A 55,858-nucleotide genomic window follows, 5' to 3' on the forward strand; every position below is an offset into this window, starting at 1 on the left:
ATCGTCCGGAGGACCCCATCGAAGAGGGAGGCTCTGGATCGCGCGGGACGCGGTGCTTCCTGCCCCTCTGAGTGCGCTGGTTTTTTACGTAGCATCAGCGTGACACTGCCCATTCTTGAGCCGCGTCAAGATAGCGGCGCGGATTGTCTGGAAACCACGTTCCCCGCATGAGGATCCGAAGCCCGGTTTCGTGAGCTTCCGGGAAAGGGTTACGGGAGAGGCTTTTCAGAGCGGATCGGTACAAAGACGGGCGGTCCGTCCCGATCTTCTCCAATGCCCCGAGGCGGCAGGACAGAAGAGCCTCGAAGGCGCGCTTTGCGCTCAGCGCCTCGCCTGAAAGCCCCTGATCGTAAACGGTGTGTCCCGCTGTTTTCGCGGCCACATGAAGTGCTGTGACACAACGCCCCAGAGCGCCCTGATCCAGATGCGGGAGCCAGATCAGCGTCGCGACATCGTCTATACCGGGCTCATCGAGCGCGAATGCTGGCGCACAGGTCAGACAGAGGGGTCTGCCTGACACGGTAACTGCTGCGAGCATGTGCTCGCAGCAGGTGCAATGCCCGCTCATCGGTGCTGTCAGATCTTCAACCGTCAACCTTTCAGGGGCGGCCGAAGCCAATGGGCGCGACGACGGCATCTTACTTGTCGAACTTCATCTGCTGCTGTTCGCCAGTGACGCTCGGCGCGGTACCAAACATCGTAAAGGACGCGGTCTTGGCAAGGAACGGGAAGGCCAGCAGAACGCCGCCGCAAATGAAGCCAGCGATGATCATGCCAGGCTTTGATCCGGCGTTCGGATTGCGCTGATGCTGCCACCAGCCGAAGATGGCCATGGCGAGCAGAAGGCCACCACCAATAAAGCAGAAGGCGTTAAGCGCCATACCAAAGGCGTTCATCCCCTTTTGGGTCGCGTCCCGCGTGATGTCGTCAATGGCCTGAGCATGTGCTGCGGAGGCGAGAGCAAGAGACGACAATGCGGAAAGCGCAGGGGCCGCGACCATCAGGGAGCGCTTCAGGTGTGTGCGGGAGGTCTGTGTCATAATGACTCCGGAATAGACGCTCGGGGCGTCGACTATGGGGTGGGGGTGTAGGGTCACTGCACAAGCTTCAGTTCTTTGAGGAGTGCAGGACCAAGGACGTCTGCGTTCATCACGAGGAATCCCGCTATTCCCATGACCATGTTGAGGCCGGTGGAACTGTTGTTCGCGCCTTTCGCCCGGCCCATCTGGCGCACGATCGCGAAATAGACGATCAGTGCGCCGTAGGCTGCGAAGTAGACGTGAAAGACATTGAGGATGGCTGTCAGGGCGGCCAGCGGGCCACCTTGTGCCGCTGTCATCAGGGCGTCCGAGGAAAAGCTGACTTTCGATGATGCACCGATGCCGGCATTACCCTCAAAGCCAAGGGTGCGGTTTCCCATATTGAGAAACTCGGGAAACGACAGGAAAGTCGCACCAACAAGGATCATCATCTCCGGAACCACGCCCTTGGAGAGCAGCCCGTTACTGATGGATGACCGCTGAAAGATGCCCATGACGCCGCTCAGGAGAAAGCAGCCTCCGCCGACGTAGCAAAGGAACGGAAGCAGCCAGGACAGTGCGGCACCAAGATCCTGAGCGAAGTCGAAAAGCCCTTCCATCTTAGTGAATCAGACCTTTTGGGGTGCGAACGACCCATCTCGACCCCGAAGAGGTAATCGTGATGACCGGCCCCCATCCGGGGATCACGGAGCCCGCTTCGACGCGGCTGGCATTGCCCTGTTCGTCCTGAAGAATGGCAATTCCTGGCGCTCCCGCCTGCACCGTGAACTGGGGCAGATGTACAGGTGCGGCTTTCGGAGCAGTTGGTTCCGCTGACGGGTGAGGCTGCGCAGCACTTACGGCCCGCGGCGCAACTGGCACAGCGCTGCTGTGTTCACGAGCCGGATGGGCCAGAGCGGACTGGCTTGCCTGGAGCGCGCGATCTGTCTGGTCTTCGTGATGCTGAAGCTCGTCAAGGCGTCCCTTGAACTCGCCTAGACCGCGGTTCAGCGTCGCCGTCACATTGTCCTGCATGGCGTCGACGTTTTTCTGCAAGGCCGCCACATGATCATCCAGCGCTTTCAGCTGTTTGGCCATTTCCAGCTCGAGGGCTGCGTCCGGTGAAGGAGATGCAGGGGATGCGAAGGAGGGCGCGGGGGCCGCAGCCGGAGCGGCAGACACAGCGGACTGAGCCTGAGGCGCGGAGACCGGCTGGCTCGGTGTCACCGCAGAGGCGTTTGGCGCTCCATCCGCGACGGCGGGCGGCACGGGAATGACTGGAGCTACTTTGATCTCAGTCGGCTTTGTGGTGGCTGGGGGATCAACCGGGGCTGTCATTCCCTCGCCGCCGAACGGGTCGTCGTTCTGAGCGACAGAGGGTTGCTGGACCCGCTTTTCCGGGACGTCCGGCGTGCCAAGCGCTGGTGGTGCCAACGTAAAGGCCGATTTTTGAGCCGATGGGACCGCTGGTGTGGTGGTGATCGATGCGCGTGGTCTGTCATTTACAAACGGGATCGGCACGCCAAAATGTGCACCGACCGCCACAGCACCGCCAAGCAGACCTCCAACCCCTAGCACCGCCAGAGCGGTACCGACCAGAAGTCTGCTTCGTGGCGCGCGCGGGGCACGATCTTCCTTGCCATCCTGCGCATGCAGAGGCTTGCGGCGGCCCGCTGTCGTTTCCTCCGGCGCATCTGCCCGGTTGTCTGACAGCTCTGCCTCCTGTGGCATCGGGCCGTCCCCGGCCTGTGTGCCGGTCCGGTCCGTGGAGCGCTTCTGCGGTCGCAGCATCTCCACGACCTCTCCTGTGTCCTCACGGCGCATTGCGTTTCCTCGCATGCTGATGGTCCCTCCTGTGTCGTCCTTGCAGGATGCCAAAGGCCGTTGTGAGTGCAGTCAGGGGGCGTCCACCGGCTCCGTGAAAATCACCCCGATAGGATCATCCTTATGAAGAAGGACTGTAGGGTTCTGAGGGGTTTGCTTTTGCAGGATCTGGCCCATTTCCTGTCCAGCCCGTCCGGCAGCAACACCAAGCTGTTGGGGTAAGGTCAGGTGCGTGAACGAACTCACGCCCAGCCCGCTGGTCACACTGTTTGTGTTTGAGTTCTGCATCGCGTTGCCGAGACCTTCGACAAAAGCCGCCGCGGCCGGAAGAAAGATACGCGTCGGGAGATGTTCGTGAACTTCCGAGGCAAGCCCGGTTTCCATGGTGTCGGGTGCGACGGCATAGGCTGAAACCGGCAGAGGATCGCTGTCACCGATCATGAGTTTATCGAACTTGATGACCAGACGTTCGTCCTTACGCTCAAAGGACCCCGACAGCCTGTCATGAGCGAGTGGTCCTGAATCAATTTCGACGAGAACCGGAGTACCGGGATAGTCGCTGTTGATACCAAGAAGAGAATGGCCATAAACGCCCCTTCCTGCAGCAAGGAGCCTGTGGGTGGCCGATTTCACGGTCGCCACATTTTGCTGTGACCCGGTTCCACCTGAGGAGGCCGCCTGGGGCTCCTGCGTGAAAGACGTGCCCTCCTGCCTGTGGCCACCTGCCGCCGCGGTTTCTGCTGGAAGTTCCATGTCCAGTGAAGCGGGCCTGCCGCTCCACGCAGCCAACAGCTCGACCTCCTGTGCCTCGGAGAGTTCTCCTGGCCGCCGCTCCCGGCTCGCGGACCGGTCGGAGGCAGTCTTTGTGCCTTCCGGAGCGCGCGTGAACTGATTCACCGCAGGCGGCGGAGGTGGCGCTGGCCGAGGCGTCCCGGGGGGCGTTACGCCGGCAGTTGTTGCAGAACCAGTGCCAGGCATCCGACCCAGCAGAGGGGCTTTATCGTCCCCCAATGGCCTGTTCGTCGTCAGCGCGCTTGCAAAAGATCGTCCACTGGCCTTTGCGGCGTCGGCATCAGCCTTTTCTTTCTCGAGCGTTGCGTTGTCGAGCTTGTCGGAGTGATTGTTTCCGCCGGCTGGCGGCGCAAGAGTTGGGGTTTGCAAAGCCGCCGACTTCGGTTTTGGCGCCGAGCCGTGGCTCATCATGTACCATCCCCCCGCGGCAAAAACGAGAAGGCCTGCGGCCGCGAAGGCCGGGCGACGAGACGCCTTGAAACTGGTGGCAAGGCCGCTGGCAGATGCGGCCGGGTCTGGATGAGCTTCGCTCACGGGCCGTCCTCCGATAGTGTCGCAGAGACGATCCGGGCGCCTGAAGACAGGAGCACGTTTGATGTCTCGGGGATTTCGTAAATTCCGATGCCGTACTCGGTCTCATGTGCGCTTGGGGCGGGAGAAATTGGCGTGTAATCCGTGCGGAGGTACATCTTGTCGCCGAGCTTCCAGGCTCGGATCCGGTCCGGGCTGACGCCGGAAACACGCAGCGGAACGGCATCGGCCGGTGCCGCGCCATCGAGCATGGCTTCGAGGTTGCGATCACCCGTCGCTGGCGCGTCGGGCTCGGAATTGGGCGCATCCTTCGCGTTTGGACCGCGTGCGGCAACCCGCACCGTCAGGTCCGCGTCGTAGGCGCCCGTTCCACTGATGATCATGAAGGAGATCGGCTTTGGTGCGCCCTTGAGATTGACCAGAACACCGCCATGAGCATAACGCGAGACGGGGGTCAGCTGCAGGACGTTCGAGCCGGCTTCCGGAACACACGCATTGATCCCCACACTGCGCACGGCGGAGTTCTGTCCCTGACCATGGGCGTCGCACCCGCCGCTCTTGTTGGTGGCGATGTCCCAGGCAATGGGCCAGGACTGACCCGTCTCATCGAGAAACGTGATCGCCGCGGGATAGTCCTGCGCTATCCTGATGATATTGGTCTGAGCACCCGGGGCGAGGGAAATACGCACAGACCGCGACACAGGGGTGGCCAGACGGTGAGGATCTTCTGCTGCGTCCAGGTTCTTCTGGCCCTGATCGACCCGGTCATAGAAGTGTTGCATCGCGCTGGGAGGCGGCGGCAAGCCTTCATAAATGGGATCGACCCGAGGTGCGCCGTTGCTGTCCCGCGTGGTCTGTGCGCAGACCACCGTTTCGGGAACTGCTAGCAGCAGAAGCCCGATGACCGCTCTAACTGTGATGTTCATTCAGCCCCCGTTATCGGCGGCGCGAGGCGCGTTGAGTTCTGTGATGACAAGCCCGTCAGGATGCTCGGGGCTGTTGGTGCGCCTGATCGTCACATCCACCGACAGAAGGTTGGTGGTCGAGCCGGAGGCATTCTCCCATTTGAGCAGCATTGGAAATGAGACGTGCCACTCGTAATCGCCGTTTCTTGTTTTTCCTTCGGATCGTATCGATGGCGCACTCTTCGGCGTGGCGGTCAGGAAGACACGTTTGGCTTTGATGAAATCAATATTTCCCGGCCCGGAAAAGGACTGAGCCCAGGCGTTCCATGCGGGAAGGTCGAAATCTTTCGCAGACGCATCCAGATGCTTGGCGTAGGTCACGAAATCCATCGTATAGAGATTGGTGACTTTCCGCGCGGCCCAGTTGATGACCTCGGAGTCAGAAAAATACGGTTGGTCCGTGACGATCAGCTCCCGGGGTTTCCCAAGTGAGTCATGATAAATGTATCGGACGTGCGGTGTCTTCATCACCAATACGGTGAGGGCCAGTCCGAGAATGACGTTGAGGATCAGACTGCCCGAAAACGCAATGAGTCCACGCTTGATGATGCGTTGAAGGAACTCCGGATCAAGAAGTCTTCGGCTGATGGCAGCGGACGCGTTACGCATCGTAGGGCATGTCAATTTCGTAGTCCGCTAGGTTTCTTGCGCGAGCCTCGAGCAGCCGTCTACCGAACGCACTATAGTGTTGCTTACAGCGATTTTTGGGATGCACAAAAAAAACTGTGTTCGTGATGCCACAGGTCCTGGCGATCATCTGGCTGGCGAGTGTTGCATTTTCGGCAACAGCGAAAGGGTTTTCGGTTGGGGAAGTACGTAACAGCGTGAAACCGGCCCGACTTGGAAGCCCCGCCCTTTTAGCGGCCATGCACACGGTATTGTACTTCAGTCCGAAGTATTCAGCGATAAAGGCAGGCGAATAGAGCCTCTTCCACAGATCAGCCAGCAGATGCAGGGACTGTGTGTTCCAGATGGCTCTTCCAGACGCTGTTTTAGGAAAGACGCCCGGTATTGCTGATGCAGGACTGTGGTGTCGCTCATTAACGATGTCGGTATTTTTTCGAGCTTGCGCAGCACGTTGGCGCTTCAGCGTCAGCGGACGGCGCAATCCCAGTCGCTTCGCCTTGTTCGCAACCGCCTGCGGACTTCTCCCGAGTTTCGCGGCAATGGCCTTGATCGTGGTGTCCGTCGGATAGGATACCGTCAGCTCCATCGTCTCGTCGTGAGACCATAGCCTCCTGGTTTTCGTCGGCTTTAACGATATTTCTTTACTTGTTGTTAACTCTTTTAATATCCAGACCGGACGGAAGAACTTGTTGAACGGCAAACCGATCCACGGTGGAACCACCCCGCCTTGAAACTCCATTTCTGCAATGCTTGCCTGCATGATATTCTTTACATCCGTCGAAGCGTTAATCTATCGTCAAACAGCCTAACCGCTCACGTCGCAAAATGTTACCAACAACGGGTCGCTTTTGGGGAACTGTGTATTTTTGCAACAGTGCGTGGAGAAGGCAGCGGAGTCCGGAAAATGGCCGCGTCCGCGTCTGGGGAATACCCCCATTCCATTTTTGCATGGCTCACGATCTGATTTTTGTAGCTTCCCGTTCCGGCTTCGGAATGTCTCGCAAAGACGTTTTTCGGTTGCCAACCCGTTCCTGCCACCGCGACAGACCGGGCACGCACTCACATCCCCCACCTCTATTATCTCTCAGGATGGAAACCGCTTTGGAGGGTCAAGGTGTCTGGTGAGACGAGAGAGCAGGAAAAGCCCAAGGGCGGATGGCTGACAGCAGAGGGCGCGAGGCAGATCCTAGGGCCTCTCGGAAAGCCTGTCTCAGGACAGGACAGTCGCCCTTCGGGAACGCCTCCAGGTGCGGCACAATGAGCGCGTGCCGAGAGAGCACACGTCTCACCTTAGTCCCGCTAATCGCCGCGCTAGGTTTCAGTCTGGTTACACCTGCTTTCGCTGAAGACTCTTCCTCCGGCTGCCAGACACTCGTTCAGGCAGGCGCGACCGGGCTTGCTGCAGACCTGAAGGCAGACGACGCAACGATTCATCAGCCTAAGTCCGTGACGAAATTCACCTGCCTGGGAAACTTCTTCAACGGCGTCGGACTGGATGTCGTAACGAGTAAACTGAATGTCGCATCACTTGCCGAGGCGGCGATGGGCAAGATCTGCTCCCAGCTCTCCTCAGAATGGGACAGTCTCCAGAGTTCGGCCCATTGCGGTCTCTCTGTGACGGGGCTGGATACGAACTTCAATCTTGGCCTCGGGGCAGGCAGCTTTTGCCCGAACCTGAGTTTTGGGGGCGGCGGCGACAGCCTGATCAATGCCGGGACGAATACGACCGGCAGCCAAAGCTGGGATGTCTCTGGTCAGAGTCAGCTTCCGTCCGGGTACAGTTTTGAGGCGATTGGCTCGAGCACTGGCATATCCCGGGTGACGCAATGAAGCGCCTTCTTGAAAGAGCCGGACGCCTCGGAGGCGCCAGCCTTCTGGTTCTCACCCTTGCAACCGTCGCGGCCCCGAAGCCGGCTTATGCCTTCTTTGATTCAGCCGCGATTGTGGGCGCGATCAGCACGCTTCAGGGCGCGATGAACAGTGTCATCACGACGGCCCAGAAAGTCCTGAACAGTACACTTGGCCTCATCAATGGCAGTCTTGGAGATGGCTTCACCCAGCTGAGCAATTACATGAAGGCGCAGGTTGGGGCGCAGGAACAGATCGCAGACGCCAACAACATGGTGCAGGCCGAACTTGCCCGAGACGTCCGGGCGGCTCAGCAGCGCGACAACCATGCGACCAACCGGCAGGATTGCCTTAATCTTGAAGGCGGTCAGGCTGCCGTTGTTGCGGCGCGAAACGGCGCCGCCGTCGCGACTGCACTCGATAGCGGCAAGGACAAGCGCACGCAGGCCGGGAAAGGAACGCCGTCCTGGGAAGGTGCAGGGCAGGGCGCGCAGGCCAACAACAACCGCCATTTTACGCTTTACTGCTCGGATGCAGAAGCGGACGCTGGAATTTGCTCGCTTGCCTCCACTGATCAGCAGAATGCAGATCAGGACGCCACCAGCCTGTTAACGCCACCGGCATATCAGGATCAGGCCTCGATCGACCGTGCCAATGACTACGTCACGACACTGATCCAGCCCGTTGCTCCCGCCGCGCTGAGAGGGAGTGCTCTGACCTCGGTAGACGGACAGTCTGCCCTCCCGGGCCGCCGTGCCTACAATGCTGCCATTTCGCTCGCCCACCACGTCGGAGACGACATTATCGGGTGGCACGCGAACACCGTGACCCTGAGTGCCGCCCAGAAAGCTGAGGCGGTCCGTGAGGGTTACACCAACACCTCAGTTGGCTCGGAAAGCGAAGCCACCGAGCTGGAAATCAACCGGAAATACAGTGGTACAGACTGGCAGGCAGACCTGCAGGCGATGCCCTCCGACAAGTCGGTTCTTGTCCAGATCGCTTTGCTGGACGCGCAGCGTAACTGGATCGCCTGGCAGCAGTTCAAACTGGACCAGACCCGGGCGCTGATGGAAGCCAACAGGCTCGCGACGTCTGCTGAACAACGGCTTCGGGCGGTGTCTCCTCTGCCGGTTCCTACCCCAACGCTTCCCTGAACATCTCGAATAGGAATGACCATGTCGGGTACTCTCACTCAACAAGGGCCGTTAGGCTACGTCCTGCAGGCCCTTGATGCTCAGCAGTCGACCATCCCCGAAGCAGAGCGCGGGCTTGCACAAGATCTCTCTGACCTGACCGCGCGTCTGCGGGAAAACCCGGGACTGGAAAGCGATCCAAAGTTCACCGTTCAGGTGGCGTGGCTTGTCCAGGACTGGAAGGCCTTTAGTGGAACCGGCGCAGATCCGCAGATCCCTCCCATTCTTGCGGCCGGCCTGAAAGCTCATGGCACAGATCTGCCGGGGTTGGAGAACGAAGAAATCAAAGCCATGCTGGCGCAGGCTGGCTCGCTTGAAGATCGAGATCTTGTCCGTGATCTCCGTAAAGCAGCGCTGGATATGTCCGGAATGTCTCCGGAAGACCAGGCTTCCGTTGCCGCGGCACGGCTGGCTGCCGTTCTGGACTATCGCATCACCATGGCCCTGTCGGGCACTCCTGCCCGCGCGCAACAGACCGAGCCAGAGCCGTCACCTCGACCCGATGCACAGCAGCCGGACCCCGCCGCGGCGACATCGACGCCACAGCCCGCGCCTGCGAGGGAAGCATCTTCGGAAGTGCAACAACCGGCTTCTACTGACATGCCCCAACCAACCGTGACGGAGCCTGAGCCTCCTGTCGCGGAAAGTGAACACACCTCCCACGAGCCTCAGCAGGCGCCCCGGACACAGCACGAGATCCTTGAGCCTGGCCTTCCCTCGAATGACCCGTTTGAGGACGAAGGATATCTACGGTCTCTTGAAGAAGAGGCCGGTCCCTTTCGGGACGATGAGGAGTTCCACGGCGCTCACCTGCCTTCTGAGCAACCGGAGGAAGTGGAAAACGCAGTGTCACAAAGCGCGGCAGAAGAAGACCGTACCGTACATCATGATGATCAGAAAAATGCTGAACGCGCGGAAAGCGAAGAACCTCCGGCATCCGCAAGGTCAACTCAGAGTGATGGTCGTACCTCCGGAGTGCCTAAGCCTGATGCAAACCAGGCGGCGGCGGAGAGCAAGCTAAAGCCAGAGAGCACTTCCAATCAGGCGGAGGCGAAAGTTGCGCCAACCACCGCCACGGCGACCAATCGTCGTGGACTGGCTGACTTTATGAGTGATCTGGTGGGCAAGAGCGATGACCGCCAGATCCAGAACCGAACGCGCAAGGTCAAGGAGGCGGCCCGTGAAGTCGAGGAAGATCTCGGCGCACTCAAGCGTGTCGGCCGAGAGTTTTTTGAAGCCTTCACCAAAGCCGCGTCAGAGCCTGGACAATCAGAAAGTTCTGTCATTGCGGGCATGACCGAGGATGGGAGCCATAAGGCGCTTCGCGCGCAGCTCACCGCGTCCCTGGAGAAAACGCCCGGCTTTGCAGAGTCCTGGGAAAAACTTCGCAAGTCGTCTCAGCGACTGGGCAAGGAAGTCGAGGTTCTGGGTGATGAAGCCTCCAAGCGGGACGCTTTGAGTGATCCCACTGTGCAGAGCGCAGAGGAAACCGCCGCAAGCGTTGGCAAGAAACTGGAATCTCTTCCGGGCCAGGAGCCGGGAAAGGACTTTCTGAAGGAAGTTGGCGCGGCTCTGGAGCGTCTGGTGGACCGTTTCCACGATTTTTTTACCAAAGATCGAAAGCAGGGCCAGGAGCAAAGTCGCGATAACAGCCCGAGCCCTGAGGTCTAAAGAAAATGCACCAGTTCATGCGGCTCCTTCGAGCGTCCCGGCATTTCCGGGCGGTCACCATGACAGTCGTTGCCCTCACGGTAACTATGGGATCCGCCTCTGCCGGAACAACGGCAGACAGCGTGAGCTGGAGCAACCTGAGCGCGGGCGATGACTGGTCCGCCCGCGTGCTCGACAGTCTCTTCCCGATGTCTGGAGGTACAGAGACAGCCACAGGCACAATGCTGCAGTATATTTCGGCTTATGCGATGCTGATTGCGGCGTTCTGGATCAGCTATGCCTCCATCCTGCAGGTTCATAAGACAGCGGAAAGCGGAAAGATTTTCTCTGCTAGCTTCTCCGGGTGGGTGCCGCTGCGCGTTGTTGTGGCACTCGGGCTGATGGTGCCGATCCCTGCAAACGCTGGCTTCTCGGTGGGGCAGGCGCTCGTCGTGCAGGGTGCGAAGACGGCGATCGGAATGGCCCGCAACCTGACGGATGTTGTGGCCAAATCGATCGGCCCGGACGCTTTGCCGCTTGCAGAACCGATCATTCCTGGGACCAGGCAGGTGGTCATGGCGGTGATGGAAAGCGAACTCTGCCGCGCCCTGGTCAACAAAGCCTCAAACAATCCTGACCTTATGCCCGAACCAAAGGTTTCAAACCCAGGCAATGGTTCGCCAGTGACGGTGGATTACAGCCTTGCCGTAGGCGAGGCGACGGCTGCGGCAACATGCGGCAGCATCTCGGTCACGATCCCGCAGCAGGTTGAGCAGCAGATGCTCGGGTCAAATCTTGATCTGACAGATGTTGGCACCAGGCAGGTCAAAGCGCTTCAGGATCTGATCAGCGCGGTGCGCACGCCCATGTCGTCTCTCGCGGATACGATCTGGCAGACGCGGGATGTGACGGCCCTTCGCTCCATGGATGCGGTTCTGACCGCACAGAATACGTCCTATTCCTCGGCGCTGAGTGAGGCGGCCACGGCCATGATCAGCAAGATCCGTGCGCAGTATTCCTCAGATGGTAACGGCTCAACTGATGCCGGCTATGTGGCTATGAAAAACCTCGGCTGGAGCGGGCTGGGGGCGTACTACCTTGAGATTTCGCGCCTCAATGCAGAGGTGCTGTCCATGTCCTCCATCGTCCCGTCGGTGACTCTGCCAAGCTGGCAGGGATTAGGGTCATTCCTCTCCAGGGACCTTGCGGGTCCGATCACCGCGATTGAACAGTATCAGGCTGCGGAAGAGCAGAAGCTAGCCACGTCGGACAGCGCCAGTGCGCCCAACGGGGCGACCAGGCTCTTTAACAACGCAGCTTTACCCAGTTCCGGGCAATCCGCTCTGGACCGTGTTCTTCAGGCACTCGGCATCACGAACGGGGTCATGACGCTGATCGTCAATCATCTCCTGTCGCCAACATCCGGGAGCGACTGGACCGACCCGCTGGGGGCAATGATCGGGCTTGGCCATCTTCTGATTCACACCGCGCTCGCGATTATTGGCGGCGCGGCGGTACTCAGTAGCAAGACAGGGACGGGGCTCGCGACAGTAGCCAATCTTGCCACCGGAGATGTCCCGGCTGCCATTGCTTCCGCGGGCAGCTTCGCGCTGAGCGGTTTGATCAAAGCCCTGCTCACGCCTGTCTTTGCGGCTGCTTTCTTCCTGCTTGCTCCCGGCATTACGCTTGCTTACGTCCTCCCGATGACCCCGTTTGCATACTGGATGGCGGGTGTCGCGGGATGGTATATCGTCGTGGTCGAAGCCGTGGTGGGCGTTCCGCTGTGGATGCTGGCCCATCTGGTCTTTCAGGGAGAGGGCCTTCATGGCCGCGGAAACCGTGGCTATGAAGTGCTGTTCACAATTCTCTTTCGCCCGGTGATGATGATTGCGGGTCTCGTGCTCAGTTACACGATCTTTGCCTCGATCTCCTGGCTGGTCATGAAGGCGTTCTCGATTGCCACCGGGTTCGTCTTTGAGCGTGGCTGGCTTCTGGATAATTTTATCGGGCTGATCGTCCTGCTCTGCATGTTCGTCACAATGGAGATGAGCATCGCCGTCATGTGCTTCAGGCTGATTTCAACCCTGCCACACCACATCCCTGCGATGGCGGGCATGACGAGTATCGGTCGTGTGGACAGCGATGACTTTAATGACAAGTCAACCGGCCGCGGGATCGCCGCTCCTACAGATAAAGTGGCAAATATTGCCCAACAGACTGTGTCGGATGTGAGTGCAATCGGAAATGCCCAGGATAAGGTCGACAAAGGCACGGCAGAGCCAGTAGACTCTACTACCAGAGCTCTCATGCAGATCTCTGGCCGCGCCGAGGATTAAGGAAAACGGATAATGGCAGACATTCTGGAGTTTGGTCAGCTCTGCCGCATTACGCAGGCTACCGAAAGAATGGCACAGGCTGCCGGTAAGTCGGTTCCCCTGGCAGCCTATAATCAGGTCGTAGATCTTCATAACGACCTTGTGCAGCGCTATGACGCCCTCGCAGAAAAACACCGGGTAGCCAATCACGATCTGGATGTAATGGAAAGGAACCGAAACGAGTGGCAGACTTGGGGGCGCGAGACACGCGACCTGTGGCGAGGTCGTGCCGAGAAGGCCGAAGCGCGTGTTGTCGCACTCGAAGCCGAGCTAAAGGCAAAGGGTAACAGGTCTTGACGGTTATTACGTTGAGGCAAGGTGTTGCGGGTATGGCTTTACTCTGTAGCCTGTCAGCCTGCGCTCACGGCAACATCCGTTCGCTCTCGTCTTACAATGTGCCACCACCCCCGACGGTGAAGCAGCCGCTTTACGATCCTTATGCACCCTATGGCTCTGCGCCCGTAACCTGGCGTCCTGCGCTGGCGACCCGCGCCGGCACCATTGTCAAACCTAATGATCCGGTCGATCAGGGTGATCGCCCTGATTATGAAAAGGCCGCCTGGTCGATTGACCGCAAAGCCGCCCAGTCCGGAACGTTCTGAGACGTCCCGGAGACTGGCCTCACCGAGGCCAGAGCAGCCGCCCGTCCGAAAGATACTCCGAGAGTTTTCCGGCGCGTCCCGTCCGGGCCTGCCAGTTTGAGAAACCCTGAATAACAAACTGGCTTCCCAGAACAATCGCACAGGCGAGCGCTTCCACGCAGGACGCGCTGAAAGCGGCACCACCGCTCCACATGAGGATCATCACCCACCAGAGGCTCGCCAGCAGACAGAGCGTGCCATACAGTCGCCCCAGGGTTCGGGTTCGCTTACGGATTGCAGCCATTTGCGGCAACATGCGAGGCTGATCCTCGACCGTCGTCTGATCCACGGCCTGGATTACAGGAACGTCCTGAAAGATCCGAAGACCCTGCTGCGCCGTACGCAGACCCGGCCTCAGCGCAAAGATAAACGGAAAGACGAGCCATAATGCGGCTCGTCCGGCCCACTGCTTCACGGTCGGACGACCGCTCACGCGTGAAGGCTCGCGAGAAACGCATCGAGATCGTCTGGCAGTCCTGCCTCAACATGCGGGGTGCCGGTGCGATCCTTCCACACGAAGGTTGGCGTTCCTCTCAGACCGATCGCATGAGCGGCAGAGAGATTTAGCATCAGGCTGGCGCCCGCCGTGTCGGATGTTGTGTGGCCTGGAACAGCATGGCCAAGGTCATCGATCTGGTTCCAGAGTGCCGCCATGTCATGCTGCTTTGCAGAGAGCATCTGCTGCGCAGCCGGCGTACTGGCGCCCTTGTTCTCATGATCGTTGATCGAGACCGGAACGATCGCGAGTTGTAGCCGTCCGGAAGCAACAGCGGGCTTCAGGGCGGCGTAGGCACGGGTCGAAAACGGGCAGAGCGGATCAATGAACATATAGACGCGGGGTGCCGTGTCCTGCCCCTCAAGCCCGAAGGCAACCGCCTTCATGCGCTCAACAGGATCCACTGCAGGAGGTGCAGACGTCGCTGAGGGCGCCCCCGGCCTTGAGCCCTGACCGGAGCCAGAGGGAGTCCATTGCACGGTCGGGATCGCACCCGGGATCGATGAGACCTGGTCGCGCGTGATATTATGACCGGTCGCATCCCACATGACCCCTCCGATTTCGGCCAGATGGTCGGGCGTCAGGTAAAAGACACGGAACTGCGTCCCGCTCCGGGCAAAGACCGCCTCAAGACCGTGCTCGGATTTCAGCCGATAGAGTTGCGCGCCCTGGCTCGCAAGGCGGGTCAAAGCGGGTGAGGCTGCAATGTCGGCGGCGGGCAGCGCTGGCCCCATCTCCGGCATAACAGGTAGCGGCCGTGAAGGGGGCGGGCCAGCAGCAGCACGGATTGGCTCCGCGGCAGGGCAGGTCGAGGCTCCGAGAGCAACAGCCGGGAGCCCGAGCATCAGCATCGGGATGAAAGAGCGCATGGGTTTGATCCTCCTGCGGACATCATGACGGGCGCCCATGTGAGTGCGATCCGGGCGCGTCAATCAGGGTCGTGTTCGCACTCACATTCGGATTGGTCAGACTATGGGGAGGTACTTTCTAAAGGATTCTACACCATGCGCTTTCGCTTCTGGCTCGCCGTCTGTGTTTCGCTCGCGGCTCTTCCGGTCTCCCAGGCCACAGCACAGCATCTGACGCCGGAGCAGCTGGACAGGCTGTCGCAGGAGCGTCAGTCGGAACTCGGTTCCCGCAACTGGGGCCCGCCCCCGACAGTCACCCAGGCGCCACAGACGCTGCACGCCACGCCGGTTCCCGTGACCTGTCGCAGTCCCGCCCACGACTTCGAGCCGCTTTTTGCCGAGCCGCGTCGTGGTGCGGTCCATGTTGGAACAGCCGCTCCGCAGACCGCGGTGACGGACACGGTCTTTCAGGGCTGGCGGCAGGTTCTGCGCTCGGGAACGACATTTGCCTGGATTCCGGAGGCCGATGTCGTGGCCTATCGTCCGCTCGTGGACGGTGCGTCCCGAAACTGCGTTGTCACGGGTGAGAACGCGGCTGGCATGGTCCTGTTCGATTATCCGGCCAAGTAAGTGAACGCCGCACGCCCCTTACTTCTCCTGGCAGTCGCAACTGCGGGCACCGTCAGTCTGGCTCGCGGGGCGGTTCCTGAGCAGATCGTCCCAGTCAATCCGGAACCTGGATCGCCCGTCTTCACACGGCCATCGTCCTCTACGACGACTGGCGGACCCACCGCCACATCCTCGTATCAGGGCGCATGGGGTACGGCGGACGCCTCTGCAACACTGATGGCCCAGACCTATGGGGCGGACGCGGTGGCTGCGGCGCAGGCGGCCGGGATTAATCCGGACACGCTGGCCGCGTTCGGGCAGATCGAGAGCCATTTCCAGAATGTCGGGAATACGTCCTCGAGCGCACAGGGGGTGTGGCAGGTCACAGACGGCACCTGGAACCAGTATGCCTCGAGACTTGGGCTGAGTACGGCAGACCGCTCCGATCCCGTCGCCCAGGCGAAAGTCGCGAGCGCCATCATCAGCGACTATGCCTCTACGGTGAGTCGGGCAACGGGGGCGCCTGCGACAGGGACACAGGTGTATGGGGCGTACATGTTCGGCACCAAAGCCGGATCGGCCATTGCGACGGCTTCGAATCCCAACGCGCCTCTCAGCCAGTTCGTGTCGGCCAAGGCTCTGGCAGCCAACAATATGAGCGGCTGGACGGTGGCTCAGTACCAGCAGACGGTGGCCAGCCGCATGGGCAGCGGGGCTTCGGAGGCGGTGACGAGTTGAAAAGAGCGCGCCAAAATGGACACACTAAACGTCCGTTTTTACTCAGTTTTTTCGCCGTCACAGCGCTTTCGAGGTTGTTCCAGCGCCCGAACGGAGGCACGATGCCCGGATGTCTGGAGACGTCCCTGTGGGCGGCGCCAGCGAGTCGATCCAGAGGACCCCCGATGACGTAGCGCCCACAAACCAAAAACCCCGCCTCCTCCGATTTGGCGATCGGAAGAGCCAGGGCTCCAGGCAAAACACGCGTTAGGTGATGAAAAATCGTTAAAATCATCTAGCGTCAGCTCTTTTCGAAACGCAAGCACTAAATTGCGAACGGGAGCGTTTTGTCTGGTGTCCGGCCGTGAGGTGGTCCCTTCACCCCCAGACCGGACCGATCAATGGAGCATTCTGCACAGACGCAGAGGGCGCAGGCCCCGTGCACGCGGCGCGGCCGACGCCGGATCAGTGAGGCCATGCTGGCCGCACGCGACGAACTGACCACCCCCGTCCCGGCCGAGCCCGGCAAGCGGGATATGCTGAACATGCTGAAATCCCTGCGGGGTGCACTTCCCGTCAGCCGGGGAGCGGCCTCGACGCTGATCATCATGGTGGAGAAGACCTCTCCGGACGCCTGGACGGCGCTTGAGACGCCCTTCATCTACGCGCACAACACCACGCTCATGGCCTGGACAGGACTGTCGCGCAGTACGCTGCAGCGACACATCCGGGAGCTGGCGGAAGCGCGGCTTCTGGTGCCGCAGGACGGACGCAACGGACAGCGCGGCCGACGGTGGCAGGCGGAGGAGGGGCAGACACAGGTTGGCTTCAATCTGGCGTCCCTGCGCTATCGCTGGCCGGATCTGCTGGCCCTGAGCGCGGAACAGCGGCGACTGCGTCAGCGCGTGTCCTTCCTGCGCGACAGCATTGCCAGCCTGAACGACACGGTCCGGGCACAGGCAGAGGACCTCGGGCTTCAGAATATCATGGAGCAGGCAGTGGGGATTATGCGCAGCCGTCTGAGGACGGCTCAGCCCGGCACTCTGGAGGGGTTGTACCGGGAGATGCTGGCCCTTTCTGCCGCTCTGGCCGGGCAGTATGCCGAGCTTGGAACCGGCCGGGATGATCCGCCTGTGGAAAACGCTGCTTTTTCAACGTCGTATCCAGCAGAAATGAGGCCCATGGGTCCTCAAAACGGGGCCCACTATACAGATACTAAAAACATTCAATCCTCTAAAAAAGTAGATCACGTAGCCGCCAATGGCGGCATTCGCATTGAAGAAATGCGGTGTGAAGGGCAAAGCTCCAGGTCCGACCGTTCGAGCGTGTATGACCGCACAGCGCTGCGCGGATTCAAGGGGACAGCGACGTTCTATCTCGAGATTTGCAGCAGTCTGCGGGATCTCTGTTCCTCCGGTCGGCCGACTGCCGAGCAGTTGATCGAGGCGGCCGAGTATCTGTCGGGGCAGGTGGGTGTGTCCTGTCATGCCTGGTCCCAGGCCTGCGTCGTCCTAGGGAGACTGCAGGCGGCCGTCGCCGTGATCGTCATGGCGTCACGACTGGAGCGGGGCGCTGTCATCCGGTTCCGGGACGCCTATTTCCGCTCCCTGATCGAGCGGGGCGCACGAAACACCCTGTTCCTTGATCGCAGCCTGTATGCATTGCGGGACCATCGCACCCGGGAAGTGGGGATGCTCGCCGAGGCCGGTGTCTCAATGGCCGCAGTAAGCGTGCAGGGACCGAAAACGCGAGCGAGCTGGATCTGACAGGATGATGTTTGAAAAGCCCGTTCTTCTGCGACTGCTGGATCGTCTCGGCGCACTCGCCACCCTGCTTCTGCCGCTGTTTCTGGTGCATTGGCGCGGTATCGCCGAGGGCTGTCTGGATGGGCTGGCGGTCGGATTTCTGGTTCGGAGCGCCTTGACCCGCGATTGGTCCTGGTGTCGGCAGGGCTTCGTCTGGCCGACCCTTGTCTGGTGGGGGTGGCTGGTTCTCTGCTCCCTGCCACGGCAGATGCCAGTTCCGGCCGAGGCGACGGCCAGCCTCACCCAGGCGCTGCTGGCCATCCGGTTTCCGCTGGCGGCGTTCGCTCTGGCGTTCTGGACGTTGCAGGAATCTTGGACCCGGACATGGTGTCGCCGTCTGGTTATCGCCTGCGTGCTGTATCTCGGGGGGCAGATGCTGCTTCAGGCGGTGACGGGCCATAACCTGTTTGGCAATCCGCGTTTTGGGGATGGGACACTCACTGGCCCCTACGACAAGCCGCGTGTGTCTGCGCCTTTTGCACTGCTGGGTCTGCCGGCTGCCCTGTTTGTTGGGGCGCTGTTGGGGGAACGGGTGAGACGGTCCTGGCAAAAAGCGCTTCTGACGGGTGCGGCTCTTCTGCCGGTTCTCGGTTTGCTCGTGCTGGCTGGCCAGCGGATGTCTCTGGCGACATTTCTTCTCGGCACAGACGTCTGTGCCCTGGTGCTCCCGTCACTGCGGCGTCCTTCGCTCGCACTTCTGGTCGCCAGTCCGGCTCTCATTGGACTGCTGGCGTTCGTGTCTCCGGAGGCTTTCGGGCATCTGGTGACAAAGACCCAGACGCAGCTTCTCCACTTCGCCAGTTCTCCGTATGGGCAGATCTACAACCGGGCGGCCGTGATGATCGAAGCACACCCGGTTATGGGATTAGGGGACGATGCATTCCGGCATTATTGTCGATCTGAAGCGTTTCTGAGGCCCGGTCCGAGCCATCTGCAACCGGATGGAGGAGGGGTGTCTGTGTGTGTTCAGCACACCCATAGTCATGTGCTCGAAGCCGCCACCAACAGCGGGCTTCCAGGAGCCGCTCTGTTTGTTGCGATGATCGGAAGCTGGTGGCTTGTTCTGGGACGAACTGCCAGGAGGCAGGTTGGGCTTTCCGCAGAGGAGATTGGCTGGCGTGTCGGTCTCTTCGGGGCCGCTGTCCTGCATGAGTGGCCTCTGTCGTCGCAGAGCGCTTTCCTGAACATGCCGCTTGGCGGGATTTCTTTTCTGCTTCTGGGGGCAGGGCTGGCGGAAGCCGTCAGGGATCTGAAGGCGGATCGCCCTGACGACGGAGAGACTGCTCGCGGCGCTTTAACTCTTTCTCAACGGCCTCCCGGATAAACTGCGCCATACCCCTGTCGCCCACAAGCGCGATAATACGATCGCGCTCCTCAGGACTCAGGCGAACGGAGGTCATTTTGAAGTTGAGTGGCGGTCTTCCCATACGCCTCCGCTACACGGCTCATGCTGCGCCTGTCAAACATAAATAAAAGATATCGTCTATTGACGGATAAACGATATCGTTTAATATGATTTGTAACGCAACATACTGTGTCCCTGTCGGTCAGGCGGGGACCGTTATCGACAGGTCCGTCATGACACTGAAAGCCATTTCAAAAACACTTTTCTCCAGCTCTGCCCTTCTGCTTCTGGCGGCCTGCAGCAGCGGGATGCCCGCGCCTGAGCCAGTGCTGCTCAGTCAGTTCAACCAGAACACGGACCGTTTCGGCGTCGTCAGCACGGTCGGTAAGGCGGAAGGCACGATCCAGAAGAACGGTCGCTCCTGCGATATCTACAAGATCTACACCACCGGCCTGACAGCTGGCGGCCGCGCGGCCATGAAGGCGGGTGAAGTTGTCACCAGCGTGGCAACACTTGGTCTGGCGCAGGTGATCTGGGCACCAGTGAAGGCTGGAACCCGTCCGCAGCTCCATACGGTACTGTTCTGTTTTGGCAGTAATGACAAGCTTGTCGACATCTATGACAAGGATCCGACGGATTCCACCGGACCCGATCATCTGATCATTAATCGCACGGCTTACATCACGCCGGTTATCGCGGCACCAGCCGCACTGTCTCTACAGGCAGAGGTGACAGCACAGCCTGGTCAGCCTGTGAGCGTCACACCGGTGGCTGTTACGTCCGCGCCTGTGGAAGCTACTGCACCAGCTCCAGGTGCCCCGACCACAACGGCCGATGGTGCACCAATCATCTACGAAAAGGCCGTTGCGCCGAAGGCGGCGGAAGCAGCCGGTGCGATCAGCCTGGATAACATGGCGCAGGAAGCGACGACCGGGTTGCAGCAGGTTCAGACAGGCAAGGCCAAGGTTCAGGCGGGTGCAACGGCGGACGATCTGAACTCGATCAGCTCGCAGAAGGCTGTCGCCGCCAATCAGGCAGTGCTGTCCGGCAACGCGAAGTAAGCATTTCAAGCCCGTGGTGATCCATGGTGATGATGCGCACGTTGGGAAACGCGTGTTTCCCAACACAAAGTCTAACTGATGTCGTGCAGCGAACAGGGAATACAGCCGTGAATAATACGGAGACAGAGGCGCAGCGTGCGTTGGAGATCACTGTATATGGTGTGGTGCTCCACGTTCTTCTTGATAACGTGGATGCCGTCATGGAGGCTGAGCCTGACGACGATATGCCAGAGAATTTGTTAGCTCTGCTGTCTCTTCGGAACCAGCCATTCATGATTCATGCGGTGCTGGACAATTATATCCTTAGCAAGCTCGGGAAAGAGTTTGGCGCGCCCGTCAGCGCGAACGAGGTGCTCTCGATCGCAGAAGAGAATGATCCATATTTTGGCACATTACTTGCTGCCGCTGCCGGTTCAGACATCATCACGCATCCTGATCCGTCCGCTACACCCTACTCGAACGCTCGGGTCTCAGTCGTAGAGCTTGAAGCGTCAGCAACTCGCCAATGAATGTCGAAAACCGGTTGGAGGACGAGGTATGACTGATCAGGCGATCCTCACGGCTCCCGATGAGGCATCACTCAAGGCCCAGTATATCTTGGCGTTAGAGCGCTTCGTCGACGATACGAATGCGATCCACAAGGCGGTAGAGGCAGACTTGTGCTGGTTTCCGGATATGCTTGCCCTTGCTGAGCGGGCCAGAGTGATTGCCGAGGACCTGGAGAGAAAACAGACTGATTCCTTCGACCCATGCGATTTCGGAAATTACCCTGTTTGAGGGCCGGCATAGAGGGTAAAGCCTGTGGATTTATGGACAGCCGTTTCACGGCCGCTCGCGTCCTGATAGACAGCCCTTCCGGCTGACCACAGGCGTGGCTCTGCCCACAAGTCCACAGGTTCAACACCAACAAAAGTCCCTCCTATTTTCTAAACAAAATCGCTCGATGCAATTCTCTGCACTGCCCTTTGCGTTCGCCAGGATCGAGAGAGACCTACCGCTCTCAATTCTTGATCTTCAAAGGAAAACGGCATATACAATATGGCATATACAAGTAGGAGGCAGCCATGCCGGTCCCAGAAATTCCCCCGCGCTCAAGGGAAGTAAAACTCTTCCGGAATAATCGCAGCCAGGCAGTCCGTATTCCTGTCGAATTTGAACTGCCGGGAGACCGCGCGCTTATCCGACGCGATGGGGAAAGACTGGTGATTGAGCCCGTCAAAGTTCCATCTTCGCTGAGCGAACTCCTCGCCGCATGGCGAGAAGAGCCCCCTCTGGCACCCGACGACGACTTCCCCGAAGTTCCTGACGTAGCTGCCAAACCAGAAGATATCCTGTGAGCGCTTATCTTCTTGATACAAATATTATCAGCGATCTTGTCCGCAATCCCTCTGGGTTGGCTGCGCGGCGCCTCGAACAGATTGATCCAGGCGATCTGTGTACCAGCATTATTGTAGCGGCGGAGCTGCGATATGGGTGTGCGAAGAAAGGCTCTTCGAAACTCCTGGCCCGCGTTGAAAGCGTGCTGGCTTTTGTACCGGTCTTACCACTCGATATACCGGCTGACGGCGAATATGGAGGCATCCGGGCAGACCTTGAAGCAGCGGGACAGACAATCGGCATGAATGATCTGCTGATCGCGGCTCACGCATACACTCTCAAAGTCACTTTGGTAACGAACAATGTTCGCGAGTTCAGCCGCATCAGAGGGCTGAAGGTCGAGAACTGGTTGGAGCACACGGTATGACGAACACGGACGCGACCTCGGTGCCGCCAACCTTGATTCCTGCCTTGAAAAGACTCACGAGACAGGCAGAGGAAAATGCGGTCGGGTCTGAGGAGTTTGAGAATGCTTCGGTGGGTGAGGTTGCAGACGCGCGTGTCGTTGCCGAAGGACTTGCAAAGATCGGGATCGAAGTTAGTCCAAAAGTCGCATATCAGGTCTGGTCATTGGTATCCGAAAATTACCAAGCGGGGTGGTTAGACGGGCCGCGGAACGTAGAGGACGCATCCCAAGCAGTTCTGGGTCTATGTCGAGACATAGCGGACGGAGCCGATTATGCAGGCTTTTCGGGTAAGGGACAATGAGAGAGGCTTTCATTAGAGGTGTCTTAGGCATAGACTTGTTCGCGCTCGCCTATTATTTTGGCGCGCTGGACTCGATCATCGCTACATGGACGCCGATAAGCCATTCAGGTGCCGGTGCGCAGCTTGACTGGAACTGATGATGAACGATGCGGCCGACGCAATAGATGTCGGAGATCAACCTAATCATAAAGCCTGTGGATTTATGGACAGCCGTTCTACGGCCGCTCGCGTCCTGCTGGACAGCCCGTCAGGCTGACCACAGGCGCGGCTCTGCCCACAACGCCACAGGTTCAACACCAACAACAATGTCGTCATTCTTAAAATAAAATCGGCCGATCCGGTGTTGTCCCCTACCGAAAGTCCCGTGCCTTCAGCAGCTCCGATCCCTGAAGCAATGGCGTTCGGTCTTCCAGACTGAGCACAACAACATGGATCACATCGCCTTCCTTCTGAAGCCTGCCCTTGCAGGCCAGAAGACGGGACGCGAGAAGAGGACGGCGATATTTCTCCTGCACGTCCTTCCAGACAATCAGATTGGCTGTGCCCGTTTCGTCCTCGATCGTCACGAACATGGTACCGTTCGCCGTCCCTGGCCGCTGCCGCATCAGCACAAGACCCGTGAGCTGGATCCGACGCCCATCCCGCAGGTACGGCAAATCTCCACAGCGCACGATCCCCTCTTTTCGTAAGCCCTCTCGGAGAAACGCGACGGGATGCCCGTTCAGACTAAGTCCTGTCGCCCGGTAATCCTCATGCACTGACGCCCGCTCTGACATCAGTGGCAAGGTAATCTCCGGCTCGATCACTTCCGGTAGCGGAAAGTTCCGGCCCCGGTCCGCCGCCTCAAACAACGGCAGGGCCGTATCGGCGAGACCCTTGATCGACCAGAGTGCGGCGCGGCGCATCTGTCCAAACACCCGGAAGGCGTCCGCTTCCGCCAGACATTCCAGGGCCGAGACCGGCACATCCGCACGCCGCCACACATCGTCAATACTCTCATAATCCGGCATCCTCGCGGCGATCAGGGCAGCACCGTGCCCGTTTGCAAGCCCGCGCACCATACGAAAGCCCATCCTTACGGCTTTACGTAAAGACGTACCGCTACGTTCCAGGGTGCAATCCCATCGTGAGGCATTGATACAGATAGGCCGGACCTCGACGCCATGGCGTTGTGCGTCCTGAACAATCTGCGAGGGCGCATAAAACCCCATGGGCTGACTGTTCAGCAGGGCGGCACAGAACACATCCGGGTGGTGATGTTTCATCCAGGCGGACGCATAGGCGATCAGGGCAAACGACGCGGCGTGACTTTCGGGAAAGCCATAGCTGCCAAAACCTTCGAGCTGCGCGAAGGTCTGCTCGGCAAACTCCTGCTCATAGCCGTTGGCCAGCATCCCGTTCACCAGCTTGTCGCGGAACGGCGAGACCCCGCCCGTCAATTTGAACGTCGCCATCGCACGGCGGAGCTGGTCCGCCTCGCCTGGTGTAAAGCCTGCACAATGGATGGCCACCTGCATTGCCTGCTCCTGGAACAGTGGCACGCCCAAAGTTTTCCCGAGGATCCCGCGCAGGGTCTTGGACGGGTATGTGACAGGCTCCAATTTCTCTCGTCTGCGGAGATAGGGATGGACCATGTCGCCCTGGATTGGCCCCGGCCGGACAATCGCCACTTGAATCACCAGATCATAAAAGGTCCGGGGCTTCATGCGCGGCAGCATGGACATCTGCGCCCGGCTTTCGATCTGGAATGTCCCGAGCGTGTCGGCTTTCTGGATCATGCGATAGGTCTGCGGATCCTCGGCCGGGATCGAAGCGAGATCCATGCGGGTCTGATACACGGTGTGCAGCAATTCGAACCCGCGACGCAGACAGCCCAGCATTCCGAGCCCTAAGACATCGACCTTCATGAAACGCAGTACGTCAATGTCGTCCTTGTCCCAGACAATAATCTGCCGTCCGTCCATGGCCGTCGGCATCAGAGGCACGAGTTCGTCCAGGCGATCCTCGGTCAGCACAAATCCGCCCGGATGCGTCCCAAGCTGACGCGGGAAGCCGAGAAGCTGGCGGGCAAGATGAAACGTCAGGCTGAGGCGTCTGTCCTTCAGGTTCAGGCCAAGGTCGGCAGCGCGCGTCTTGCACAGATCCGGATCCGGCAGGGACGAGGCAATATGTTTGGAAAGCTGGCCGGTCAGGTCCTCCGGCAGGCCCAGCACCTTGCCGACCTCGCGCAACGCCCCTTTGGGTTGATAGCGCTGCACGGTGGCACACAGGGCCGCGCGGTGGCGGCCATAGTGCCGGTAAATCCACTGGATGACTTCTTCGCGGCGGTCACTCTCGAAATCCACGTCGATGTCGGGCGGTTCCTGCCGTTCGGCCGAGATAAACCGCTCGAACAGCAGGCCCGAGCGAACCGGATCAATACTCGTGATGCCCAAAACATAGCAGACGGCCGAGTTCGCGGCAGATCCCCGTCCCTGACAGACAATCCCAAGCGAGCGGGCATGACGCACGATCGTGTTTACGGTCAGGAAGTACGGTGCGTAGGACAGAGAGCCGATCAGCCTCAGCTCGTGGGCAATCTGCGTCTCGACGTCAGGTGGCGCCCCGGCCGGGTAACGACGGGGCAGTGCGGTCTGGACCAGACGTGTCAGTGTGTCCTGCGCGCTTTCGCCCGCCCGCTCGGTTTCGGTCGGGTACTGATAGGTCAGGTTATCGAGACTGAACGTGCAGGCCTCGGCAATTCGCCGTGTGTTGGCCACGGCGTCCGGAAAAGCGGCGAAGAGGCGTGCCTGCTCTTCCGGGGCTTTCAGATGGCGATCGGCGTGGACGTGACGGCGGTGGCCGAGAGCATCGACCGTGCAGCCTTCTCGGATCGCCGTGACGACGTCCTGAAGAACGTGCCGGCGCGCATCGTGGTAAAGAACATCTCCCGTCGCCACGCAGGCCAGACCGCGCGATGTGCAGAAGGCGACAATCGCATGAAGACGCGCCAGATCCCCGGGCTGCCGTAGCAGCGTCAGCGCGAGAAACCGGCTCTCTTCTTCGGCTGCCCTTTGTCCGGGCAGATCCAGCAGGCTCTGAACGTGCTCCGGGAGTGTCGCCAGATCCTCGGGCGGCAACAGGATCAGGAGGAGGTCTGGTGCTGCTGCGACGAGATCCTCCCACCCCAGAAGAAACACGTCCCGCTCGCCCCGGTGATGACCAAGCGTCAGAAGCTGACACAGACCCGCCCAGCCGGCACGATTGCGGGGGTAGGCCAGGAGCGCGCTGCCATCGCGCAAAGCCAGACGGCATCCGGGCAAAAGGCGCAGACCGGCCTCGCGCGCTGCCAGATGGGCGCGGATCGCTCCAGCTACAGTGTTCCAGTCGGTCAGACCGATCGTGTCATAGCCCAGGGCTTTCGCCTGGAACATCAGCTCATCCGGCTGGCTGCCCGAGCGCAGGAACGAAAACGAGGACGTCACCTGCAATTCGACGTAAGGCGCGCTCATGGCCTAGCGGCGGTGGGGATGGGGGTGCCGGCTGCTGTCAGGCGCGTTGCTGGTGGGCGCGCGCATCACGACAAATCCGGAGCGTTCGAGATAAGCGACCAGACGCTCGGCTACGAGACGCGCCATCAGCTCGGCGGCGTCATGCGTCCGCCTGCGTCCGTCGTAACACAGCGCGTGCATCAGGACTTCGGCCACGTCCGAGGTGCTGGCCGGAATCAGATCATCGCGGGAGTCCATCAGAACACCCCCTGAAGAAACCAGTCACCTGAACCGGACCAGGCATGGGTTCCGTCGCCTTTGCGAAACAGCCACAGGCGCAGGCCGGTCGTGGTCTCGACCTGCCAGTAGTCGCGGATCGCGCCGTAGGCTTCAGCCGTGTGCCACCATTCCCCCAGCAGACGCTCAGGGCCATCGGCCGCAGCAATGCGATGCGTCTGTCGCTTCAGGACGAACTGGCGGGGCGCACCGTCCGGAAGCAGGGCAGTGACCCGCACCCGGACGGGCAGATCGAACAGAATGTTCGGCCGCGCCCAGAGCATCTGGCTCGCGAGAGGCGGTTTTGCCATGTCGTCCGGAAAAACGCGAGACTGTCCGTCCTCTGGCCAGGCGGAAAACCGGGGCGCGAGCTGATAGACAGAGATAACACCCGGACGGTTGATCAGCCGGTCGATGAGGGTCGCGGGCACCGTGTCGACCTGACGATCCTCTGAGTCTGAAAGTACCGGGCGAGCGGGGCCGGCTTCTATGGGCTCGCTGGCGCTGATGGTGAGGGTGACAGCCTCGATGCCAAAACCGGGTTCAATCCGGGAAATCTGATCCTTGAGGAGGCGGAGGAGGCGGGACATGTCTGAGGTCGGATCGGACGTGCCCACACGGATGGCCTGGAGCGTGCTGTCCACACGGACACAGAGAAAATCGATCTGCCGTGCGCCTTCACCGCGACGGGAGAGCAGGGCGCAGGCGTCTGGCACGAGAGCTTCAATGACGGTCGCAATCGCCTCGGCGGTGCCGATAGGCTCGACAAGCGAGCGCGACAGCGAGATCCGGTCCCGCACCTGAGCCACGCTCAGCGGTCTTGCCTGAAGGCCAACGGCTTCATCCAGACAGGTGAGAAGTTCCGCGCCGAACCGCTTGGCCAGAGGCGCGCGGGGAAGGGCTGCAAGCGCACCAATGCTTGTCAGTCCCAGACGATTGAGACGGGCGGCTGTCTCCGGGGCAATCGGCAGAGCCGAGCAGGATAGTTTGTCCAAAGCCTGTTTCTGCTGACCACGCGGGATGACACAGGCCCCGTCGAGGCGCGAGCGTGCCAGAGCGCGCGAGGCCGCCGCGCTGTCGCTCAGGGCCAGAGAACAGGCATGACCTTTCTCGGAAAGGCGCGTTCGGACCAGAGACAGCATGGCCTCTTCACCACCATAAAGATGGGCACAGCCAGTTGTGTCACTGTACAGGCCATCCGGCGCATCCAGAGCGGGCAGGGGCGACAGCCACAGCAGCCAGCAACAAAGCTCGTGAAGAGCCGCATCATCGGCGTCAGTGTCCTGCTCGACGCATAGGAGGTCCGGCACAAGGCTCCGTGCCTGGGCCAGCGGTTGGCCGGGTCTCAGTCCCGCTGCCAGCGCCACCGGATTGACGGCCGTAAGCGCCTGGCGGTTGTGTTCAGGCGCGTGCAAGACAAGCGGGCGATCGGGGGGATAATGATCCGGCTGGCAGAGCTGGAGGCGCTCTGTGCGCCAGAAGGGAAGCCACAGGGCGAGGAAGCGGCGCATGGTCAGGACAGTCGAGGAGCCAGTGGGCAGGACGTCCTCCACGCACCCGCAACAGCGAGACGGAAAGACGACGGGGTCCGGGAAGCGGCAGAACCAGTCCCGGCAAACAGAAAGGGGCTGAAGGATGAGAAGTAATCTGCCAGCGTGTGGCGCAGGCACAGGGATCTTTTCCGGGTGAACGGGAGGTGCTGACAGGGCGCAGGAAAAAGCCGGTGTTCCCGCTGCTTTCGGCGGCCAGATTCAGACGACGTACTTCTGTCAGGGAGGGAATATGCGGACCGGCTATCACGACAAGGGCGCGCTCGGGACCGCGCAGAATGTCCTCGGCGACGGCCAGAACACTGGTGTCATCGCTCTCAACGCAGATCAGGTGTCGGAGCGAGATCCCGGTCCGATGCAGTCCCCACGCATGGAGCTGAGGGGGAGCCGTTACCAGCCAGAAAACAGGCTGGCCACTGCGCGCGAGCGGAGGCAGAAGCAGGGCGAGGCTGGAACCAATTTCAAGCGGATCGGGCACCAGAATGTCATGCAGGCAGGCGGTTCTGAGACCGCCGCCCAGGTGGTCATCGACCGGCTGCAGGCCTGTTGGCAGCACCCGGAGAATAGAGTGAGTGAGGCTCCGACGCTCGAGGCATCGGACCTGCTCGCGCAGACGCGCCAGCGCGTTCGAAGTCATAACCGTTCTCCTTGACGAGAACAGAAAGAGAACAAACGAACGCGGGACGCAAGTTATTTTTTGAGAGAGATCGCTGTGTAAGACGGCGTTATCTCTCCGTCCAGCAGGCTCAAAAGAGCTGTTTATCAGCCCATTTTAAGCGTTGTCATGGCCTCTTTTGCGGTTGTCACTTCGCCGATGAGGGCGACTTCGTTTGATTCTGTCTGCTCGGCCAGCAGATGCGGAAGGTTGTGCACAGCGTCGGCAGCGGCCTCAATGGCCGAGAGCACACGCCGATGCTCAGGGGAGAGCGCTTCGCTGGATCCGAGCACGCTCTGAGCGTTGGCACGGATGTGCAGAAGAGCGCGGGACAGAAGGTGTGCCCCTTCAGAACGTGCAGTGTTTGTCGGTGTGGCCATGGTCATCTCCGTTTGGCTGCCTCAGTTGCTGAGCCGCTACAGGAGGACTTTACCGATGGCCTATGTGAGTGCGGCATGAGGCTAAAGGCTGCCGAGTACAAAAGACCAAACCGAACTAACCGTATTCGGTCAGCAACGGGGTATGAGAATAATTAGCCAGACAGAAGGTTCCTGGCCGTGGATTTGTGGACAGCCGCCTAAAGGCGGTCACTCACGCCCTGGGGACAACTCTGGCGAGCTGACCACAGGGCGCGGCTCTGCCCACAAGTCCACCGCACAAACAACAACAGCTTTTATTTCTTCTGATTAAGGAAACACAGGCACTGCGATCGGTATTTTCCTCCTGAGAGCCAATTCCGGATAGGACACCCTGCTTCAGAGCAAGAAAGCGATCATGTGTAATCTGTATGCCCAGACGTCCTCACAGGACGAGATCCGCGCCATTGCGGAGATACTCAATGACCACACGGGCAACCTTCCGCTCATGCCGGACATCTATCCGGACTACGCGGCGCCAATTGTGCGCCACGGGCAGAACGGACGGGAGATGGTTCTGGCCCGGTGGGGCATGCCATCTCCGGCGTTTGCCCTCAAAGGGCGCAAGGTCGACCGGGGAGTGACGAACATCCGCAATACGGCATCTCCGCACTGGCGACGTTGGCTGGGCCTTTCTCATCGCTGCGTCGTGCCATTTACGGCTTTCTCGGAACAGGCGCGACAGGATGACGGTTCGTTTCATCCGGTATGGTTTGCAGCTGATGCCACGAAGCCGCTCCGCTTCTTTGCCGGGATCTGGACGTCCTGGACCTCGGTGCGCAAGCTCAAGGAAGGCGAGGTCACGACCGATCTTTTCGGTTTCCTGACCACGGAAGCCAATGGCGTAGTCGCGCCCTATCATCCCAAAGCCATGCCCGTCATTCTGGAAAGCCGCGAGGAGATCGAGACCTGGCTGACGGCTCCGACTCCGATCGCTTTGCAACTCCAGAGACCGTTGCAAAAGTCATCTCTTGCGGTTCTCCGACCAGATGAACGATCTAGCTCGCCATCTTTCCTTTGAGGCGGGCGATTAGCCGGGAGCTTCGCATCATGGCTTCATCTGCCTGATTCATGGCAGCAGCCAGATCCTCATAGTCGAACTGAACCGGATCCAACCGAGTTGGGGGCTGGAGCTGTGCACTCTCTTCCGCCAGAACAGACTGTGCCGTGAAAGGATCATTCTTACGCGGACGCCCGCGTTTTCGGCCGGGAACGGGTCGGTTGGGCGGTGTCACAACGTCGCGAAGGGGATCCAGTCCGGCAAGACCGAACAGGCGATGAGCCGCCCGGTGCGTGACTTCTACAACAATGCCCCGGTCCTGGAACACGCTGAGAAGCTGCAGCGCGCTTTTCAGTGACATGCCGAGACGATCCGCCAGCATGGACGCGGACACGAGCGGCTGGATCGCCAGTATATTGATCGCTTGGGGTGCGCGCGAATGCCGACGTTGCGCGCCGCATCTCTCTAGCGCCTGCCTCTTTGCTCGCTCCAGCTGACGTAAGAGGTCATGCGTCTCACGGACTTCGGCCAGAAGAGCATCGAGCCAGCAGCACAGCCAAGACTCAATTTCCCAGGGCGCTCCAGGCGTGACTGCTTCGATGCCGGTCAGGATTAAAGGCGTCCGGAGAATATCATGGGAGTGCCAGTAGCGGCCTAACGCTGCGCAGAAGGGAGCACGGGGACGCCCGGACTCCAGCCAGCGATGAAAAGCGATGCCTGCATTGAGGATGGGTCCCCAGCCGGATGACTGGTCGTTCAGGAACGCTTCGGCTTCGGTAATGGCATTTGTCTGCATCTCATCCGGGTGAGCATGCCAACGCCAGAGCGTAAAGGCATGAGAGGCAGCATCCACGGTCGTGCCACGCTCGAAACTGTCCTGCCCGACCACTTTCGGAGCAAGACCATGCAGTTCAGCGACGAGATACCAGGGATCAATCATCCAGCCATCGACAGCGCAGTGACGCTGGATGGCAGCCAGGCGTTGTCGGAACACAACAGCAGGCGTCACTGATGCTCCTCTCAGCGCCTGGTCCAAGCGGCCCAGTTCGAGACTGAGGCGGGTCAGTCTTTCAGCGAACGGAGGAGCAGCCACGTACTCTACGAGGCGTCGCTCTTGGAAACGTCCGCAGCATAAGAGTTCCATACGGGCTCCAGATACTCGATAAGCTCTTTCGGCAGGGGAATGGAATAATTGGTCTTAATCAGCCGGTCGCCTATCGGCTCGATCTGATCCATGGAAAATGGAGGAGCATCCTTTAAGTCTCCGACGAAAACCGGCTCGATCAGCGTCCACTTCAACCCGCATGGAGAAGTGTGTATTTTCTTAGTGTCTGAGTGCTGGAGATCCGCGGGCACTGACTTGGAGAGGCTGGCCTTCAGGGCCGCAAACGTCCGGAACCCGTGCTGTTTGGAGAGGCGTTCGAGAGCTTGCGTGTAAGACAATGCGCCAGACTGGCTTTCCTGTCGGGCCTGTCTTTTGAGTGCTTCAAGAGAAATCGTCATCTGAAATCCTCGACCGGAAAACTGAGTCACAGGGCCTGATTTGCGTCTCACTCCGAACGGGACGTTATGACAATGCGTCTGAGAGACTTTTCCGTTGTTTCACAGGCCGGAAGGCGCGTCATGTCTCTCGCCTAGGGCAGGATAACTAGCATCTTTCATCTAGACTGAACAGGATTACAATCGGTTGATTTGATCGTTAATTGGACGGGCGAACCACTGTACCCAGGGCGTAGATGAGCTGGTCACTAGACTTTCATGCGGTACGATATTTTAGCCCAACCGTTGTCCCAACAAGGGGGGATTAGCTCTCTGAGTCAGTCAGGGCCACAACGCCCTAGTTGCGTAGCAGTCGTCTGTCCATCGTCAGGACAAAATGTTGATTGCATCCATATCCGCGAACCTTTCACACAGCCCCGAAAAGAGAAAATTATTGAAAGCTTTCTTTAATAACCTTTAATAAGATTGTCTTTTCAAGTTCTTTGATAAAGGTTTGGGGCATGAAGCGAACTGAACTATCCGGTGGTGTCCGTGAGCGTCTGGTGCGTCTTCCAGTCCCTTATGAGCATCACTACGGGGTTCTTCCTCTCCCTCTTCCGGAGGAAGGAATTCCTCTTGAAGAAATCACAGCGGTGCATTCCGAAGCCCAGCTGGCATTGGGACAGGCTGATGAGATTGCACGCTCTCTCCCAGACCCTTATCAGATCAGTCGTATTCTCAGCCGCCGTGAAGCTGTCAGCAGTTCGGCGATGGAAGGAACCCATAGCACCCTGGATGAACTTCTTATTGCTGACGAAGATGACGACCAGGGGGGGCAGGTGGTTCGACAGGTTCGGGATTACGCGCTGGCTCTGGAGCGGTTCGTACCATCGGCTCTTATTGCGGGCCGTCAAATCTTTCAGGTCGATCTGATCCAGAACCTGCATCGTAGTGTACTCGGCCACGATGCGTCCTACCGGGATACTCCGGGAGATTTCCGACAGGAGGTCGTATGGATCGGCGGCAATGGGCACATCGCCTATTCCGTCTATAATCCTCCCCCTCCGGCTGAAGTCCCTCATTTCCTGGAAGAGACCCTGGATTACATGCGGGAAGATGGGATGCAGATGATGACCCAATCCTTGATTACCCGGATGGCGTTAGCCCACGCTCATTTTGAGGCTGTTCATCCGTTCCGAGACGGGAATGGTCGCGTGGGCCGGCTCCTGCTGCCCTTGATGATGGCAGCTGAGAAACAAGTTCCGCTCTATCTTTCACCGTATATAGAGCTCCACAAACAGGCTTATTATGCAGCACTCAAACAAGCACAGCAGAAACTAAACTGGCTTCCTCTGATCGGCTTTGTATCGAATGCCATTGTTCAAACGGTTCAGGAGTTACGCATCACCCGTGAAGCTCTCAGAACCCTGAACGCTGCATGGTTGATCCGTCGTTCATTCCGAAAGGGATCAGCAGCGCTACGAGCGCTTGATATCCTTAGGGATTATCCGGTTCTGACGGCTCCACGGCTGGGAACTTTGCTGTCGATTACGCCACCAGCTGCTCACACAGCAATTGGCCAGCTTTGCCAGGCGGGGATACTAAGAGAGCGAACTGGCTATGCCCGCAATAGGATTTACGTTGCAGATGAAGTGCTTGGCATCCTGAACCGACCTTTTGCGGAAGATCCTATCGTTCCAGGCACGGGCGCTCAACTCTAACGCTATTCCTTTGATTGTGGTCAGCGAGAAAACAAGACTTTTATATTATGATTTCCAGCAGTAAAAATTATGTCGCATAATATTTGTTATGCCAACTATAATGTTTTTCGTTCGATCCCGATTGGAGGGTTCTTCTGTAATTTCATTCCTCCGGATCTGATTGGGGGCATGGATCATGAAACAGCTTGGTTTCTTTGATGTTGAAGAGCGGCTTGCCCGGTTGAGCGGGCTTGGCGATCAGCTCGAAGCGTTTTCCCGGACGGTGGATTTTGAGGTGTTCCGCCCTGATCTGGAAAAGGCCCTGGCTTATTCAGATCAGGGCGGACGTCCGCCATTTGATCCGGTACTGATGTTCAAGATTCTGGTGATCCAGACGCTCAACAATTTGTCTGATGAGCGGACAGAGTATCTGATCAACGACCATCTCTCCTTTATGCGCTTCCTTGTTCTGGGGCCTTCAGATCGGGAGCCGGATGCCAAAACGGTCTGGCTGTTCCGCGAGCGTCTGACCCAGGCGGGGGCCATTGAAAGACTGTTTGATCGCTTTGACGCGACCCTGCACAACGCTGGCTATCTGCCGATGTCCGGTCAGATCCTGGATGCAACACTGATGGCTGCTCCAAAGCAGCGCAATACCAACGCCGAGAAAGCTGATCTGCGAGCAGAAGGTATTCTCGAAGACTGGCAGGACAAGTCCGCAAAGCTGTCGCACAAGGATCGTCATGCACGATGGACACTGAAGTTCACGAAGGCGAAGCGGCAGGACGATGGAACCATGCCACCCAGCGATCTCGCCAACCCGTTCTTTGGCTACAAATCCCATATCTCCATCGACCGGAAGTTTCGGTTCATCCGCAAATGGAAGACGACGCATGCCGCCGCCAGTGATGGCGCACGATTGAGAGAGGGGCTGCTGGATAAAACCAATACGGCCTCAACGGTGTGGGCCAACACGACCTATCGCTCAAAAGCCAACGAAGACTTCATGGGCAAAGAGGGTTTTGTCTCAAAGGCTCACAGAAAAAAACCGCATCTCAAACCGATGCCCCTGCATATCCAGAGATCCAACGCAGGAAAGTCGGTGATCCGATCCCGCGTTGAGCACGTCTTTGCCGATCAGAAGTCACAGACAGGATTGTTCATCCGGACCGTCGGCATCACCCGGGCCACCATGAGGATCGGGCTCGCCAATATCGTGTCTACAACATGCGCCGCTTCCTCTTCCTCGAAAGATTGAACGCGAGCGCATAGCTATCCAACGGGGGACAGCCCCTGATCTGCTCAAAACGCCGATCAAAAGCAACCCCAAAGAACAGAGGTGGACCCCGTTTTTCAGACGGAGGTCTAAGCTATAATCCGACCTGAGAGAGGACGGGTTTTATGGGCAAGGTTACGCGCAAGAGGTATGCGGCGGAGTTCAAATCACGGGTTGCCCTGGAGGCGATCCGTGGGGAGCTGACGCTGGCGGAACTGGCTACGAAACATGGTGTGCATCAGACGATGATCGCCCAGTGGAAACGGCAGGCGATCGAGGGGATGGCGGCGACCTTTTCCGGGAAGACGGTGTCTGAGCCCCCGGTCAGCTCTACTGATGTGGAAAAACTGCACGCGAAGATAGGCGAGCTGCTCGTGGAACGGGATTTTTTACGCGATGCCTCTGCTCGGTTGGGCGTGATCAGAGGCGGCAGATGATCGACCCGAAGCGAGCGCATCTGCCGATAATCCGGCAATGCACACTGCTGCACCTCAACCGGTCGGGCGTGTACTATCGGCCTGTGCCACAGAGCGAGGCCAATCTGGCGTTGATGCGGCTGATCGACGCCCAGTTCCTGGAAACGCCGTATTATGGCTCACGGCAGATGACATGGTATCTCCGCCGCCTAGGACATGAAGTTGGTCGCAAGCGGGTCCGGCGGCTCATGGCAATTATGGGGCTACGGGCGATCTACCAGAAGCCGCGCACGAGTGTGCCCCATCCGGAGCATCGGAAATATCCGTATCTGCTGCGGGATCTGGTCATCGATCGACCTAACCAGGTCTGGTGTTCCGATATCACATATATTCCCATGAAACGGGGTTTTCTCTATCTCGTGGCGATCATGGACTGGTTCACGCGCAAGGTGCTGTCCTGGCGTCTGTCGAACACGATGGACGCGGAGTTCTGTATTGAGGCACTCCGGGATGCGCTGATGCGCTACGGCACTCCGGAGATTTTCAATACGGACCAGGGCTCACAATTCACGACGCCCCGTTTTACCGGGCTCCTGGAAGAGCGTCAGATCCGTATCAGCATGGACGGGCGTGGGCGCTGGCTGGACAACGTGTTCATCGAGCGTCTGTGGCGGTCGCTGAAATACGAATGCGTCTACCTGCACGCGTTCGAGACGGGCTCAGAGCTGAGGGCCGGGCTTGGCAGATGGATCGCCCATTATAACGAAAGGCGTCCGCATACGGCACTGGCTGGACGCACGCCCGATGAGGCGTATCATGACGCGCCGACGCCCTCTGGTCCGGGGTTAACCCCGGACCAGAGGGCCAACAGCAGCGCCGTCAGAATGGCGGCATAACAACAACCGGGTATAGCTTATTCAAACCCAAAAACTGTCCGAACGGACGGGTCCATCTCTGGACGACCGCGCACGACGGATATGCGCGAGGTCGTGAATGCGATGCTCTATATTGCCTCGGGCGGCTGCGCATGGCGTCTGCTGCCGAAATGCTTTCCACCGGTTTCGACCGTCCGGCGTTACTTCTATGCGTGGCGTGATGCCGGGCTGTTCGAGGGCATGAACACGGTGCTGGTCATGAACCTGCGGGAGATCGAAGGACGCGAAGCCTCCCCGAGCGCGGGCGTGATTGACAGCCAGTCGGTAAAAACTACGGAAAGCGGCGGCATTTCTGGCTCGATATCAAAGCAATAATGACATTGGACCGTCAGATCCCGTTTTGAACCGGGCCGTAGAATTTGAGTTTCATGCGCATTGTCGACGCCTTGTCGCGATCGCTTTGGGAAAAGAGCCCACCGATATGCCAGTGATCATCAAGACGATCGCGATTATCGGACAGGCTCATCCTTTTCACAGTGGCCGGGATTTAACGCTTCAAAGACTCGGCTGGCCTGATTTTTCAGAAGGAAGACTGGAGTTGCTTCAGGCAATTCTGAGGGAACAAACACGCACCATTCTTTCTCATGACTCGCAAATGACAAAACGGCCCTCTTCCGCATCTGGTGCGTCTGATTTTAGTGTTTGAGTGACATTCTACAGATGATGCATATATTCTTTCCTGACGCTTGTGGAACGAACGCAAACGTTCATTGTAATTTAATCCAGTGCTATCCAGCTCCGAGACGCTCCGCCATAAACCCAACAAAAGCCCGGATCTTGGGGAGGGACTGCCTGCTGGAAGGCCAGAGGATACAGACGTCTCTTTTATCGTGAATGTAGCTGTCCAGAACCGGGACAAGCCGCTCTGCCTTAACCCTCTCTTGAACCATGAAATCCGGAAGCAGACCAATGCCCAGCCCCTCCTCTACCAGGCTCAGTAAAGAGTTGATATTATTGGAAACTGAAGATGTTGGCAGCTCCGGGCGGATCAGTTCCCCCTCAATCAGAAAAGGCCAGGGAGCCAGCTTTCCGCTGCTGGGATAGCGGTATCTCAAACAAAGATGCGCCCGAAGATCATCAGGACTGACCGGCAGCCCTCGCTGGACGATATAGTCTGGCGCGGCTACGAGCCTGTGGTGAAACCCGTTAAGTTTTCGCATCATAAGACGCGAGTCATCAACAGCACCTATGCGCATGACAGCATCAAACCCCTCTTCAACCAGGTTGACCAGACGATCACTGAAATCAAGATCCAGTTCGATTTCAGGAAAATGTTTCTGGAATGCAACGATATGAGACATCAACTCAACTCCCAGATTTGGAAAGCCGACGCGTAGACGTCCTTTAGGCTCCACCGTAGCCTTGCTCAGTTCCTCTCGGGCCGCCTCGAACTCTGCGAAAATCTGATAGCAGTGCACAAGAAATTTCTGCCCTTCCGCTGTGAGGGCAATAGCACGTGTCGAACGATGAAAGAGACGCACGCCCAATTCCTGTTCCAGCTTGGCAATCGTTCGACCAATCGCCGAGGAGGAGAGACCCATCCGCCGCCCAGCTTCCTTGAAGCTACTTGTTTCTGCGGCCTGTACGAAGGCCTCCAAAGGCCCAAAATATGTCATGACATGATTGCAGTTCGTTCCGTTATGTTCGGAGTATTGTCCCGTTTATCGCACGCATGACAATGGCTTAAGGTGAGCAGGTGTTAGTCAGAACAGCAATTTGCATCACGCCGGATAGACGTAATCCTGAAAGTATCTGTGCTCGATCGCTAGCGTTCTCAGGTACTCATTTTGCTATAAATTATGGAGCTAAACGTGGCCTCTCCTGCTCTGTTTGAACCTTTTACTCTCAAAGACACCAAGTTGCGTAACCGCATCGCAATCCCTCCGATGTGCCAGTATATGGCCACAGAGGGCGTCGTGAATGACTGGCATCATGTTCACTATGGCGCGTTGGCACGCGGTGGAGCCGGATTGGTCGTTGTCGAGGCAACAGCCGTTGCGCCAGAAGGTCGGATTACTCCGAATTGTGCGGGTCTATGGAATGACGAACAGGCACGGGCTTTTGTCCCAATCGTCAAGGCCATCAAAGATGGTGGCGCAGTGCCTGGTATCCAGATCGCTCATGCGGGACGTAAGGCAAATGCCAATCGCCCATGGGAGGGAGATGACCATCTTCCCGAAAGCGATCCGCGAGCTTGGCAGACCATTGCTCCCTCTGCTATTGCCTTTGGCAATCATCTTCCCCGGACGCCCAAAGCGATGACTCAGGAAGATATCACTCGTGTGCAGCAGAACTTTGTTGATGCAGCACGGAGGGCTTTTGAAGCCGGATTCGAATGGATTGAACTGCATTTTGCGCACGGCTATCTGGCACAGAGCTTTTTCTCTGAGCATAGCAATCATCGAACCGATGCTTATGGCGGGAGCCTGGAAAATCGCAGTCGTTTCCTCATTGAAACCCTTGCTGCGGTTAGAAAAGTATGGCCGGAACATCTACCTCTGACAGCCCGCTTTGGAGTCATTGAGTTCGATGGCCGGGACGAGCAGACCTTCTCTGAGTCCATGGAACTGGTGAAGCGTTTCAAGGCGGAGGGACTGGATCTTTTGAGTGTGAGTATCGGTTTTACCGTCCCCGATGTGAAAATTCCGTGGGGACCAGGCTTCATGGCGCCTATTGCTGGCCGCGTTCGTAAAGAAGCGGACCTCCCGGTGACGTCGGCCTGGGGCTTCGAGGTGCCTGCCGTGGCAGAGCAGGCTGCTGCCGAGCAAAGATTGGATCTCGTGTCGATTGGACGTGCACTTCTTGCCAATCCGCATTGGCCCTATGCAGCCGCAAAAGCCTTGCGAGCAGATCGACCGGCCTGGGTCTTGCCTGCTCCATATGCCCGCTGGCTCGAGCGTTACAGTCTCGGGCAGTTCTGAGACGACAAGCATCATTCCTATCCTTCTCTCAGGGTAGGACTACTTGTGTCATCAACTGGAGTTCTACCGGCTGTTTCTTTTTCAGAGGAACGGCCGGTGACCAATATGATACAAGACTGTCATTGGGTCATTATAAATAGTAGCCCTGTAAAATGCTGTGCCTGGAGGACAGGTGGATCTATTTGGCGAAATAAGACACCTGAGGTTGAAAGGCGGCACGGTCGTCTATGACCCTCGCCCAGATCTCGGACTATCCGTCAATCTATTGGTAAACACACTGACCTCGGAACTAGGTGTTTAGTCCCGGGGTTTGATGGGTTGGATTGATGATGAATCTTTCTGGCTCTGCAGTCCAGATTTTGCAGACGTATTCGTAAGGTGTGAGGCCACTGAGGGTCTTGAGTCTTCGCCCGAAATTATAGGCTGCCATGAAGTCGTTGAGGTGTGTCCTTAACTGCTCATGACTGTCGTAATGGAAGCGTTTGACGGTTGCTTCCTTGATCGTCCGGTTCATCCGCTCAACCTGACCGTTCGTCCAGGGATGATTGGGTTTCGTCAGACGATGTTCGAGGAATTCCCAGGCTGTCTTCCGATCGGCTTTCCCGACGAGTTGTGTGACAGCGAATTTGCTTGTCCGGTCGATAGCAACGAAGAGGTGCAGCTTGCCCTCAGCAGTCTGTACTTCGGCAATATCGATGTGAAAAAAACCTATGGGATAGCGTTTGAAGCGCTGGCGTTTGGGCTTGTCTCCTTCGATGTCCGGCAACCGGGATATCCCGTGGCGCTGAAGGCAGCGATGCAGAGCCGAGCGTGTCAGATGAGGGATGCTGGCCTGCAGGGCATAAAGACAGTCATCCAGCGGCAGTAAAGTATGCCGGCGAAACGCCACAATCATCGCTTCGTCCGTCTCGGACAGGACCGTTGAGCGCGGCTCTTTAGAACCTGTCTTCTGATCCTCAACCGTTTGACGCTTTCGCCATTTTGCAACTGTTTTCGGGTTGATCCCGAACTCCTCGCTCAGCGTCGCGAGCGAAGCCTGCGATCGCTGTATTGCCGCTCGCACGGCGTGCGTGGTCGTGGCGCTCCCATGACGTCTCTGTCCCATAAGGCTTCCCTCCACTCTCGTGAAAATATCACACCATCAAACCCTGGGACTAAACACCTAGGCACAATGTTCCAGATCACAGAGTTGGAAGCATCATGGGGGCGGCAATTTCTGCACAATATGCAGGACAGGTCGCCGAACCGCTACTTGGTGGCTTTATTGGTGGGCAGATCGGTATGCGAGCAGTTTTCCTGGGAACAAGCATCCTGTTGGGTCTGGGAGCCACAGGAAACTGGTTTGTTCTGCGCCTGCCGCCCCAAAAGCACTGATTTTTCAATTCTATCCTATGAGGAGACTCTCATGACGAACTTGACGCTGGAGCCGCAAACATCTGCATTGATCCTGATGGATTTCCAGGGGTTTGTTCTCAAGAATTTTATGTCACCCGAAATTGCGTCCCAAGTCGTTTCGACAGCTGCACATATCCTGAAAGCTGCACGGCATGCTGGGTTACCAGTTATTCATGTCATGGTCTCGTTTCGGTCGGATTATCCCGAAATAAGCGATCGGAACGCGATGTTTTCCTGGCTGCGAGACAATGGACTGATCAAACCGGGCAGCGAAGAGATGCAAATTGATGCTTCTCTTGCACCACACGAACAGGATCCTGTCATTATCAAGCATCGGATAGGCGCTTTTAGCGGTACCGATCTCGATATGATTCTGCGGGCTAACGGAATTCAAACAGTCCTTCTGGCGGGTGTTACAACCTCCGGCGTAGTACTCTCAACTTTTCGGCAGGCTTTTGATCTGGATTACAATGTCGTTGTCGTAGAGGATGCTTGTGCGGACAGTGATGCAAACATGCAAGCGTTTCTTATGGAAAAACTCATTCCGCCGATTGGGTCGGTCGTAACTTCGGAGACAGTCATCAGGGATCTATCATAAATCGATCGGTGATAATATCGACTTAAGAGAGAGAAATAATATTAGTATAGAACGTATTAAATAATGAGTATATGTACTGATATCGGATATTCTATTGTTCTTAGTTAAGGAGTAGAACCATGTTCACCCACGTGATGATTGGCAGCAATGACCTCGAACAGGCGAGAGCTTTCTATGACGCAACATTTGCCGCCTTAGGAGGCGTCCCTGGCGAAATGGATTCCAGAGGTCGTCTCATCTACAGACACAATGGGGGACGGTTGATGATCACAACGCCGATAAACGGAGAGCCCGCGATGGCTGCCAATGGCGGGACCATTGGCATTGCTGCCGCCAGTCCCAGCCATGTTGTTGCGTGGCATGACGCCGGTATCGCCCATGGCGGAACCAGCATAGAAAGCCCGCCCATTGAGCGCCCAAACGGAGCATTCGTTGCTTACCTTCGCGATCCAGATGGAAACAAGCTTACGGCTCGTACCCAGACCACCACCTAGTTCACTGACTTTGAGGTGCTAAGAGACGTATGATCCGTATCGTTGATGAAGCTCGGCCAATTGCTCAACCTCTCGTGCCCAGTATTATCATGGGGCTCCCTGATATGCTTCTTCGGGGCGAACCGGCGTTAATGTCGTCACTTCGATGAAATAACCACCCTTCGTTCGCAAGTAGAAGGACCACGCACCATGTGCGTTGCATGGAGCCTGCACCTCCCAACCATCGGCGCTTAGGCGCTCATAGAGAGCATCGACGTCCTCGCGAGACTTCTGGATGAAACCAATGTGCAGGATGTCGAATTGCCTGGGGTAATCAAAGCCTTCGAGCTTGTTATCGAAATGATTGACGATCAGAACCAGCCCATCATTATCCTGCATGATGGCCATTTTGATCTCACGGACAACGAGAGTGCGCAGGCCAAAATACTGTTCGAACATCATGCGATCAGCCTCAGTATCGTGGCTGTAGAGGTTGATATGGTTCAGCTTCATGACTGTGTCTTTCCGTTGGTGAGACGGACACGAGCCGATCGCAATCTGGACAGCAACGACCGACCACGGACGAGGCCTATCCTCGTCGTGTCCGGCCATGGCCAAGAGCGCGTTTATTCGCTCAAGCGTGACTGTCTCTGAAGAGACCACAGGTTATCACCATACCTGCATCGCTGTCTTTCTAGGCAAATACGACTTTGCTGATGCTAGCAGCAGCGGTCAAGCACCATCTTCAGTTATGTCCGTTTTGCAGACGCCCATTGGACAACAAGGATGGCAGTTTTTTTCTGTACCTCATCGTCTAATTTTAATTCAACGCTCTCAGTGGAAGTGGATAACCGACCGAATAGACTTTCCTGCATGCATGAGGTCAAAAGCCTCGTTAATCTGGTTCAGATGCATGGTATGGGTAACAAAGGGAGCAAGCTCAATGTCCCCCTTCATCGCCTCTTCGACCATAGTCGGAAGTTGGGAACGACCTTTGACACCGCCGAAAGCAGAGCCTTTCCAGACACGTCCTGTGACCAGTTGAAACGGACGTGTCGAGATTTCCTGCCCCGCTCCGGCGACACCAATAACAATAGACTGCCCCCATCCACGATGCGCAGCTTCCAGGGCTGAGCGCATGACATGGACATTGCCAATACACTCGAAGGTATGATCAATACCCCAGCCACTCATTTCGATCAGAACCTCCTGAATGGGCTTATCGAAATCCTTAGGATTCAAGCAGTCCGTAGCGCCAAACTGGCGTGCTAACGCAAATTTTTCCGGATTGGTGTCAATGGCAATAATGCGTCCTGCTTTCGCCTGTCGTGCCCCTTGAACCGCAGCAAGACCAATACCACCCAGGCCGAAGATAGCAACGGAATCCCCCGGCTGAACCTTGGCTGTATTATGGACCGCACCAATTCCCGTCGTGACACCGCACCCCAAAAGGCAGACATGTTCTGGATTGGCCTCAGGATTAATTTTCGCCAACGAGACTTCAGCAACAACTGTATATTCACTGAACGTCGAACATCCCATATAATGGTACAAAGGCTGACCATTATATGAAAAACGCGTTGTACCGTCCGGCATTAAGCCTTTGCCCTGTGTTGCGCGAACAGCAATACACAGATTGGTTTTCCCGGACAAACAAAATTCACATTTTCCGCATTCCGCCGTGTAAAGCGGGATCACATGATCTCCCGGGACGACACTTGTTACACCTTCGCCAACTTCGATAACGATACCAGCCCCCTCGTGCCCTAGCACGACTGGAAAAAGCCCTTCCGGATCGTTGCCTGACAGTGTGAATGCATCTGTATGACAAACACCAGTATTCGTTATCCGAATGAGGACCTCTCCTTTACGCGGCGGCGCGACATCAATTTCAACAATTTCAAGCGGCTTTCCTGCTTCAAAAGCGACAGCAGCACGTGATTTCATTTTTCTGTCCTCAAAGTATTCAACGGTTCGTCATTTTATTGATATCTATGGCGAAGTATTCAGGTTATATATCGGGGATTACTTTCGGCATCGATTATTTCCCCACGAAAACATTTTCTGTATCTGCTTCCTGGACTGTTGCGATTGTAAAGGCATTGATTTCATTTGCTACCGCACAGGACACTCTGTGCAAACTTTACTTTCCAACAGCATGTACGATGACCCAGACTGTCGCGCTATGACACAAGGGAATATGGTGATACTGTGGTCAGAGCAACGATATCTACTTCTTCAAGCATAACTTTATAAGACGCTTAAAGCGCACAGTTTGTAGTTCCGGATCATGACCAAATGTTCACGGCATCTCCATGGCTCAGGTCGGATCCTGCTAGACTAAGCAGCTTCAGCCTGAGATGCAGGAACCGCATCGCTTTCATTCCCGGCCCGATGTCCTCCCTCCCCTTTTGATTAACTGGCACTTATCTGTCTTAGAGACATTGCAAAAAGATAAGAGGACATTGAGAATTAAACAAACAAATGAGGTTAATGGTGGGTATCGATCATATCAATCTGGCCGGGCTTGATCTGAACCTTCTGATTGCTCTGGATGCTCTTCTGGATACGGGAAGTGTGACAAAAGCCGGAAAACTGATGGGGATAGGCCAATCTGCCATGAGCCATAATTTAGGGCGTCTTAGAACTTTATTTGGGGATGAACTGTTAACACGACATGCTGGCGGCATGCGACGGACTCCACGCGCGGAAGCACTTCGTCTGCCAGTGCGAGAAGCCCTCGGTGGGCTTCAGGCCTTGTTGGGACGTGAGACACCATTTGACCCAACCACAGCCGAACGTCTTTTCAGGATTGCAATCCCAGACAGTATAGAAATGCTTCTGATGCCTCGATTTCTGGCATTCCTTCACGAAAAGGCACCGGGAATTCGCCTACGCCTACATAACGTCGATCCTGAATCCGTCCTCAATGCTCTTGATGAAAATAAAATCGATCTAGCGATCGGTATCGGGCCTTTTAGTGGTGCGCAAACCCATCATAAAAGCCGTCTTTTAATGCGAGACGAATATCTGGTCCTCTTCAATTCTAATATTACCAAATTACAAACACCCCTCTCTCTCGACGATTTTCTTAAATTCCCACATCTTCTGACAAGCTTACGGCCCGGAGAAAACGGCGTGGTTGATAAGGCCCTGGCGTTCTTAGGACTGAGCCGCTCAGTTGTCCTGACAACGCCAAGATTTATGAGCGTTGCTCCTTTGCTGGTGCAGGCCCCCGTGATAGCAACTATGCACAGCCGTCCTGCGCAAATGCTGGCGAAGATCTTCAATCTCACAACCAGTCCGCCTCCTGTGGCACTTGCAGACGTCAGGATCGACATGATCTGGCATGGATCTTATGGAGACGATCAGGCGCACTGCTGGATACGGGAGACTTTGTGGAAAATGGCTCAAATCCCTTAGAAAATATGTTTGAGCGACCTGGCCAATACGTTACGGCAGACCAGTTTTATAATAGTCCTAATGTGAGAAATGTTGGCAAAACGCAAATGATTATTTTCTATGGAAAATAGCATATCTGACTAATGCACTTTACTACCGAATTAGATGAACAATTTTATTTATTAATTTTTTATCCAGTATAAAAATATTTTCTTTGTATGATCCTGGTTTAGAAATATTTTTTTCTACAAGGCGATCGTGATAATCGCCCATTTCTCCGTTGATATCAGCAAGATAGAGCGAGATTTTATCGAGATAATGGCTTGAATGAAGAACGCGGAATGTATCATTGAAAGCAACACGACGGCTGATGATCTTTCTCAAATCATGAAAGTCCTGTGCCGTAATTTTTTCCTTTCTAACGATACTATCGATTTTCGCGTTTTCCCGTTGATGGTAAGCAATCATATTTTTGTTGCTGTCCGGTAGAAAGCTTCTCATCTGAAATCGAACAAGTGTATAAAATGCTGGAAGTATTGTCAGGAATAAAATCGTCCCGAAAATCCTGGTTCGTGCTATTTGCCGATTTTTAAAGGCATCCTGCATATGCCCCATCAAACTGGTGACTAAATTGAGAGACCAGGGATACCGATGGCGCCGATCAAAATTTGCACAAGCGAAGCGTAGATGTTTGAAGCGTGCGCGTACATATTTGAAATTCTGGCGCTGTTCGACAGACTCTGTACCACCTTTTAAAAGGATATTGAGCACCAGAAAACGAAAGTTCTTTATATCAACCCCGTCGTTTAAGAGTTGCCAGCAAATCCTGTATCCCGAGACACTCAGGTGCTCTGGATATTGAAAATAGTTACCACCTGGATACCTGGCCCCCGGAGAAGAAATATCATCTTCCAATATATTCTGAAACAACTGATCCAGAAAGACGTGATCATAACGGGGCTTTTCGAGATTAATCATCAGAGATTTTTTCTTATACGTGAGAGTGTGACGTTGAAGTTTTCTGGCGCTTCCGAAAGGCCGTGACTGCAAACGCAGCGCAGAAAAGGTGCAGGCTACAAATTCCGATAACATACGCCCATGCTGCGCCCCGCAGGCCAGAACGCGGCAACAGAAAAACGAGAAGAGTGAGATAGAGAAGAACCGATGCAATTTGAGAGAGCAGAACTCTATGAGCGCGGCCAGTCATATACAGCAGGGATTCCAAGGGGAATGCGCCCATAGAAATGATCAGTGCCGGCGCCATAATCATCATCACATCTGCTGCGCTGCGATAATGATGGCCAAATAGTCCGATCAAGGGACGTCCCCCCAACCACACGATACCTGTCAGGGCAGCTCCAATGGCTGCGGATAATCCGCCTGCTTTAAGAGCCAGACGCCAGGGATGTGTACTGCTCGGATCCAATCGCATGATTTCCGGATAGAACCCTTTCTCCAGAAAACGTGCCGGTTTGACCGCGGACTCCAGAAGGGTCGTGGCAATTTTGTAGCGTCCAGCCTGTACTGCCCCTAGAAAATTACCAACAATCAGATTTCCGACAGGTGACCAGCAGGCATCAAGAGTCGTATTGAGATTGGTCAACCAAACAAATTTCCACACACCGGGAAGTTTTTTTGGGGCTTGAAGAAGGCTTGGCCTCAACGCGTTTAACAGATCTTTTCTACGGAGTTCGCGGACGGACAGTCCCCATAAAACCAGATCTCCGATCAGATCAGCCATATACCATGTGATCAGAAAAGAGACGATCGCTCCTCCTGTTATCCAACTGGCCAGTGCCCCCAGCCCCCTTAGGGTTGGGGTGATAATCTGTTGTCTGGAGATCAGGTCAAATCGATCAAACAGTCGTAGAATTCCTGTCGGAGCGGCAGCCGTCATGGTCGGTATGAGAGTGCAATAGAATATCGCATCGAGACGATACGCTGGCTCGATACCGCAAAACTCTCCAAAGAAGATCAGAGCGACAACGCCTGCCAGCGCGCCGAGAAAACCCGAGGTAATATCAAGCGCAATGGCAAACTGGATCGCGTACTGGGCAGCTGACCTATCTCCCAACTCAAGGGGGCGTGCCCCAAATTTCAGGATCATTTGCCAGCTTTGGAATTTTGTCAGTGCACCTACACCAATCGCAAAAGTGTGGATCAGTGTCAGCGTTCCAAACTGAGCCGGTGTTAAGGTCCGACTAGCGCAGATCAGTGCGCACAAACTGATGAGCGCCCCTAGAATTTTCGCAGTACCCAGTGATCCCGCATTTTTAAGAATGCTCCGAAACACCTGATCAGAATTTTTGAAAATCATGAGGATTGGACAGTATATCCAGTCTCTACATGCGAAAAATGACTTGCGAAAAACGGCTGTATTTCGTGCACGACCTGCGTCCAGACGGTCTGAAATGGGGCAGAGGCATCAATACTGACCATCCGGGCTCCACCAAATCTTAGCTGTTTCATGATTTCGGATTTGGTCTGCAGAAGCTCCAGATCGTGATCCGGTTTCCGCTGATGGGCAACCTGCGGCGAGACATCCAGACGGATAATCAGATCAGGGTGATGCTCCGCCATTCGCTGGTACAGGCTTGCCTCAGATTTCCTGAGCCATGCGACAAAGAAATTACCTGGCTGCGCGGCAGACAGACCAGGCCCGTCACATGTTCCGGCAATTTCGGCTTGTGGATAGCGATCCGTCACAACAGTCAGGCCAGCACGGAGCGCATTTTGCATCTTCAGGTGATTAAAGTAACGCTTTAGCGAGAAGGCATAAACAACAAGCGCTGTCAGGGAGCCAGGGATTTTTTCTCCCTGTGTCCGTGTCGTTTTGGCTTTTTTACTGAGTTTTTTTCCAGCATGTGACCGATGACAGGCAATTGCCCGATACGGCGTCCCAAATCTCCGGATCCAAGGCCCAGATAAACGTAGGTTGTTGGACGATCCTGGGCTAGTTCGATGCTGAGGTGGGACGTTAATGTCGTTTTTCCGCTGCCATCAGATCCGACAAAAGCAATCAATTTCCCACGATATCGGGGAATACGCAGAATATTTTTTGCGGGAGCCTGAAGAGAGGCCGGATGATGAGAACAATCTGTAAGGACGGTCATGACGCCGATATCCTGTGTTCAGGTGACGCTTTCCGAAGGATCGGGGCGATTGCGATTTTTGCCTGCTCAAGAATGCTTTCCAGAGGATCTGCGGAATTGAGGTCCAGCACTGGTGAGCCTGGAAATATCAGGAGAGGAACATCGTTGATTTTTCGTTCCAGAGAAGCTGGACGGTGATCGGGTTTGCGGATCAGGGCTGTCGGGAGATCAACATGCAGGCGAATGACTAGATCCGGAGGATAGTCTGCCATCCAGTCATAGATCTTCTGCTCAATTCGGGTTAGCCAACGAGCCATCCAACTCCGAGGCTGACGGGCCACAAGTCCCGGCCCATCCATGGGCCCCGGAATACTGGCCTGTGGATAGCGATCTGTCACAATGGCATAGCCTCGGATACGCCAGAAACGCATTTTCAAAAAGCGAGCCAGGCGACGCATGGAGAGCGTAAAAATAACGATGGATGTGAAGGCTCCAGAGCCTTTCTCTGTCCGGACAGAAGACGACTTTCGCACAATTTTCTGATCCACCCGTTTTCCCAAAACTGGAATTCTGGCAATCCAACGTCCCCAGTTTCCGGTCTGTTTTCCAAGATGGCAAAGGCGGGTTGGATATTGTTCAGACATCCATGCCAGCAGCGCGGAACCGACCGTCGATTTTCCGCTCCCATCTGCGCCTACGACCGCAATTAATGGAGCAGCAGGGCGCAGTGGAAACTGTCGGCTACCGAACATCATGAGCAGAACGTATCCTTTTAAGGGGCAAAAAACGGTCTCAAGCCGATTCCGGAAACCGGGTAGTTTATGGCGAATTGTAATATAAATTTCAAGATCCATGACCGAACGGTTCGGTTTTTTTGATCTTGCAAAAACAGCCTCTCACGATCTGCTGAGATACTCCTGCTTGGAAAACAGTCTTGCGTAAGACGGAGAAATGTTTTCCGCCGCTTCAAACTTTTTAATAGTCGACAGCTTCCAGATTTTAATTTTCCCATTTCCAATGGACCCGACAGGTTTTGGAAAAGACTTATGACTGGCGATATATTTTTCGAGCTTCATGGCAGACCATGCCCATCTTCGAACAAGATCTGACCTCGTGAGGTATTCTGGGGCATATAGCTGGTGATCCATAATATTATTCCGTAAAGGCGCGCGCTAGAGCGTTCTGCTTCCCGATTTCAACTGGCAGGCGCGTATCTGTGAGCTGACGTCCCTGCCAGCCAGCGCCCATGGCTGTATAAAGTGCAATAGCATCGCGCAGGCGCGCCGTGCGCCCGACAACGGCCTGATCCTGCGCGGTCAGAGCCGTCTGCTCGGTGGTCAGGACATTCAGATATCCTGTCAGACCAGCACCAAACAGCTTTTGAGCCCTGTCACGGGCCAGACCGGAATCCCGGGCAGCATCTTCAAGCTGACTGACCAGTTCATCGTCATGCCGCCAGTCGCCCAGCGAGTCTTCAACTTCCTCGAATGCCTTGAGCACTGTCTTGCGATAGACCAACCGGCTGGCTTCTGCTTCTGCACGGGCCTGAGCAATCTCGGCGGTATAGCGACCACCATGAATGACAGGCAAAGACGCCATCATCATGAAGCTCCAGGCCATACCGCCCATCTGGAACGCCTGATAAGCTGCCGAAGCATTTGGGTTGAACGTCAGCGGGATCATGAACTTCGGATAGAGGTTCGCGACCGCTACACCCACCTGCGCGGTATCAGCAGCATAATGCGCCTCAGCCGCCCGAATATCTGGGCGATTGGCCAGAACAATCGACGGCAGGGACGCAGGGAACGTCGGAACCGTTGGCAGCGGTTTACGAACATCCAGCTCCTCTTCCAGCTTGCCGGGCATTTCACCCAGAAGCACGGAAATCGCATGGATCAGACGCTCTTCCTGAGAGTGAAGAGGAGCCAGCCGTGAACGTTCGAGATGCTCTTCCGTCTGCGCCTGGGCCACCGCCAGCGTATTGCCAAGACCGTGTGTGTATAGCTTTTCCGTCAGTTCGCGCGAACGCTGCGCCACATCAATGCTGCGTTCGGTAACGGCCAACCGCTCCTGCACGCCCCGTAGTGAGACATAGTCCGAGGCGAGTTCAGCCAGCAGGGAAAGCAGAATGGCGCGCCGGTTCTCGATGGACTCTTCAACCAGCCGCTTGCGCTCTTCCACCTGACGGGAAATATGCCCGAACAGGTCAATTTCCCAGCTCGCACGCGCACCATAGGTTAAAATCGAGGCGCTCGGTCTATTGACCGAATTACCATTGGCATCAAGAGTACCTGGACGGACAGGCCAGTTATCGACATTGATGGAGTGACGGTCATCACCGCCGCCCATGGCCGCATCAAGCTGCGGATACCAGGCTGCCTGCGCCTGTCGACGGACAGCACGCTCGGACACGATATGCTGGGACGCAATCTGAAGGTCGTAGTTCCCTTTGATCGCCTGCTCGACCAGTTCGTTCAGCATAGGATCGTGGAATTGCGCCCACCAGTCCTTCATGTCCGCTTCCGTGCGGGCAATCTCCTCTGCCGTCACCGAGTGAGGCTGCTCAACGAAAGAGTCAGGCACCTTGATCCTGTCTGGCTTGAAATTCGGCCCGACAGTGCAGGCCGTAAGCGACAGACAGGTGCTAAGAGCGAGGGTAAGGAGTTTGCGGGACATGATCAGAGATGATTCTGCAGCCAGGTGGTCAGCTTGCCACGGGCGCCAGGCGTTTCGCGGCCGATCGTGACAGTCGCGGTCATACCGGCCGCAAGGGTGATTTCCGGCGGAACGTTATCCAGTTCCAGACGAACCGGAATACGCTGCGCCAGTCGGACCCAGGTAAAGATCGGATTCACGTCCGGTAGACCCAGACGGTCAGACACACCGTTACGATCATTAATACCACGACCAATGCTAACGACATGCGCAGGAAGGATCTGCTTGTATCCCATCAGCTTCACACGGGCTTCGTCACCGACATGCACGCCATGCATCTTGGTTTCTTCAAAGTATCCGTTGATCCAGTAACTGTGCGCGTCAATGACAGCCAGACCGGGCTGACCAGCATGGGCATAGTCACCAACCCGAAGATTCAGGTTGGTAATGTAACCGTCAACCGCTGAATAAACCGTCGAACGCTGAAGATTGAGCAGAGCCGTATTCAGTTCAGCTTTCGCCGCATTAACCTTGGCCCGCTGCGTCTCGACATTCGAGTTGAAGTCTTCCTGCTCTTCAGCAGAAACAATGCCCCCCAGCCCCATACGGCGCTTGGCGTCAGAGGAGCGAAGCTTCAGGTCTTCTTCCGCACCGGCAAGACGCGCACGGGCCGCATCAATATCAAGGCGGAAACGCACAGGATCGAGTACGAACAACGGATCGCCACGATGCACGAACTGGTTATCCACAACGGGAACCGACACAACCGTCCCGGATACTTCAGGAGCGGCATCGACCACATACACACGGACGCGTCCATCACGCGTCCATGGTGCAAGAACATAAATGTCCCACATGGTCCGGCCGAGGCCAATGGCCATCGCCAGTACGATGAGAGTCAGCAGAACGCGGATCACACTGCGGGTCCAGTTCATAGCCGACCCCTCCTAGACGTAAAGGATGAGCAGACAGAGAACACAGACATAGAGCGCTATTTCAAATAGAGCGACGTGCCAGAACCAGCTTAAGGCGCCGGTCCGCCACAGAATGCTTCTCAACAGCAATGTCACGAACACTGCTGCAACGGCATAAATTGAAAGGGGTGCAACAAAGACGCCGAAGAGATTAACTTCCGTCAGCATCTGCTCCCCCTCCCCGCTGATGAAATATTACCTGCGTGTTGGTTCACGTCTCACTCATCGCACGTCAGCCCCAGCAGAAAACTTGAGCCGACAAGATTAAAAAATTTTCCAAGCTCGCTCAAAACAAGCTGAAATCTATTTCCTTGGCGTCGTTTGTCATATAAAAAGGTTACATGTCAACAGATGATATGGAATCGGAAATGTCGAAATCTTTTACAGCCGCCTGCCTGGACCAGACGCGCTACCATGATATTTCCTTAACGTTCCACGTCATGCGTCTGGCAACCTTATGGCGTACGCATTTGGACCGGGTTTTGCGCCCCAATGGCCTGACGCTGGCGACCATGCGTCCCATGGCCTATCTGATGACCTCGAAAACGCCGCTAACGCAAAGCGATCTCGCTTCTTTGATTGGGGTCGATCGATCCGCTCTGGTCCGTCTGCTGGATGTTCTGGAAGCAGAAGGTCTGGTTATTCGCCAGACAGACACTCAGGACCGACGCCTTAAGATGGTTCTTCTGACATCCGAAGGTAAAAAACAGTGCAAGCTGTTTCATCGCCTGGCTGCTGACCTGGAAGCAGAGCTGACAACCGGATTGTCCATGAGCCAAAAGCTCACCCTGACAAAAGATCTGGATATGATGGAAGCGCTTCTCTCTGTTGATCATGGCGCGTCTGTATGACAACCATCGTTCGGAAGAAGCTTTGGTCGCCACAATCATTCTGGTTTTCAGAAGCACGATGGAGCGGGTTTTTAAAAACCACTGCTTTTACCGTTCGAGTGTGTCTCTCGATCGGCTTGGCTTTGCTGGTAGCATTTGTTGTTCAATTGGACTCTCCGATGAGTACAGTGACAACTGTGGTAATTGTCGCACATCCTATGGTTGGTGCACTGGTTTCCAAAAGCATTTGGCGCGTTTTGGGAACAGTGTTCGGAGCGGGTTTGAGTGTAGCCATTATGGGCTGTTTTGTTCAGTCTACCTGGCTTTATTTCGTGGCCTTGGCTCTCATCGTCGGACTAGCCTGCATGACCGCAAGTCTTCTAAGGCTGTATCGGGCTTATGCCGCTGTTCTGACGGGATATACAATCATCATTGTCGCATTTTCGTCATTTTCTCATCCTGAGAGCGTCTTCATGTCTGCGATGATGAGATTATCTGACGTGGTCATCGGCGTGGTGAGTACAGCCGTTGTTTTTTTAGCAACGTCTCCACGTCGAAGCCAACCCGTTCACGGGGCATTGAATGACGCTTTCCTAGCGGTTCTGGAACACGCAAAATCGTTTCATAGCAGTCTTACAGCTCTCTCTGTCGATGACGATTCAGATTTCAGAACGCTTCCTGTTGCACTCTATGATAGCCGTCAGGCCGTACTAAAGAAAATAACGGCACTGACGCCATTGCTGGAATATGCAGCATCCGATAATCCTGAAATCAAAGACCATCTTTCAAGCTATAAAATGGCGGTCAATCAAATGGCCGGTGTGATTGCGGGTTATCATCCCCACTGGAGCAACCTACACCAACCTCACGCCCGGTTTTACGAGATCCACGCCTACACAACACGTATGTTAAAAAACGTGATCGACGGTATAAAAAATCCGTCATGGCGGAACGATCCGGAATCAATCTTAAAAGCACTTGACCAAGGTATTCAGTCTCTAGAGTTATTTGAGGCAGAAGAAATACTTACGGCCGCCAGTCTTGCATCTGTGCATAATGTCGAAAATCTTTTGTTGGCATTACGTCGCATCATCGAGGACCTCACAGAGAAAAAAAATCGGGTTCCAATGCGCGTATCTCCTTATCTGGAATGGCCGACAGCGCTCCGTAATGGAGCAAGAGGCATCCTGATCACGCTGCTTGCGACATTCATCTGGTATGTAACAGCGTGGCCGAATGGTCCTATGATGATGATGTATGTCATTGCAGCATCCAGCCTGCTTTCTACGGTGCCCTCAGCATCGAAGGCCAGTATGGCTATGGCGATAGGAACTGTGCTGAGCATACCTGCGACATGGATCTATCACGTTTATGTTCTGCCACTTATTAGCGGATACTGCTTGCTCTGGCTGAGTTTGAGTTTTTTTCTTTTGCCGGGAATTTGGCTACAGTTTCATCCGAAATATAGCATTGGTGCTTTCGGATACGCTGTCTTTTTTGCAATACAGTCTCTCGTAACCAATGAAATGGTTTATGATGATATCGCCTTAACAAATACCTGGATGGCCATTATCTGTGGTGCCGTTCTTCTGGTGCTCGTATTTCGAGTCTTTCTTCCTCCAAACCATGAATCTGATGCCAGAGTGATTATGAGATCATTGCGCAGAAGCGTGAATTTGTTAGCGACATCTTCGTCCCATCGTTTGCCTTTCGCAGAACAGTGGCAGGGAGATCAAATCCAGAAACTATCGCGATTGGCATTGAAACTGTCATTCCTGAGCCAGAAAGACCGTGCTCGGGACGTCCTGGATCGCGCCTTTTCTTTAGTGTCGCTCGGTAAGCTCATTCTGGAATTACGTCAAAATGCAGAAAATCCGTTCGAGAAAAGAGCCGTACGGATGTTTCTACAAGATGCCTTAATAAGACGTCAGGAAATAACCTACGAAGCTTTTGGAAATCGAACCCTGTCAAGTGGTATCGAACAAATACAGTTTATTTTAAAAAATCTTCAGGAGATATAACATGTCTATCAAATACTGGAGTATTTTAGCTTTTGCCTTGGTATCATCATCATGTTCAGCGCAGGTTCAAACGAAAGAAAATCAATCTTTTTCGATAGCTGACAAAAATCATGATGGAAGAATTTCTTTCGACGAGTTTGAAGTTTATGTTCGGGATTATCTTCGTGAGAAAAGTAGCTTTGAAGCGTCCGGATTTTCTATGCTATCCCATTCAACGCAAGAGGCAGTGCTAAAAGACCATTTCGACAAAATGGACGTCGGACATAAAGGTTATCTCCTTCCCAACGAATGGAAGAGATAGGGGAAAATCCTCTAAAAAAAATTAGATTTATTTACCATCCATTAATTTTCTACTAGAAAATATGGTAGTAACGGATGGTAAATAAATATAATAGATATTCTTTCTACTTTTTTGTCATTCAGTATTCTGCTCGGTAGAGCTTGGCTTCAATCCAGTCCACGATATCCTCGGGTTCAGGAACCTGAGCCAGGCCCGATTTGAAGATTTGACGCGCGACCTTGATGGCCGTGTTGATCTCTACACGCAGGACATCTTTTTGCGGCGGGAAAAGCAGACCGTGGGCCCGTTGCTCCGGTGTGACCTGTTCAGCGGTCGCTCTGGCGGCTTCAAGGAAGACCTCGTCGGTGATGCGTCTTGCCTGTGTTGCCCAGACAGCCAGTGCCACGGCGGGGAAGATATAAAAATTATTGGCCTGCCCGGGGGTGAGCGTTTTGCCATTCAAAGTAACATCGTCGAACTGGACGCCAGCAGCGAAGAGGGCCCGGCCGTCTGTCCATCGATAAGCCTGTTCTGCGGTACATTCCGCCTTGTCGGTGGGATTGGAGAGCGCGAAAATAACGGGCTTGTCGTTAATGCTCGCCATGGTGCGAACGACTTCCTCGGTGAAGCCACCCGCGTTTGTGCTGACGCCGATCAGGACAGTGGGCTCAATGCCTTTGACTGCTTCCGCAAGGTCTTTCGTCGATGCATGGGCGTGGGCGAACACTTTCTGCGAGGGATTAAGATCCTGCCGCAAAGGTTCGATCAGGCCGTTGATATCCATCATGGAAATACGGGCTCGGGCGTCAGCTTCAGAAAGACCTTCGTCCTGTAATGCACTCACGATCATATTCGCGATACCGATCCCCGCAGACCCTGCACCGTAGAATAGGATACGCTGTTCTTTCAGCGCCTCACCCTTGATCGACAGGGCGGTGTCGAGGCCCGCGATCGTAATGGCCGCAGTCCCCTGAATGTCGTCATTATAGCAAAGGATCTTGTCACGATATCGCGCCAATAGGCGGATGGCATCGTCTCCTTTCCAGTCCTCAAAATGTAGGCAGCAACGAGGATAAAGTTCTTGAATGGCTGCCACGAGTTCATCGACGAATGCGTCGAGTTCGTCTGAGGATGGAGGTGCCTGCCGCAGACCGAGATAGAGTGGATCGTCAATCAGCTCCTGATTGGTTGTACCGATATCCAGCAACATTGGCATCAGGCCCTGAGGTGGGATGGCGGCGCAGGCGGTATAGAGCTGCAGCTTGCCTACGGGGATCCCCATGCCATTGGCCCCAATATCGCCGAGCCCCAGAATACGGCCGCCGGAGCTGACGCAGATGAAGCGCACATCTTTTTCAGGCCAGTTGGCGAGCACATCCTTCACATGACCTTTATGACGTAGAGAAAGATACATGCCCTGTGGTCTCTCGAAGAGACGGCTGTACTGAAGGCAGGCATCAGCGATTGTCGGATCGTAAACAATGGGAAGAAAGCGCTTCGGATCAGACATCACAACCTTGAAGAACAGGGTCTCGTTACGCTGTGACAATCCGTTCAGGTGCAGAAAGCGCTCGAGATCGCTGCTCTTGCTGTCAAGCTGCCACAGGACGCGC

The 55,858-nt window shown here is 56.2% G+C and carries 59 protein-coding genes and 2 pseudogenes (1 of these 61 cut by a window edge); 31 read left to right on the forward strand and 30 right to left on the reverse strand.

All coding sequences use genetic code 11. The features are described from left to right. Window positions 1–94: 94 nt before the first annotated feature. The 8 genes from ABDK75_RS16645 to ABDK75_RS16680 all read right to left on the reverse strand — a co-directional run bounded on the left by ABDK75_RS16645 (window position 95) and on the right by ABDK75_RS16680 (window position 6,518). The gene (locus ABDK75_RS16645) at window positions 95–637 is read right to left on the reverse strand and encodes a hypothetical protein (RefSeq protein WP_061929036.1); all 543 of its coding nucleotides are present in this window, start codon (window positions 635–637) and stop codon (window positions 95–97) included. Window position 638: 1 nt separating this feature from the next. Further along, complete coding sequence (locus tag ABDK75_RS16650; protein ID WP_061929038.1) at window positions 639–1,040, reverse strand: hypothetical protein; 402 nt, start codon at window positions 1,038–1,040, stop codon at window positions 639–641. A gap of 53 nt (window positions 1,041–1,093) precedes the next feature. Beyond that, on the reverse strand, window positions 1,094–1,639 hold the full coding sequence (locus tag ABDK75_RS16655) for a hypothetical protein (protein WP_346004263.1): 546 nt from the start codon (window positions 1,637–1,639) through the stop codon (window positions 1,094–1,096). A gap of 1 nt (window position 1,640) precedes the next feature. Further along, window positions 1,641–2,843 (reverse strand): hypothetical protein, encoded by a 1,203-nt coding sequence (locus ABDK75_RS16660; protein WP_346006481.1) that lies wholly within the window; start codon window positions 2,841–2,843, stop codon window positions 1,641–1,643. Window positions 2,844–2,915: 72 nt separating this feature from the next. Next, on the reverse strand, window positions 2,916–4,169 hold the full coding sequence (locus ABDK75_RS16665) for a DotG/IcmE/VirB10 family protein (protein ID WP_346006482.1): 1,254 nt from the start codon (window positions 4,167–4,169) through the stop codon (window positions 2,916–2,918). Next, the gene (locus ABDK75_RS16670) at window positions 4,166–5,092 is read right to left on the reverse strand and encodes a DotH/IcmK family type IV secretion protein (RefSeq protein WP_061929044.1); all 927 of its coding nucleotides are present in this window, start codon (window positions 5,090–5,092) and stop codon (window positions 4,166–4,168) included. The genes ABDK75_RS16665 and ABDK75_RS16670 overlap by 4 nt, the downstream gene beginning before the upstream one ends. Next, window positions 5,093–5,740, reverse strand: coding sequence for a DotI/IcmL family type IV secretion protein (locus tag ABDK75_RS16675; RefSeq protein WP_346006483.1), 648 nt, complete (start codon window positions 5,738–5,740; stop codon window positions 5,093–5,095). Then, on the reverse strand, window positions 5,733–6,518 hold the full coding sequence (locus ABDK75_RS16680; protein WP_346006484.1) for a hypothetical protein: 786 nt from the start codon (window positions 6,516–6,518) through the stop codon (window positions 5,733–5,735). Before ABDK75_RS16680 ends, ABDK75_RS16675 begins: the two co-directional genes overlap by 8 nt. 354 nt (window positions 6,519–6,872) lie before the next feature. Here ABDK75_RS16680 and ABDK75_RS16685 point away from each other — a divergent pair, with 354 nt between their 5' ends. Genes ABDK75_RS16685 through ABDK75_RS16715 form a run of 7 tightly spaced genes read left to right on the forward strand, consistent with a single transcriptional unit; the run spans window position 6,873 to window position 13,426 of the window. Continuing rightward, a complete protein-coding gene (locus ABDK75_RS16685) occupies window positions 6,873–7,019 on the forward strand; it encodes a hypothetical protein (protein WP_317216121.1) in 147 nt (48 codons plus the stop codon). Beyond that, entirely contained in the window at window positions 7,016–7,588 is a 573-nt protein-coding gene (locus ABDK75_RS16690; RefSeq protein ID WP_346006485.1) for a hypothetical protein, read from the forward strand. The genes ABDK75_RS16685 and ABDK75_RS16690 overlap by 4 nt, the downstream gene beginning before the upstream one ends. Further along, the gene (locus tag ABDK75_RS16695; protein WP_346004270.1) at window positions 7,585–8,760 is read left to right on the forward strand and encodes a hypothetical protein; all 1,176 of its coding nucleotides are present in this window, start codon (window positions 7,585–7,587) and stop codon (window positions 8,758–8,760) included. The genes ABDK75_RS16690 and ABDK75_RS16695 overlap by 4 nt, the downstream gene beginning before the upstream one ends. Window positions 8,761–8,781: 21 nt before the next feature. Then, a complete protein-coding gene (locus ABDK75_RS16700) occupies window positions 8,782–10,470 on the forward strand; it encodes a hypothetical protein (protein ID WP_346006486.1) in 1,689 nt (562 codons plus the stop codon). 17 nt (window positions 10,471–10,487) lie between these two features. Beyond that, on the forward strand, window positions 10,488–12,785 hold the full coding sequence (locus ABDK75_RS16705) for a DotA/TraY family protein (RefSeq protein ID WP_346006487.1): 2,298 nt from the start codon (window positions 10,488–10,490) through the stop codon (window positions 12,783–12,785). Between the two features lie 12 nt (window positions 12,786–12,797). After that, window positions 12,798–13,121 carry a hypothetical protein gene (locus ABDK75_RS16710; protein WP_346006488.1) on the forward strand — a complete coding sequence of 108 codons (324 nt, stop codon included), beginning with the start codon at window positions 12,798–12,800 and terminating at the stop codon, window positions 13,119–13,121. Beyond that, entirely contained in the window at window positions 13,118–13,426 is a 309-nt protein-coding gene (locus ABDK75_RS16715) for a hypothetical protein (RefSeq protein WP_062106735.1), read from the forward strand. Before ABDK75_RS16710 ends, ABDK75_RS16715 begins: the two co-directional genes overlap by 4 nt. A 19-nt stretch (window positions 13,427–13,445) precedes the next feature. On the opposite strand, the gene ABDK75_RS16720 is transcribed toward ABDK75_RS16715, so the two are convergent. Further along, complete coding sequence (locus ABDK75_RS16720; protein ID WP_346006489.1) at window positions 13,446–13,898, reverse strand: hypothetical protein; 453 nt, start codon at window positions 13,896–13,898, stop codon at window positions 13,446–13,448. Next, window positions 13,895–14,830: a DsbC family protein gene (locus tag ABDK75_RS16725; protein ID WP_346006490.1), complete on the reverse strand. Its 936-nt coding sequence runs from the start codon at window positions 14,828–14,830 to the stop codon at window positions 13,895–13,897. Before ABDK75_RS16725 ends, ABDK75_RS16720 begins: the two co-directional genes overlap by 4 nt. Before the next feature lie 135 nt (window positions 14,831–14,965). Between ABDK75_RS16725 and ABDK75_RS16730 the strand changes: the two genes are divergently transcribed. From ABDK75_RS16730 to ABDK75_RS16775, 10 genes are all read left to right on the forward strand, one after another. Then, window positions 14,966–15,439 carry a hypothetical protein gene (locus ABDK75_RS16730; protein ID WP_346006491.1) on the forward strand — a complete coding sequence of 158 codons (474 nt, stop codon included), beginning with the start codon at window positions 14,966–14,968 and terminating at the stop codon, window positions 15,437–15,439. Beyond that, window positions 15,440–16,156 (forward strand): transglycosylase SLT domain-containing protein, encoded by a 717-nt coding sequence (locus ABDK75_RS16735; protein WP_346006492.1) that lies wholly within the window; start codon window positions 15,440–15,442, stop codon window positions 16,154–16,156. Between the two features lie 380 nt (window positions 16,157–16,536). Continuing rightward, complete coding sequence (gene repC, locus ABDK75_RS16740; protein ID WP_346006493.1) at window positions 16,537–17,901, forward strand: replication initiation protein RepC; 1,365 nt, start codon at window positions 16,537–16,539, stop codon at window positions 17,899–17,901. 4 nt (window positions 17,902–17,905) lie between these two features. Beyond that, complete coding sequence (locus tag ABDK75_RS16745) at window positions 17,906–19,264, forward strand: O-antigen ligase family protein (protein ID WP_346006494.1); 1,359 nt, start codon at window positions 17,906–17,908, stop codon at window positions 19,262–19,264. Between the two features lie 254 nt (window positions 19,265–19,518). Next, on the forward strand, window positions 19,519–20,346 hold the full coding sequence (locus ABDK75_RS16750; protein WP_346006495.1) for a hypothetical protein: 828 nt from the start codon (window positions 19,519–19,521) through the stop codon (window positions 20,344–20,346). Between the two features lie 107 nt (window positions 20,347–20,453). Then, a complete protein-coding gene (locus ABDK75_RS16755; protein ID WP_062106723.1) occupies window positions 20,454–20,855 on the forward strand; it encodes a hypothetical protein in 402 nt (133 codons plus the stop codon). Window positions 20,856–20,883: 28 nt separating this feature from the next. Beyond that, complete coding sequence (locus ABDK75_RS16760) at window positions 20,884–21,123, forward strand: hypothetical protein (RefSeq protein WP_062106721.1); 240 nt, start codon at window positions 20,884–20,886, stop codon at window positions 21,121–21,123. Window positions 21,124–21,410: 287 nt separating this feature from the next. Next, a complete protein-coding gene (locus ABDK75_RS16765) occupies window positions 21,411–21,683 on the forward strand; it encodes an AbrB/MazE/SpoVT family DNA-binding domain-containing protein (protein WP_346006496.1) in 273 nt (90 codons plus the stop codon). Continuing rightward, a complete protein-coding gene (locus ABDK75_RS16770; protein ID WP_062106717.1) occupies window positions 21,680–22,090 on the forward strand; it encodes a type II toxin-antitoxin system VapC family toxin in 411 nt (136 codons plus the stop codon). Before ABDK75_RS16765 ends, ABDK75_RS16770 begins: the two co-directional genes overlap by 4 nt. After that, entirely contained in the window at window positions 22,087–22,431 is a 345-nt protein-coding gene (locus tag ABDK75_RS16775; protein ID WP_346006497.1) for a hypothetical protein, read from the forward strand. Before ABDK75_RS16770 ends, ABDK75_RS16775 begins: the two co-directional genes overlap by 4 nt. A gap of 350 nt (window positions 22,432–22,781) precedes the next feature. Here ABDK75_RS16775 and ABDK75_RS16780 read toward each other — a convergent pair whose 3' ends face one another. The 5 genes from ABDK75_RS16780 to ABDK75_RS16800 all read right to left on the reverse strand — a co-directional run bounded on the left by ABDK75_RS16780 (window position 22,782) and on the right by ABDK75_RS16800 (window position 28,762). Then, on the reverse strand, window positions 22,782–25,922 hold the full coding sequence (locus tag ABDK75_RS16780) for an error-prone DNA polymerase (RefSeq protein ID WP_346006498.1): 3,141 nt from the start codon (window positions 25,920–25,922) through the stop codon (window positions 22,782–22,784). 3 nt (window positions 25,923–25,925) lie between these two features. Continuing rightward, window positions 25,926–26,102, reverse strand: a complete 177-nt coding sequence (locus tag ABDK75_RS16785) for a hypothetical protein (RefSeq protein ID WP_346006376.1) — start codon at window positions 26,100–26,102, stop codon at window positions 25,926–25,928. 56 nt (window positions 26,103–26,158) lie between these two features. Beyond that, window positions 26,159–27,688 carry a DNA polymerase Y family protein gene (locus tag ABDK75_RS16790; RefSeq protein ID WP_346006499.1) on the reverse strand — a complete coding sequence of 510 codons (1,530 nt, stop codon included), beginning with the start codon at window positions 27,686–27,688 and terminating at the stop codon, window positions 26,159–26,161. Next, a complete protein-coding gene (locus ABDK75_RS16795) occupies window positions 27,579–28,364 on the reverse strand; it encodes a hypothetical protein (protein ID WP_346006500.1) in 786 nt (261 codons plus the stop codon). Before ABDK75_RS16795 ends, ABDK75_RS16790 begins: the two co-directional genes overlap by 110 nt. 125 nt (window positions 28,365–28,489) lie before the next feature. Next, window positions 28,490–28,762 (reverse strand): hypothetical protein, encoded by a 273-nt coding sequence (locus tag ABDK75_RS16800; protein WP_346006501.1) that lies wholly within the window; start codon window positions 28,760–28,762, stop codon window positions 28,490–28,492. A gap of 394 nt (window positions 28,763–29,156) precedes the next feature. Between ABDK75_RS16800 and ABDK75_RS16805 the strand changes: the two genes are divergently transcribed. Beyond that, window positions 29,157–29,819, forward strand: a complete 663-nt coding sequence (locus ABDK75_RS16805; protein ID WP_346006502.1) for an SOS response-associated peptidase — start codon at window positions 29,157–29,159, stop codon at window positions 29,817–29,819. On the opposite strand, the gene ABDK75_RS16810 is transcribed toward ABDK75_RS16805, so the two are convergent. Further along, window positions 29,797–30,891, reverse strand: a complete 1,095-nt coding sequence (locus ABDK75_RS16810; RefSeq protein WP_346006503.1) for a hypothetical protein — start codon at window positions 30,889–30,891, stop codon at window positions 29,797–29,799. The two genes, ABDK75_RS16805 and ABDK75_RS16810, sit on opposite strands and share 23 nt — an antisense overlap. Window positions 30,892–30,896: 5 nt before the next feature. Continuing rightward, window positions 30,897–31,301, reverse strand: a complete 405-nt coding sequence (locus ABDK75_RS16815) for a glyoxalase superfamily protein (RefSeq protein ID WP_346006504.1) — start codon at window positions 31,299–31,301, stop codon at window positions 30,897–30,899. Window positions 31,302–31,798: 497 nt separating this feature from the next. Between ABDK75_RS16815 and ABDK75_RS16820 the strand changes: the two genes are divergently transcribed. The 5 genes and pseudogenes from ABDK75_RS16820 (at window position 31,799) to ABDK75_RS16840 (ending at window position 36,250) form a co-directional block, all read left to right on the forward strand. Then, window positions 31,799–32,998 (forward strand): Fic family protein, encoded by a 1,200-nt coding sequence (locus ABDK75_RS16820; RefSeq protein WP_346006505.1) that lies wholly within the window; start codon window positions 31,799–31,801, stop codon window positions 32,996–32,998. A gap of 172 nt (window positions 32,999–33,170) precedes the next feature. Next, a pseudogene (locus ABDK75_RS16825) lies at window positions 33,171–34,249 on the forward strand (IS5 family transposase). Window positions 34,250–34,378: 129 nt separating this feature from the next. After that, window positions 34,379–35,565, forward strand: a protein-coding gene (locus ABDK75_RS16830; RefSeq protein ID WP_408874447.1) for an IS3 family transposase whose coding sequence is annotated in 2 segments (ribosomal slippage) — window positions 34,379–34,637 and window positions 34,637–35,565 — 1,188 coding nt in all. Because the reading frame shifts where the segments join, the coding sequence is not laid out codon by codon here. 12 nt (window positions 35,566–35,577) lie between these two features. Then, window positions 35,578–35,901, forward strand: a pseudogene (locus ABDK75_RS16835) (transposase); the annotation flags it as partial. A gap of 43 nt (window positions 35,902–35,944) precedes the next feature. Continuing rightward, window positions 35,945–36,250, forward strand: a complete 306-nt coding sequence (locus ABDK75_RS16840; protein WP_346006507.1) for a CerR family C-terminal domain-containing protein — start codon at window positions 35,945–35,947, stop codon at window positions 36,248–36,250. An 82-nt stretch (window positions 36,251–36,332) separates the two neighbouring features. On the opposite strand, the gene ABDK75_RS16845 is transcribed toward ABDK75_RS16840, so the two are convergent. Continuing rightward, window positions 36,333–37,220, reverse strand: coding sequence for a LysR family transcriptional regulator (locus ABDK75_RS16845; RefSeq protein ID WP_346006508.1), 888 nt, complete (start codon window positions 37,218–37,220; stop codon window positions 36,333–36,335). Between the two features lie 183 nt (window positions 37,221–37,403). Here ABDK75_RS16845 and ABDK75_RS16850 point away from each other — a divergent pair, with 183 nt between their 5' ends. Continuing rightward, the gene (locus ABDK75_RS16850; protein ID WP_346006509.1) at window positions 37,404–38,525 is read left to right on the forward strand and encodes an NADH:flavin oxidoreductase/NADH oxidase; all 1,122 of its coding nucleotides are present in this window, start codon (window positions 37,404–37,406) and stop codon (window positions 38,523–38,525) included. 289 nt (window positions 38,526–38,814) lie between these two features. On the opposite strand, the gene ABDK75_RS16855 is transcribed toward ABDK75_RS16850, so the two are convergent. Continuing rightward, on the reverse strand, window positions 38,815–39,630 hold the full coding sequence (locus ABDK75_RS16855; RefSeq protein WP_346006510.1) for an IS481 family transposase: 816 nt from the start codon (window positions 39,628–39,630) through the stop codon (window positions 38,815–38,817). Between the two features lie 95 nt (window positions 39,631–39,725). Here ABDK75_RS16855 and ABDK75_RS16860 point away from each other — a divergent pair, with 95 nt between their 5' ends. The 3 genes from ABDK75_RS16860 to ABDK75_RS16870 all read left to right on the forward strand — a co-directional run bounded on the left by ABDK75_RS16860 (window position 39,726) and on the right by ABDK75_RS16870 (window position 41,012). After that, a complete protein-coding gene (locus ABDK75_RS16860; protein ID WP_346006511.1) occupies window positions 39,726–39,899 on the forward strand; it encodes a hypothetical protein in 174 nt (57 codons plus the stop codon). Window positions 39,900–39,930: 31 nt separating this feature from the next. Next, window positions 39,931–40,518: a cysteine hydrolase gene (locus ABDK75_RS16865; RefSeq protein ID WP_346006512.1), complete on the forward strand. Its 588-nt coding sequence runs from the start codon at window positions 39,931–39,933 to the stop codon at window positions 40,516–40,518. Between the two features lie 119 nt (window positions 40,519–40,637). Further along, window positions 40,638–41,012 (forward strand): VOC family protein, encoded by a 375-nt coding sequence (locus ABDK75_RS16870; protein ID WP_346006513.1) that lies wholly within the window; start codon window positions 40,638–40,640, stop codon window positions 41,010–41,012. A gap of 87 nt (window positions 41,013–41,099) precedes the next feature. On the opposite strand, the gene ABDK75_RS16875 is transcribed toward ABDK75_RS16870, so the two are convergent. Beyond that, window positions 41,100–41,504 (reverse strand): VOC family protein, encoded by a 405-nt coding sequence (locus tag ABDK75_RS16875; RefSeq protein ID WP_346006514.1) that lies wholly within the window; start codon window positions 41,502–41,504, stop codon window positions 41,100–41,102. A gap of 321 nt (window positions 41,505–41,825) precedes the next feature. Further along, window positions 41,826–42,938 carry an S-(hydroxymethyl)glutathione dehydrogenase/class III alcohol dehydrogenase gene (locus tag ABDK75_RS16880; RefSeq protein ID WP_064275425.1) on the reverse strand — a complete coding sequence of 371 codons (1,113 nt, stop codon included), beginning with the start codon at window positions 42,936–42,938 and terminating at the stop codon, window positions 41,826–41,828. Between the two features lie 546 nt (window positions 42,939–43,484). Here ABDK75_RS16880 and ABDK75_RS16885 point away from each other — a divergent pair. Further along, a complete protein-coding gene (locus ABDK75_RS16885) occupies window positions 43,485–44,414 on the forward strand; it encodes a LysR family transcriptional regulator (RefSeq protein WP_194258021.1) in 930 nt (309 codons plus the stop codon). A 132-nt stretch (window positions 44,415–44,546) separates the two neighbouring features. On the opposite strand, the gene ABDK75_RS16890 is transcribed toward ABDK75_RS16885, so the two are convergent. The 8 genes from ABDK75_RS16890 to ABDK75_RS16925 all read right to left on the reverse strand — a co-directional run bounded on the left by ABDK75_RS16890 (window position 44,547) and on the right by ABDK75_RS16925 (window position 51,282). After that, on the reverse strand, window positions 44,547–45,371 hold the full coding sequence (locus ABDK75_RS16890; protein ID WP_194258020.1) for a hypothetical protein: 825 nt from the start codon (window positions 45,369–45,371) through the stop codon (window positions 44,547–44,549). 13 nt (window positions 45,372–45,384) lie between these two features. Then, window positions 45,385–46,710, reverse strand: a complete 1,326-nt coding sequence (locus ABDK75_RS16895; protein ID WP_346006515.1) for a lipopolysaccharide biosynthesis protein — start codon at window positions 46,708–46,710, stop codon at window positions 45,385–45,387. Next, the gene (locus ABDK75_RS16900; RefSeq protein WP_346006516.1) at window positions 46,707–47,132 is read right to left on the reverse strand and encodes a hypothetical protein; all 426 of its coding nucleotides are present in this window, start codon (window positions 47,130–47,132) and stop codon (window positions 46,707–46,709) included. The genes ABDK75_RS16895 and ABDK75_RS16900 overlap by 4 nt, the downstream gene beginning before the upstream one ends. Before the next feature lie 53 nt (window positions 47,133–47,185). Continuing rightward, window positions 47,186–47,506: a hypothetical protein gene (locus ABDK75_RS16905; RefSeq protein ID WP_346006517.1), complete on the reverse strand. Its 321-nt coding sequence runs from the start codon at window positions 47,504–47,506 to the stop codon at window positions 47,186–47,188. Further along, window positions 47,503–48,240 (reverse strand): hypothetical protein, encoded by a 738-nt coding sequence (locus ABDK75_RS16910; protein WP_010505688.1) that lies wholly within the window; start codon window positions 48,238–48,240, stop codon window positions 47,503–47,505. The genes ABDK75_RS16905 and ABDK75_RS16910 overlap by 4 nt, the downstream gene beginning before the upstream one ends. A gap of 397 nt (window positions 48,241–48,637) precedes the next feature. After that, window positions 48,638–50,161, reverse strand: a complete 1,524-nt coding sequence (locus ABDK75_RS16915; protein WP_346006518.1) for an efflux transporter outer membrane subunit — start codon at window positions 50,159–50,161, stop codon at window positions 48,638–48,640. A gap of 2 nt (window positions 50,162–50,163) precedes the next feature. Then, entirely contained in the window at window positions 50,164–51,075 is a 912-nt protein-coding gene (locus ABDK75_RS16920; protein WP_346006519.1) for an HlyD family secretion protein, read from the reverse strand. 12 nt (window positions 51,076–51,087) lie between these two features. Beyond that, on the reverse strand, window positions 51,088–51,282 hold the full coding sequence (locus tag ABDK75_RS16925) for a DUF1656 domain-containing protein (protein WP_007284708.1): 195 nt from the start codon (window positions 51,280–51,282) through the stop codon (window positions 51,088–51,090). 173 nt (window positions 51,283–51,455) lie between these two features. Between ABDK75_RS16925 and ABDK75_RS16930 the strand changes: the two genes are divergently transcribed. The 3 genes from ABDK75_RS16930 to ABDK75_RS16940 are packed head-to-tail and all read left to right on the forward strand — an operon-like array spanning window position 51,456 to window position 54,266. Then, the gene (locus ABDK75_RS16930) at window positions 51,456–51,965 is read left to right on the forward strand and encodes a MarR family winged helix-turn-helix transcriptional regulator (RefSeq protein WP_010505599.1); all 510 of its coding nucleotides are present in this window, start codon (window positions 51,456–51,458) and stop codon (window positions 51,963–51,965) included. Further along, on the forward strand, window positions 51,962–53,965 hold the full coding sequence (locus ABDK75_RS16935; protein WP_346006520.1) for an FUSC family protein: 2,004 nt from the start codon (window positions 51,962–51,964) through the stop codon (window positions 53,963–53,965). The genes ABDK75_RS16930 and ABDK75_RS16935 overlap by 4 nt, the downstream gene beginning before the upstream one ends. Window position 53,966: 1 nt before the next feature. Further along, window positions 53,967–54,266, forward strand: coding sequence for an EF-hand domain-containing protein (locus tag ABDK75_RS16940; RefSeq protein WP_211569600.1), 300 nt, complete (start codon window positions 53,967–53,969; stop codon window positions 54,264–54,266). 118 nt (window positions 54,267–54,384) lie between these two features. On the opposite strand, the gene ABDK75_RS16945 is transcribed toward ABDK75_RS16940, so the two are convergent. Then, window positions 54,385–55,858, reverse strand: partial view of an NAD-dependent malic enzyme gene (locus tag ABDK75_RS16945; RefSeq protein ID WP_346006521.1) — the 3' portion only. Its footprint extends 149 nt past the window's final position; 1,474 of the gene's 1,623 nt are visible here — the last part of the coding sequence; its start codon lies off the right edge, out of view; it ends in the stop codon at window positions 54,385–54,387.

This window comes from Gluconobacter sp. OJA (assembly GCF_039638325.1).
Classification (GTDB): Bacteria; Pseudomonadota; Alphaproteobacteria; order Acetobacterales; family Acetobacteraceae; genus Gluconobacter; species Gluconobacter cerinus.

Coding starts and splice junctions, on each gene's coding strand:
- ABDK75_RS16645 (WP_061929036.1), bottom strand. CDS start 637: ATGCCGTCGTCGCGCCCATTGGCTTCGGCCGCCCCTGAAAGGTTGACG.
- ABDK75_RS16650 (WP_061929038.1), bottom strand. CDS start 1,040: ATGACACAGACCTCCCGCACACACCTGAAGCGCTCCCTGATGGTCGCG.
- ABDK75_RS16655 (WP_346004263.1), bottom strand. CDS start 1,639: ATGGAAGGGCTTTTCGACTTCGCTCAGGATCTTGGTGCCGCACTGTCC.
- ABDK75_RS16660 (WP_346006481.1), bottom strand. CDS start 2,843: ATGCGCCGTGAGGACACAGGAGAGGTCGTGGAGATGCTGCGACCGCAG.
- ABDK75_RS16670 (WP_061929044.1), bottom strand. CDS start 5,092: ATGAACATCACAGTTAGAGCGGTCATCGGGCTTCTGCTGCTAGCAGTT.
- ABDK75_RS16675 (WP_346006483.1), bottom strand. CDS start 5,740: ATGCGTAACGCGTCCGCTGCCATCAGCCGAAGACTTCTTGATCCGGAG.
- ABDK75_RS16680 (WP_346006484.1), bottom strand. CDS start 6,518: ATGCAGGCAAGCATTGCAGAAATGGAGTTTCAAGGCGGGGTGGTTCCA.
- ABDK75_RS16690 (WP_346006485.1), top strand. CDS start 7,016: ATGAGCGCGTGCCGAGAGAGCACACGTCTCACCTTAGTCCCGCTAATC.
- ABDK75_RS16695 (WP_346004270.1), top strand. CDS start 7,585: ATGAAGCGCCTTCTTGAAAGAGCCGGACGCCTCGGAGGCGCCAGCCTT.
- ABDK75_RS16700 (WP_346006486.1), top strand. CDS start 8,782: ATGTCGGGTACTCTCACTCAACAAGGGCCGTTAGGCTACGTCCTGCAG.
- ABDK75_RS16705 (WP_346006487.1), top strand. CDS start 10,488: ATGCGGCTCCTTCGAGCGTCCCGGCATTTCCGGGCGGTCACCATGACA.
- ABDK75_RS16710 (WP_346006488.1), top strand. CDS start 12,798: ATGGCAGACATTCTGGAGTTTGGTCAGCTCTGCCGCATTACGCAGGCT.
- ABDK75_RS16725 (WP_346006490.1), bottom strand. CDS start 14,830: ATGCGCTCTTTCATCCCGATGCTGATGCTCGGGCTCCCGGCTGTTGCT.
- ABDK75_RS16730 (WP_346006491.1), top strand. CDS start 14,966: ATGCGCTTTCGCTTCTGGCTCGCCGTCTGTGTTTCGCTCGCGGCTCTT.
- repC (WP_346006493.1), top strand. CDS start 16,537: ATGGAGCATTCTGCACAGACGCAGAGGGCGCAGGCCCCGTGCACGCGG.
- ABDK75_RS16745 (WP_346006494.1), top strand. CDS start 17,906: ATGATGTTTGAAAAGCCCGTTCTTCTGCGACTGCTGGATCGTCTCGGC.
- ABDK75_RS16750 (WP_346006495.1), top strand. CDS start 19,519: ATGACACTGAAAGCCATTTCAAAAACACTTTTCTCCAGCTCTGCCCTT.
- ABDK75_RS16760 (WP_062106721.1), top strand. CDS start 20,884: ATGACTGATCAGGCGATCCTCACGGCTCCCGATGAGGCATCACTCAAG.
- ABDK75_RS16765 (WP_346006496.1), top strand. CDS start 21,411: ATGCCGGTCCCAGAAATTCCCCCGCGCTCAAGGGAAGTAAAACTCTTC.
- ABDK75_RS16775 (WP_346006497.1), top strand. CDS start 22,087: ATGACGAACACGGACGCGACCTCGGTGCCGCCAACCTTGATTCCTGCC.
- ABDK75_RS16780 (WP_346006498.1), bottom strand. CDS start 25,922: ATGAGCGCGCCTTACGTCGAATTGCAGGTGACGTCCTCGTTTTCGTTC.
- ABDK75_RS16785 (WP_346006376.1), bottom strand. CDS start 26,102: ATGCACGCGCTGTGTTACGACGGACGCAGGCGGACGCATGACGCCGCC.
- ABDK75_RS16790 (WP_346006499.1), bottom strand. CDS start 27,688: ATGCGCCGCTTCCTCGCCCTGTGGCTTCCCTTCTGGCGCACAGAGCGC.
- ABDK75_RS16795 (WP_346006500.1), bottom strand. CDS start 28,364: ATGACTTCGAACGCGCTGGCGCGTCTGCGCGAGCAGGTCCGATGCCTC.
- ABDK75_RS16800 (WP_346006501.1), bottom strand. CDS start 28,762: ATGGCCACACCGACAAACACTGCACGTTCTGAAGGGGCACACCTTCTG.
- ABDK75_RS16805 (WP_346006502.1), top strand. CDS start 29,157: ATGTGTAATCTGTATGCCCAGACGTCCTCACAGGACGAGATCCGCGCC.
- ABDK75_RS16815 (WP_346006504.1), bottom strand. CDS start 31,301: ATGACGATTTCTCTTGAAGCACTCAAAAGACAGGCCCGACAGGAAAGC.
- ABDK75_RS16820 (WP_346006505.1), top strand. CDS start 31,799: ATGAAGCGAACTGAACTATCCGGTGGTGTCCGTGAGCGTCTGGTGCGT.
- ABDK75_RS16845 (WP_346006508.1), bottom strand. CDS start 37,220: ATGACATATTTTGGGCCTTTGGAGGCCTTCGTACAGGCCGCAGAAACA.
- ABDK75_RS16850 (WP_346006509.1), top strand. CDS start 37,404: ATGGAGCTAAACGTGGCCTCTCCTGCTCTGTTTGAACCTTTTACTCTC.
- ABDK75_RS16855 (WP_346006510.1), bottom strand. CDS start 39,630: ATGGGACAGAGACGTCATGGGAGCGCCACGACCACGCACGCCGTGCGA.
- ABDK75_RS16860 (WP_346006511.1), top strand. CDS start 39,726: ATGGGGGCGGCAATTTCTGCACAATATGCAGGACAGGTCGCCGAACCG.
- ABDK75_RS16865 (WP_346006512.1), top strand. CDS start 39,931: ATGACGAACTTGACGCTGGAGCCGCAAACATCTGCATTGATCCTGATG.
- ABDK75_RS16870 (WP_346006513.1), top strand. CDS start 40,638: ATGTTCACCCACGTGATGATTGGCAGCAATGACCTCGAACAGGCGAGA.
- ABDK75_RS16875 (WP_346006514.1), bottom strand. CDS start 41,504: ATGAAGCTGAACCATATCAACCTCTACAGCCACGATACTGAGGCTGAT.
- ABDK75_RS16880 (WP_064275425.1), bottom strand. CDS start 42,938: ATGAAATCACGTGCTGCTGTCGCTTTTGAAGCAGGAAAGCCGCTTGAA.
- ABDK75_RS16885 (WP_194258021.1), top strand. CDS start 43,485: ATGGTGGGTATCGATCATATCAATCTGGCCGGGCTTGATCTGAACCTT.
- ABDK75_RS16890 (WP_194258020.1), bottom strand. CDS start 45,371: ATGATTAATCTCGAAAAGCCCCGTTATGATCACGTCTTTCTGGATCAG.
- ABDK75_RS16895 (WP_346006515.1), bottom strand. CDS start 46,710: ATGATTTTCAAAAATTCTGATCAGGTGTTTCGGAGCATTCTTAAAAAT.
- ABDK75_RS16900 (WP_346006516.1), bottom strand. CDS start 47,132: ATGCAAAATGCGCTCCGTGCTGGCCTGACTGTTGTGACGGATCGCTAT.
- ABDK75_RS16905 (WP_346006517.1), bottom strand. CDS start 47,506: ATGACCGTCCTTACAGATTGTTCTCATCATCCGGCCTCTCTTCAGGCT.
- ABDK75_RS16910 (WP_010505688.1), bottom strand. CDS start 48,240: ATGATGTTCGGTAGCCGACAGTTTCCACTGCGCCCTGCTGCTCCATTA.
- ABDK75_RS16915 (WP_346006518.1), bottom strand. CDS start 50,161: ATGTCCCGCAAACTCCTTACCCTCGCTCTTAGCACCTGTCTGTCGCTT.
- ABDK75_RS16920 (WP_346006519.1), bottom strand. CDS start 51,075: ATGAACTGGACCCGCAGTGTGATCCGCGTTCTGCTGACTCTCATCGTA.
- ABDK75_RS16925 (WP_007284708.1), bottom strand. CDS start 51,282: ATGCTGACGGAAGTTAATCTCTTCGGCGTCTTTGTTGCACCCCTTTCA.
- ABDK75_RS16930 (WP_010505599.1), top strand. CDS start 51,456: ATGTCAACAGATGATATGGAATCGGAAATGTCGAAATCTTTTACAGCC.
- ABDK75_RS16935 (WP_346006520.1), top strand. CDS start 51,962: ATGACAACCATCGTTCGGAAGAAGCTTTGGTCGCCACAATCATTCTGG.
- ABDK75_RS16940 (WP_211569600.1), top strand. CDS start 53,967: ATGTCTATCAAATACTGGAGTATTTTAGCTTTTGCCTTGGTATCATCA.